Source organism: Paenibacillus sp. FSL K6-1122 (assembly GCF_037977015.1).
In the GTDB taxonomy this organism is placed as follows: Bacteria; Bacillota; Bacilli; order Paenibacillales; family Paenibacillaceae; genus Paenibacillus; species Paenibacillus amylolyticus.
Genome location: NZ_CP150272.1, coordinates 1 through 57,671 on the forward strand (window position 1 = coordinate 1; position 57,671 = coordinate 57,671).

Annotated in this window: 53 protein-coding genes, 3 rRNA genes and 1 riboswitch (1 of these 57 running past the window's edge); of the genes, 52 read left to right on the top strand and 4 right to left on the bottom strand. The window is 46.9% G+C overall.

The window, feature by feature from the left end; all coding sequences use genetic code 11:
- The 6 genes from dnaA to gyrB all read left to right on the top strand — a co-directional run bounded on the left by dnaA (position 1) and on the right by gyrB (position 6,353).
- On the top strand, positions 1–1,347 hold the full coding sequence (gene dnaA, locus NSQ20_RS00005; RefSeq protein WP_036611990.1) for a chromosomal replication initiator protein DnaA: 1,347 nt from the start codon (positions 1–3) through the stop codon (positions 1,345–1,347).
- A 220-nt stretch (positions 1,348–1,567) separates the two neighbouring features.
- A complete protein-coding gene (dnaN, locus tag NSQ20_RS00010; RefSeq protein WP_017691408.1) occupies positions 1,568–2,710 on the top strand; it encodes a DNA polymerase III subunit beta in 1,143 nt (380 codons plus the stop codon).
- Positions 2,711–2,726: 16 nt separating this feature from the next.
- Positions 2,727–2,942 (top strand): S4 domain-containing protein YaaA, encoded by a 216-nt coding sequence (gene yaaA / locus NSQ20_RS00015; RefSeq protein WP_036611994.1) that lies wholly within the window; start codon positions 2,727–2,729, stop codon positions 2,940–2,942.
- A 57-nt stretch (positions 2,943–2,999) separates the two neighbouring features.
- Positions 3,000–4,112, top strand: a complete 1,113-nt coding sequence (gene recF, locus NSQ20_RS00020) for a DNA replication/repair protein RecF (RefSeq protein WP_017691406.1) — start codon at positions 3,000–3,002, stop codon at positions 4,110–4,112.
- A gap of 14 nt (positions 4,113–4,126) precedes the next feature.
- On the top strand, positions 4,127–4,375 hold the full coding sequence (locus NSQ20_RS00025) for an extracellular matrix/biofilm biosynthesis regulator RemA family protein (RefSeq protein WP_017691405.1): 249 nt from the start codon (positions 4,127–4,129) through the stop codon (positions 4,373–4,375).
- Between the two features lie 67 nt (positions 4,376–4,442).
- The gene (gyrB, locus tag NSQ20_RS00030; protein ID WP_036611997.1) at positions 4,443–6,353 is read left to right on the top strand and encodes a DNA topoisomerase (ATP-hydrolyzing) subunit B; all 1,911 of its coding nucleotides are present in this window, start codon (positions 4,443–4,445) and stop codon (positions 6,351–6,353) included.
- 93 nt (positions 6,354–6,446) lie between these two features.
- Here gyrB and NSQ20_RS00035 read toward each other — a convergent pair whose 3' ends face one another.
- Positions 6,447–7,394 carry a YheC/YheD family protein gene (locus NSQ20_RS00035; RefSeq protein ID WP_253504628.1) on the bottom strand — a complete coding sequence of 316 codons (948 nt, stop codon included), beginning with the start codon at positions 7,392–7,394 and terminating at the stop codon, positions 6,447–6,449.
- A 427-nt stretch (positions 7,395–7,821) separates the two neighbouring features.
- On the opposite strand from NSQ20_RS00035, the gene gyrA reads away from it, so the two are divergent.
- The 6 genes from gyrA to NSQ20_RS00065 all read left to right on the top strand — a co-directional run bounded on the left by gyrA (position 7,822) and on the right by NSQ20_RS00065 (position 17,826).
- Positions 7,822–10,386: a DNA gyrase subunit A gene (gyrA, locus tag NSQ20_RS00040; protein ID WP_340031563.1), complete on the top strand. Its 2,565-nt coding sequence runs from the start codon at positions 7,822–7,824 to the stop codon at positions 10,384–10,386.
- A 222-nt stretch (positions 10,387–10,608) separates the two neighbouring features.
- A complete protein-coding gene (locus tag NSQ20_RS00045; RefSeq protein ID WP_340031564.1) occupies positions 10,609–11,727 on the top strand; it encodes an HD-GYP domain-containing protein in 1,119 nt (372 codons plus the stop codon).
- A gap of 467 nt (positions 11,728–12,194) precedes the next feature.
- Positions 12,195–13,747, top strand: a 16S ribosomal RNA gene (locus tag NSQ20_RS00050).
- Positions 13,748–14,054: 307 nt separating this feature from the next.
- Positions 14,055–16,980: ribosomal RNA gene (locus tag NSQ20_RS00055) — 23S ribosomal RNA — on the top strand.
- 76 nt (positions 16,981–17,056) lie between these two features.
- Positions 17,057–17,173 (top strand): 5S ribosomal RNA (rrf, locus tag NSQ20_RS00060).
- The 16S, 23S and 5S rRNA genes sit together here, the layout of an rRNA operon.
- Positions 17,174–17,385: 212 nt before the next feature.
- A complete protein-coding gene (locus NSQ20_RS00065) occupies positions 17,386–17,826 on the top strand; it encodes a hypothetical protein (protein WP_017691399.1) in 441 nt (146 codons plus the stop codon).
- A 654-nt stretch (positions 17,827–18,480) separates the two neighbouring features.
- On the opposite strand, the gene NSQ20_RS00070 is transcribed toward NSQ20_RS00065, so the two are convergent.
- Positions 18,481–19,005, bottom strand: coding sequence for a hypothetical protein (locus tag NSQ20_RS00070; RefSeq protein WP_036606136.1), 525 nt, complete (start codon positions 19,003–19,005; stop codon positions 18,481–18,483).
- Between the two features lie 495 nt (positions 19,006–19,500).
- On the opposite strand from NSQ20_RS00070, the gene NSQ20_RS00075 reads away from it, so the two are divergent.
- The 12 genes from NSQ20_RS00075 (at position 19,501) to rsmI (ending at position 29,471) form a co-directional block, all read left to right on the top strand.
- On the top strand, positions 19,501–19,686 hold the full coding sequence (locus NSQ20_RS00075) for a sigma factor G inhibitor Gin (RefSeq protein WP_315939719.1): 186 nt from the start codon (positions 19,501–19,503) through the stop codon (positions 19,684–19,686).
- A 260-nt stretch (positions 19,687–19,946) separates the two neighbouring features.
- Entirely contained in the window at positions 19,947–21,773 is a 1,827-nt protein-coding gene (locus NSQ20_RS00080) for an aminotransferase class I/II-fold pyridoxal phosphate-dependent enzyme (protein WP_340031565.1), read from the top strand.
- 509 nt (positions 21,774–22,282) lie between these two features.
- Positions 22,283–22,711: a CidA/LrgA family protein gene (locus NSQ20_RS00085; RefSeq protein ID WP_340018840.1), complete on the top strand. Its 429-nt coding sequence runs from the start codon at positions 22,283–22,285 to the stop codon at positions 22,709–22,711.
- Positions 22,681–23,373, top strand: a complete 693-nt coding sequence (locus NSQ20_RS00090; protein WP_083685168.1) for an LrgB family protein — start codon at positions 22,681–22,683, stop codon at positions 23,371–23,373. Before NSQ20_RS00085 ends, NSQ20_RS00090 begins: the two co-directional genes overlap by 31 nt.
- Before the next feature lie 217 nt (positions 23,374–23,590).
- Positions 23,591–24,238 (top strand): dTMP kinase, encoded by a 648-nt coding sequence (gene tmk, locus NSQ20_RS00095; RefSeq protein WP_017691392.1) that lies wholly within the window; start codon positions 23,591–23,593, stop codon positions 24,236–24,238.
- 61 nt (positions 24,239–24,299) lie between these two features.
- Positions 24,300–24,629, top strand: a complete 330-nt coding sequence (locus NSQ20_RS00100) for a cyclic-di-AMP receptor (RefSeq protein WP_017691391.1) — start codon at positions 24,300–24,302, stop codon at positions 24,627–24,629.
- 342 nt (positions 24,630–24,971) lie between these two features.
- The gene (locus NSQ20_RS00105; RefSeq protein WP_017691389.1) at positions 24,972–25,415 is read left to right on the top strand and encodes a YaaR family protein; all 444 of its coding nucleotides are present in this window, start codon (positions 24,972–24,974) and stop codon (positions 25,413–25,415) included.
- 9 nt (positions 25,416–25,424) lie between these two features.
- Positions 25,425–26,396, top strand: a complete 972-nt coding sequence (gene holB, locus NSQ20_RS00110; RefSeq protein ID WP_036606132.1) for a DNA polymerase III subunit delta' — start codon at positions 25,425–25,427, stop codon at positions 26,394–26,396.
- Positions 26,397–26,513: 117 nt separating this feature from the next.
- The gene (locus tag NSQ20_RS00115; RefSeq protein ID WP_017691387.1) at positions 26,514–27,314 is read left to right on the top strand and encodes a stage 0 sporulation family protein; all 801 of its coding nucleotides are present in this window, start codon (positions 26,514–26,516) and stop codon (positions 27,312–27,314) included.
- Positions 27,315–27,342: 28 nt separating this feature from the next.
- Complete coding sequence (gene yabA / locus NSQ20_RS00120) at positions 27,343–27,711, top strand: DNA replication initiation control protein YabA (protein WP_017691386.1); 369 nt, start codon at positions 27,343–27,345, stop codon at positions 27,709–27,711.
- A 95-nt stretch (positions 27,712–27,806) separates the two neighbouring features.
- Positions 27,807–28,586, top strand: coding sequence for a tRNA1(Val) (adenine(37)-N6)-methyltransferase (locus NSQ20_RS00125; protein ID WP_036606131.1), 780 nt, complete (start codon positions 27,807–27,809; stop codon positions 28,584–28,586).
- Complete coding sequence (gene rsmI / locus NSQ20_RS00130) at positions 28,587–29,471, top strand: 16S rRNA (cytidine(1402)-2'-O)-methyltransferase (RefSeq protein ID WP_036606130.1); 885 nt, start codon at positions 28,587–28,589, stop codon at positions 29,469–29,471.
- Between the two features lie 282 nt (positions 29,472–29,753).
- Here rsmI and NSQ20_RS00135 read toward each other — a convergent pair whose 3' ends face one another.
- Positions 29,754–30,008: an AbrB/MazE/SpoVT family DNA-binding domain-containing protein gene (locus NSQ20_RS00135; protein WP_024633700.1), complete on the bottom strand. Its 255-nt coding sequence runs from the start codon at positions 30,006–30,008 to the stop codon at positions 29,754–29,756.
- A gap of 317 nt (positions 30,009–30,325) precedes the next feature.
- Here NSQ20_RS00135 and NSQ20_RS00140 point away from each other — a divergent pair, with 317 nt between their 5' ends.
- From NSQ20_RS00140 to NSQ20_RS00205, 14 genes are all read left to right on the top strand, one after another.
- Positions 30,326–31,603 carry an HD domain-containing protein gene (locus tag NSQ20_RS00140; protein WP_036606129.1) on the top strand — a complete coding sequence of 426 codons (1,278 nt, stop codon included), beginning with the start codon at positions 30,326–30,328 and terminating at the stop codon, positions 31,601–31,603.
- A 332-nt stretch (positions 31,604–31,935) separates the two neighbouring features.
- Positions 31,936–32,706, top strand: a complete 771-nt coding sequence (locus NSQ20_RS00145; RefSeq protein WP_179087975.1) for a TatD family hydrolase — start codon at positions 31,936–31,938, stop codon at positions 32,704–32,706.
- A 241-nt stretch (positions 32,707–32,947) separates the two neighbouring features.
- A riboswitch (cyclic di-AMP (ydaO/yuaA leader) is annotated at positions 32,948–33,201 on the top strand.
- A 273-nt stretch (positions 33,202–33,474) separates the two neighbouring features.
- Positions 33,475–34,659: a ubiquitin-like domain-containing protein gene (locus NSQ20_RS00150; RefSeq protein ID WP_340031566.1), complete on the top strand. Its 1,185-nt coding sequence runs from the start codon at positions 33,475–33,477 to the stop codon at positions 34,657–34,659.
- 155 nt (positions 34,660–34,814) lie between these two features.
- The gene (gene rnmV, locus NSQ20_RS00155) at positions 34,815–35,360 is read left to right on the top strand and encodes a ribonuclease M5 (protein ID WP_017691379.1); all 546 of its coding nucleotides are present in this window, start codon (positions 34,815–34,817) and stop codon (positions 35,358–35,360) included.
- Between the two features lie 4 nt (positions 35,361–35,364).
- Positions 35,365–36,267 carry a 16S rRNA (adenine(1518)-N(6)/adenine(1519)-N(6))-dimethyltransferase RsmA gene (rsmA, locus tag NSQ20_RS00160; RefSeq protein ID WP_100528122.1) on the top strand — a complete coding sequence of 301 codons (903 nt, stop codon included), beginning with the start codon at positions 35,365–35,367 and terminating at the stop codon, positions 36,265–36,267.
- A gap of 59 nt (positions 36,268–36,326) precedes the next feature.
- Entirely contained in the window at positions 36,327–37,223 is an 897-nt protein-coding gene (gene yabG, locus NSQ20_RS00165; RefSeq protein WP_340031567.1) for a sporulation peptidase YabG, read from the top strand.
- A 153-nt stretch (positions 37,224–37,376) separates the two neighbouring features.
- Positions 37,377–37,652 carry a Veg family protein gene (locus NSQ20_RS00170; RefSeq protein WP_017691376.1) on the top strand — a complete coding sequence of 92 codons (276 nt, stop codon included), beginning with the start codon at positions 37,377–37,379 and terminating at the stop codon, positions 37,650–37,652.
- Positions 37,653–37,907: 255 nt separating this feature from the next.
- On the top strand, positions 37,908–38,084 hold the full coding sequence (locus NSQ20_RS00175; RefSeq protein ID WP_017691375.1) for a small, acid-soluble spore protein, alpha/beta type: 177 nt from the start codon (positions 37,908–37,910) through the stop codon (positions 38,082–38,084).
- Between the two features lie 149 nt (positions 38,085–38,233).
- The gene (ispE, locus tag NSQ20_RS00180; RefSeq protein ID WP_026081373.1) at positions 38,234–39,088 is read left to right on the top strand and encodes a 4-(cytidine 5'-diphospho)-2-C-methyl-D-erythritol kinase; all 855 of its coding nucleotides are present in this window, start codon (positions 38,234–38,236) and stop codon (positions 39,086–39,088) included.
- 97 nt (positions 39,089–39,185) lie between these two features.
- The gene (gene purR / locus NSQ20_RS00185) at positions 39,186–40,013 is read left to right on the top strand and encodes a pur operon repressor (protein ID WP_017691373.1); all 828 of its coding nucleotides are present in this window, start codon (positions 39,186–39,188) and stop codon (positions 40,011–40,013) included.
- Positions 40,014–40,201: 188 nt separating this feature from the next.
- Positions 40,202–40,486, top strand: coding sequence for a septation regulator SpoVG (gene spoVG / locus NSQ20_RS00190; RefSeq protein WP_017691372.1), 285 nt, complete (start codon positions 40,202–40,204; stop codon positions 40,484–40,486).
- 83 nt (positions 40,487–40,569) lie between these two features.
- Entirely contained in the window at positions 40,570–40,764 is a 195-nt protein-coding gene (locus NSQ20_RS00195; RefSeq protein ID WP_124118801.1) for a hypothetical protein, read from the top strand.
- Between the two features lie 68 nt (positions 40,765–40,832).
- Complete coding sequence (gene glmU, locus NSQ20_RS00200) at positions 40,833–42,233, top strand: bifunctional UDP-N-acetylglucosamine diphosphorylase/glucosamine-1-phosphate N-acetyltransferase GlmU (RefSeq protein WP_036606127.1); 1,401 nt, start codon at positions 40,833–40,835, stop codon at positions 42,231–42,233.
- 101 nt (positions 42,234–42,334) lie between these two features.
- Positions 42,335–43,288, top strand: a complete 954-nt coding sequence (locus NSQ20_RS00205; RefSeq protein WP_017691370.1) for a ribose-phosphate diphosphokinase — start codon at positions 42,335–42,337, stop codon at positions 43,286–43,288.
- A gap of 300 nt (positions 43,289–43,588) precedes the next feature.
- On the opposite strand, the gene NSQ20_RS00210 is transcribed toward NSQ20_RS00205, so the two are convergent.
- Positions 43,589–43,789, bottom strand: coding sequence for a hypothetical protein (locus NSQ20_RS00210; RefSeq protein ID WP_024633712.1), 201 nt, complete (start codon positions 43,787–43,789; stop codon positions 43,589–43,591).
- A gap of 139 nt (positions 43,790–43,928) precedes the next feature.
- On the opposite strand from NSQ20_RS00210, the gene pth reads away from it, so the two are divergent.
- From pth to spoIIE, 14 genes are all read left to right on the top strand, one after another.
- Positions 43,929–44,489 (top strand): aminoacyl-tRNA hydrolase, encoded by a 561-nt coding sequence (pth, locus tag NSQ20_RS00215; RefSeq protein WP_036606126.1) that lies wholly within the window; start codon positions 43,929–43,931, stop codon positions 44,487–44,489.
- 97 nt (positions 44,490–44,586) lie between these two features.
- Entirely contained in the window at positions 44,587–44,817 is a 231-nt protein-coding gene (locus NSQ20_RS00220; RefSeq protein ID WP_017691368.1) for an anti-sigma-F factor Fin family protein, read from the top strand.
- Between the two features lie 272 nt (positions 44,818–45,089).
- On the top strand, positions 45,090–48,617 hold the full coding sequence (mfd, locus tag NSQ20_RS00225) for a transcription-repair coupling factor (protein WP_036606125.1): 3,528 nt from the start codon (positions 45,090–45,092) through the stop codon (positions 48,615–48,617).
- On the top strand, positions 48,601–49,749 hold the full coding sequence (locus NSQ20_RS00230; RefSeq protein ID WP_127551186.1) for a peptidylprolyl isomerase: 1,149 nt from the start codon (positions 48,601–48,603) through the stop codon (positions 49,747–49,749). Before mfd ends, NSQ20_RS00230 begins: the two co-directional genes overlap by 17 nt.
- A gap of 331 nt (positions 49,750–50,080) precedes the next feature.
- Entirely contained in the window at positions 50,081–50,623 is a 543-nt protein-coding gene (gene spoVT / locus NSQ20_RS00235) for a stage V sporulation protein T (protein WP_036606123.1), read from the top strand.
- 166 nt (positions 50,624–50,789) lie between these two features.
- A complete protein-coding gene (locus tag NSQ20_RS00240; protein ID WP_340031568.1) occupies positions 50,790–52,538 on the top strand; it encodes a polysaccharide biosynthesis protein in 1,749 nt (582 codons plus the stop codon).
- Positions 52,539–52,687: 149 nt separating this feature from the next.
- Entirely contained in the window at positions 52,688–54,181 is a 1,494-nt protein-coding gene (gene mazG / locus NSQ20_RS00245) for a nucleoside triphosphate pyrophosphohydrolase (protein ID WP_340031569.1), read from the top strand.
- 310 nt (positions 54,182–54,491) lie between these two features.
- Positions 54,492–54,764 carry an HU family DNA-binding protein gene (locus NSQ20_RS00250; RefSeq protein WP_017691362.1) on the top strand — a complete coding sequence of 91 codons (273 nt, stop codon included), beginning with the start codon at positions 54,492–54,494 and terminating at the stop codon, positions 54,762–54,764.
- Entirely contained in the window at positions 54,764–55,042 is a 279-nt protein-coding gene (locus NSQ20_RS00255; protein WP_017691361.1) for an RNA-binding S4 domain-containing protein, read from the top strand. The genes NSQ20_RS00250 and NSQ20_RS00255 overlap by 1 nt, the downstream gene beginning before the upstream one ends.
- 172 nt (positions 55,043–55,214) lie before the next feature.
- Positions 55,215–55,499, top strand: coding sequence for a sporulation protein YabP (yabP, locus tag NSQ20_RS00260; RefSeq protein ID WP_036606119.1), 285 nt, complete (start codon positions 55,215–55,217; stop codon positions 55,497–55,499).
- The gene (gene yabQ / locus NSQ20_RS00265) at positions 55,496–56,065 is read left to right on the top strand and encodes a spore cortex biosynthesis protein YabQ (RefSeq protein WP_017691359.1); all 570 of its coding nucleotides are present in this window, start codon (positions 55,496–55,498) and stop codon (positions 56,063–56,065) included. Before yabP ends, yabQ begins: the two co-directional genes overlap by 4 nt.
- An 11-nt stretch (positions 56,066–56,076) precedes the next feature.
- Positions 56,077–56,412, top strand: coding sequence for a septum formation initiator family protein (locus tag NSQ20_RS00270; RefSeq protein ID WP_076254642.1), 336 nt, complete (start codon positions 56,077–56,079; stop codon positions 56,410–56,412).
- 198 nt (positions 56,413–56,610) lie between these two features.
- Positions 56,611–57,141: a S1 domain-containing RNA-binding protein gene (locus NSQ20_RS00275; RefSeq protein ID WP_017691357.1), complete on the top strand. Its 531-nt coding sequence runs from the start codon at positions 56,611–56,613 to the stop codon at positions 57,139–57,141.
- A 473-nt stretch (positions 57,142–57,614) separates the two neighbouring features.
- A protein-coding gene (gene spoIIE, locus NSQ20_RS00280) for a stage II sporulation protein E (RefSeq protein ID WP_179088724.1) crosses the window boundary here: on the top strand, positions 57,615–57,671 show its beginning. 2,451 nt of this gene lie beyond the right edge of the window; 57 of the gene's 2,508 nt are visible here — the first part of the coding sequence; its start codon is at positions 57,615–57,617; its stop codon lies off the right edge, out of view.

Genomic DNA, 57,671 nt, shown 5'->3' on the forward strand with positions numbered 1-57,671 from the left:
GTGGACAGCCATACTTCTGATTTATGGCAGCAAATTTTATCAATCATACAAAACAAACTCAGCAAACCCAGCTTTGACACCTGGTTCAAAGCAACCAAAGCCACCAAGCTGAATGACCGTTCAATCGTCATTTCCGCACCAACCACGTTTGCCGTCGAATGGCTGGAGAGCCGTTACACCAAATTGGTTGGCTCGACGGTATACGAGTTGCTTGGCAAGCAAGTCGATGTGAAATTTGTCATCGAAGAGAACAAGCCTGCTGAACCGGACCCGCAACTGCCGGCGCCAACGCCTACAGTTGTACAGGAAGAAGCCGTACTCAGCATGCTGAATCCGAAATATACGTTCGATACATTTGTCATCGGGCCGGGCAACCGTTTTGCCCATGCCGCATCGCTGGCGGTAGCTGAAGCGCCCGCCAAAGCTTACAATCCTCTCTTTCTGTATGGAGGAGTAGGTCTCGGTAAAACTCACTTGATGCATGCGATCGGACATTATGTTCTGGAGCATGATCCGGGCAGCAAAGTCGTTTATTTGTCGTCTGAGAAATTCACGAACGAATTCATTAACTCGATCCGTGACAACCGCGGGGAGAGCTTCCGTAACAAATACCGGAGCGTCGACATTTTGCTCATTGATGATATTCAGTTCTTGGCGGGAAAAGAATCAACACAAGAGGAATTTTTCCATACGTTTAATGCGCTGCATGAGGAACGGAAGCAGATTATCATCTCCAGCGACAGACCACCGAAGGAAATTCCGACATTGGAAGAACGGCTTCGTTCTCGCTTTGAATGGGGGTTAATCACGGATATCCAGCCTCCAGATTTGGAGACAAGGATCGCAATTTTGCGGAAAAAGGCACGTGCGGAAAACTTGGATATTCCGAATGAAGCGATGATGTACATTGCCAACCAGATTGACACCAACATCCGTGAACTGGAGGGCGCCCTGATTCGGGTCGTTGCTTATTCTTCACTGACTAATCAAGATGTAACCACTCATCTGGCAGCTGAAGCACTGAAGGATATTATTCCTTCCAGTCGTCCCAAAATGATCACTATTCATGACATCCAACAAAAGGTCGGCGAGTATTATAGCCTTAAGCTTGAAGATTTCAAAGCACGGAAACGGACCAAGGCAGTTGCTTTTCCAAGACAGATTGCCATGTATCTCTCTCGTGAACTGACAGACTTTTCTCTGCCCAAAATTGGGGAAGCATTCGGAGGACGAGATCACACCACTGTCATACATGCTCACGAAAAAATCTCCCAAGCGATTAAAAACGATCAGGATCTCTATAAAGTTATCAACAACTTAACCGAAAAAATAAAGAATCCAACCTGAACAAGTCCCAAGCCTATGCACAACGTATACACATGTGGATAGGCTTGGGTGTACGGGTTTATACCCACTTATCCACATATTCAGTGCCCCTATTACTATTATTACTAAAAAGATCTTAAAGATATCATCTCCAAAATAGCCATTTCGGAGCTTAGCCTTCGGCCTTTGAAAAACACCTTTTAACACCCCAACACCCAAAAAAACAGCTAGGAGTGAAACCATGAAAATCAGCATAATGAAAAACTACTTAAACGATTCCATACAGCAAGTATCCAAAGCGATCTCGAGCCGTACGACGATTCCGATTCTGAGCGGTATTAAATTCGACGTGAATCATCAAGGTGTAACGTTGACAGCAAGTGACACCGATATATCCATTCAATCCTTCATCCCGCTTGAAGATGGAGATAAAAGCGTAGTTCAGGTAGATCAACCCGGCAGTGTAGTTTTGCCAGCCAAGTTTTTTGTGGAGATCATCAAAAAGCTGCCATCACAGGAAGTGCACATGGAAGTCAAAGAGAACTTCAACACCTTTATCTCCGCAGGTGCTACCGAAATTCAACTGGTAGGTCTGGATCCGGAAGAATTCCCGGTACTGCCAAGCATCGAAGAAAACCAAACCGTCTCCATTCCAGGAGATTTGCTGAAAAATATGATCAAACAAACGGTCTTCTCCATTTCCACACATGAGACTACTCCAATCCTGACAGGTGTACTCTGGAGTTTGGGTGACAACGAATTGAAATTTGTGGCAACAGACCGTCACCGTCTTGCTACTCGATCAGCAATGCTGGATAATGCAGAAGGTATCCGCTTTAACAACGTGGTCATTTCCGGTAAAACGCTGAACGAGCTCAGCAAAATTGTTCCGGATCAAAATACCCTTGTGGATATCGTTGTTGCAGATAACCAGGTTCTGTTCAAAATCGACCGTGTATTGTTCTACTCCCGTATTTTGGACGGAACATATCCGGATACTTCTAGAATTATTCCAACGTCATACAAAACAGAACTTGTTTTAGATACAAAAAAATTAAGTGAATCCATTGACCGGGCTTATTTGCTGTCGCGTGAAGAGAAAACAAACATCGTGCGTATGCAAACGATGGATTCAGGATCCGTTGAAATTTCTTCAAGCTCTTCCGAGCTAGGTAAAGTAAGAGAAGAAATCGAACCTGCCGAGTTTACAGGAGATCCGTTAAAAATCTCGTTCAACTCCAAATACATGCTGGATGTGCTGAAAGTTGTTGAAAGTGAGCAACTGATGATCGCTTTTACAGGAGTCATGAGTCCAATCATCTTGAAACCGCTGGATGACAGTCACAGCCTTTACGTGATATTGCCATATCGGACGACCAACTAACGAAAGGAAGATCATAGTGAACCAAGTTACGATTCGTACGGAATATATTAAGCTTGATCAATTTTTGAAACTGGCTGATTGCATCCCAACTGGAGGTATGGCCAAAGCTTTGCTTCAGGAAGGTCTTGTACGTGTGAATAAAGAGCCTGAGGAACGCCGGGGACGTAAGTTATACCCTGGGGATATCGTTGAAGTGGACGGAGAAGGCACATTCGAAGTTGCTGCAGAATAAGAAGACCAGTTCGATCCTGCTGCCTCCTGACGGACGGGATAAAAGGGAGGTTACCGCGTGTTTGTGAACAGCATTGATCTGCAGAATTTCCGCAATTATGAACATCTGAGACTGGATTCTTTTGGTCCCGTAAACTTGTTGATCGGGCAAAATGCCCAAGGCAAGACCAATCTTGCAGAGGCGATTTTTGTACTTGCACTCACCAAGAGCCACCGTACATCCCGTGACAAGGAGTTAATCCGTTTCGGTGAGGAACGTGCCAGACTTGCAGCAGAGGTCGACAAAAAGTACGGATCGGTCAAGCTTGAACTATCTTTGTCGCAACAAGGCAAAAAAGCAAAGATTAACGGCCTGGAGCAGCGCAAGTTAAGTGATTTTGTCGGAGCGCTCAATGTGGTGATGTTTGCACCGGAGGATCTGGAAATTGTAAAAGGCACACCGGGGGTCCGCCGCCGGTTTCTTGACATGGAGATTGGACAGGTTGCACCTGGCTACCTGTACCACCTGCAGCAATACCAAAAAGTGCTCGTCCAACGAAATAATTTGCTTAAGCAGTTATGGGGAAAAGGGGCATCGGCCCAGACCATGCTTGAGGTGTGGAACGAACAACTGGTCGAGCATGGTGTTAAAATCGTCAAAAAAAGGAAACAATTCATAAAGAAACTGCAAAAGTGGGCAGAAACGATTCATCAGGGGATCACCGGAGGCGGAGAAGTCTTGCGGCTGGCCTACCTTCCTTCCTTCAGCGAAGCCGCTGAGGAAGATGAAGCTGTCTTAATGGACCAATTTATGATAAAATTATCACAAATGAAAGAGCAGGAGATTCGCCGAGGCACAACCCTTAGTGGGCCGCATCGGGATGACCTGTCCTTTTTCATTAACGATCGGGAAGTACAAACATATGGCTCGCAGGGGCAGCAGCGCACAACGGCGTTGTCCCTTAAACTTGCGGAAATTGAACTGATTCATGAAGAAATCGGAGAATATCCAGTTCTGTTGTTGGATGATGTTCTGTCCGAGCTGGACCCTTTCCGCCAGACGCAGCTGATCGAAACGTTCCAGAGCAAGGTGCAAACCTTTATTACGGCTACGGGAATCGAGAGCCTGAACGTTGACAAGCTCAAAGATGCCAGTATTTATCACGTTCATGCCGGACAGGTTGAACGCTAAGGAGTGAGGGGCTTATGTACATTCATCTGGGCGGTGAGAAGATCATCCGTTCTTCCGAATTGGTCGCTATTTTTGATATATCGATTGAAAAATCCTCAAAGATCTCCAAGCAGTATGTCACGCATGCCGAGCAGGAAAAAACAGTGGAACACATCGGCGAAGAGGAAGCCAAGTCCATTGTGGTGACCAAAAACATTGTGTACTACTCGCCTATTTCCTCAGCCACGCTGAAAAAGCGGGCTCACATTTTTCCGGATCTCTAGCGTTGTGTGGCATAAAATTAGTTAACGCATATTTACGATATTGAATCTATAGAAGTAGGTGAAAGGCATGTCTATGAATCAACCGTCATATGATGCGAATGAAATTCAGGTCCTTGAAGGATTGGAAGCCGTACGGAAGCGTCCGGGCATGTATATCGGTTCCACCAGTTCCAAGGGCCTGCATCATCTGGTCTGGGAAGTAGTGGACAACAGTATTGACGAAGCGCTCGCAGGTTATTGCGACCACATTGAGGTCAGTATCCATGAAGACAATAGCGTGACTGTAGTCGATAACGGACGGGGTATTCCTGTCGGCGAACATACCAAAATGAAACGTCCTGCACTTGAGGTAGTTATGACTGTCCTCCATGCAGGGGGAAAATTTGGCGGCGGCGGATATAAAGTATCCGGTGGTTTGCATGGTGTTGGTGTGTCCGTTGTGAATGCACTCTCTGAAAAAGTGGTTGTAACGGTTAAACGTGAGGGACATATCTATCAACAGGAATATCGCCGTGGAGCTCCACAGTATGACCTGAAAGTGATCGGTACAACCGACGAAACAGGAACAACGGTTAGATTCCATCCAGATCCTGAAATTTTCACGGAAACAAGAGTGTTCGAATATGACATCTTGCTTGCCCGGATTCGTGAGCTGGCATTCCTGAACAAGGGCATCGGTCTTACATTGACGGATGAGCGTACAGGTGCAACCAACTCGTTCATGTACGAAGGCGGCATTATCGAATACGTCTCCTACCTGAACCAGAAGCGCGAAGTCCTGCATGAGAATCCAATTTACGTCGAAGGTTCCAGAGATAACATCCAGGTGGAAGTTGCCCTGCAATACAATGACAACTACACCGAGAATATCTATTCCTTCGCGAACAATATCAACACGCATGAGGGCGGAACGCATGAATCAGGTTTCAAGAGTGCCCTTACGCGGATTATCAATGACTACGCCCGTAAGGCGGGGGTAATCAAGGACAGCACGGGGAACCTTTCCGGGGATGACGTGCGTGAAGGTTTGACGGCCATTATTTCGGTCAAGATTCCGGAACCACAATTTGAAGGACAGACGAAGACCAAGCTGGGCAACAGCGAAGTGCGTGGGATTGTCGAATCCTTGTTTGCCGAGAAGCTGCAGGAGTTTCTGGAAGAGAATCCTTCCGTATCCCGTCGCATTTTGGAAAAAGGGCTGCAAGCAGCACGTGCGCGTGAAGCTGCCCGTAAAGCCCGTGAACTGACACGTCGTAAAGGTGCACTCGAAGTAAGCTCACTTCCAGGTAAACTGGCAGACTGTTCATCCAAGGATGCTTCAATCAGCGAATTGTACATCGTCGAAGGTGACTCTGCAGGCGGATCAGCAAAGCAAGGTCGGGATCGTCATTTCCAAGCGATTTTGCCACTGCGTGGTAAGATTTTGAACGTGGAAAAAGCTCGTCTCGACCGGATATTGGGTAATGCGGAGATTAGAGCAATTATTACGGCAATGGGTACCGGTATTGGTGATGACTTCGATATTGCCAAAGCACGCTATCACAAAATCATTTTGATGACCGATGCCGACGTTGATGGTGCTCATATCCGAACACTATTGCTGACATTCCTGTATCGGTACATGCGTAAAATCATTGAGGCAGGTTATGTATATATTGCACAACCGCCATTGTTCAAGATTGAGCGTAACAAAGTGATTCGTTATGCCGGTTCCGAGAGAGAGCGCGATGAAATTATTGCAACGCTCGGCGAAAATGCGAAATTCAACGTTCAGCGTTACAAAGGTCTTGGCGAGATGAATGCCGGACAATTGTGGGAAACGACGATGGATCCGGAGAGCCGGACCATGATGCAAGTATCGATTAATGATGCCATACTTGCTGATACCATGTTTGACACCCTGATGGGGGATAACGTTGAACCGCGTCGTGACTTTATCCAAGAAAATGCAAAATACGTGAAAAACCTCGACATTTAACATATTCGAAGAGGCGCCTGAGAGGGCGCCTTTTTTATATTAGGGAAGCTATGGAACAGGGAAGGCGTATACTTAGATCTCCATATCCCTTTGTTATCTGCGTACACGTTTTTTGGCAGATGAAGCCTGTGCTTTAGGGGATGGCCGGGAGCTCTTACCCTTTTTGGAGGGCAAACGACCGTACGCAATCGCATAACGTTTGATCTTCCGGTACGCCTCCTTGTCCGGTAATAAGCCAAAGGCATAAATGCCTGGCAGTGTGTTGACTTCAAGAATCCAGGGACGCCCTGCTTCGTCTAGCGCAATATCAATACCAATCTCTTTGAGTCTTGGAAATGATGTTTGCAATTGCACAGCGGTATGAATACCTAAGCGGTACAGCTCAGTGCGAAGTTTTTTGAAGCCATCCTGGTGAAGATGGGGGAGTACGAGTTCTTCAAACGTAGCCAATCGCCCACCACCATGAATGTTGGTGATGATTTTGCCCGGGGCAGCAATACGTCCCAGAACACCTGTTGTTTCCCAGTTGTGTTGCAGATTTTTCTGAGTTAACACACGCAAGTCAAAAGGCAAATTTTCATGCTTCATCAGCGAGATTCCCTGTTGAATGATATATTCACGTTCCTGAATACGATCATTCAGTGCTCGTTCGAGTTCGTCCAGGGAATGATATGATCTCTCCTCTGTACCGTATTGGAGATGATATGTTGTTGTGAGATAGGTAGCTCTGGAGATAACAGCACTTGCTTCGGGTTCATCAGCCAGGTTTCGATCATTGGTTTCTTCCGAAACCTCTGCATCTGTGGTGGAATCTTCGGAATTAACAACAGGTTCGTATAAACGGGTTGTTCTCACCCGCATAACGCCGTTACCGTAAGTGCCACGGTCCGGTTTGATATAGTTGGACTCAAATAATTCAGTCATTCGTTCCAGAGTTTGACGGCTATATTTTCGGGTCACTGGGATATATTCATTCACAATGCGACTGCGTTGTAACACGGCTGTTTTGGCCCATTTGCTGGAGACGCGTTGGATACCCAAGATTCATCAGTCCTTTCATGTTTTGTTCAGTTCTAAAGAGGGACCAGACACGGAGAAATCAAAGGACAAGAGACGATTTCAGTGGTATAATAGAGAAATATGGCGTTTTGTGCGATGAGCTGCACAATTTGCAGTTTGATCGTAGGACGGGAATGGCTTTAGCCTCGGTAGGCACAGTACATATGCCGTTTTTCTAGCATTGTATGTGCAATTGGGGAGGAAGGCAGGGCGTATCCCCAGACACGCAGAAGTTCCCGGAAGAAAGGCTATTGCCCAGCGGACGTTTAATTGTGTAACTTTTGTGAAAGTAATATAATAAAGAGTAGCGTTCTTGCGCGGTTTTAGCCTTGTTAGGCTTTTCACATATAATCAACTTTTTTGCATGACGGAATGGAACGTTTGTTGAAGGACAAGAAGGAGGTCCAGCATGGCGGAAGAAATGAACTCTCAGATTACAGATCGGGATATAGGCGTCGAGATGCGTGAATCGTTTATGGATTATGCGATGAGCATCATCGTTAGCCGTGCCTTACCTGACGTGCGTGATGGATTGAAGCCGGTTCACCGGCGTATTCTGTACGCGATGTCAGAGCTCGGCATGACACCCGATAAACCACATAAAAAATCAGCCAGAATCGTCGGCGAAGTTATCGGTAAGTATCACCCACACGGTGACTCTGCTGTTTACGAGACGATGGTACGGATGGCACAGGATTTCTCCCTGCGTTATATGCATGTAGATGGACATGGTAACTTTGGATCGGTCGATGGTGATATGGCAGCAGCCATGCGTTATACCGAAGCACGTTTGTCCAAGATTGCTATGGAAATGCTCAGAGATATCAACAAGGATACGATTGATTTCCAACCGAACTATGACGGTGAAGAACATGAGCCAATCGTTCTGCCTGCTCGTTTTCCTAACTTGCTTGTCAATGGGGTTGGCGGGATCGCGGTAGGTATGGCTACCAATATTCCTCCTCATAACCTGGGTGAGGTCATTGATGGTGTACAGGCCATGATTCAAAATCCGGACATTACATCCATGGAACTCATGGATTACATTCAAGGACCAGACTTCCCTACGTCCGGCTACATTTTGGGCCGCTCAGGCATTCGCCAGGCGTATCAGACCGGACGTGGTTCAGTAACGATGCGGGCCAAAACCAACATCGAAGAGAACAACAACAAGGCACGAATTATCGTTACAGAGCTGCCTTATCAGGTAAACAAGGCGAGACTTGTTGAGAAAATCGCTGAGTTGGTACGTGATAAAAAGATTGATGGTATTACTGACCTTCGTGATGAGTCTGACCGTAATGGTATGCGGGTTGTAATTGAGCTTCGCAGAGACGTGAATCCGGGGGTTGTCCTGAACAACCTGTACAAACATACATCGATGCAATCCACTTTCGGGATTAACATGCTTGCGATTGTTAATAAAGAACCTAAAATCCTGAACTTGCGCGAAGTGTTGTATCACTACCTGCAGCATCAGATTGAGGTTATTCGCAGACGTACGCAGTTTGAACTGAAAAAGGCTGAAGCTCGTGCACACATTCTAGAAGGTTTACGTATTGCGCTGGATCATATCGACGAGATTATTACGTTGATTCGTTCATCCAGTAATGCGGATGCAGCAAGAGAAGGTTTGATTGAGCGCTTCTCACTCAGTCATGATCAGGCTCAAGCTATTCTCGATATGCGTTTGCAACGACTCACAGGTCTGGAACGCGAACGTATTGAAAATGAATATAACGAACTGATGGTCAAAATCAGAGAGTATCGCGAAATTCTGGCCAATGAGCATCTGGTGCTTGAGATTATCAGTACGGAACTGCAAGAGATCCGCGACCGCTTCAGCGATGATCGTCGTACGGAGATCACTGTAGGTGAAGAGAGTATTCTGGATGAGGACCTGATTCCACGTGAAGAGGTTATCATTACGATTACTCATACAGGCTACGTGAAACGTCTGCCGGTATCCACATACCGCAGCCAGAAACGTGGTGGACGTGGAGTCGTGGGTATGGATACGAAAGATACCGACTTTGTCGAGCATCTGTTTGTGACCAACTCCCACAATTACCTCATGTTCTTCACTGACAAAGGTAAAGTGTACCGTCTCAAAGCTTACGAGATTCCAGAGCTTGGACGTACCGCACGGGGAACGCCGATTATCAACCTGATCCAGATCGAGCAGGGCGAATCGGTCAATGCCGTAATTCCGGTCCAGGAATTCGAAAGTGACAGATACTTGTTCTTTGCTACCCGCCAAGGGGTTGTGAAGAAGACGCCACTTGAGGATTACACCAATATTCGCAAAGGCGGCTTGATCGGTATTTCCTTACGTGATGATGACGTTCTGATCGATGTTAAGCTGACCGATGGATTGCAAGAGATCATCATGGGTACAGCTAACGGAATGTCTATTCGATTCTCGGAAGGTAATGTACGTTCCATGGGACGTAGCGCAACCGGGGTTAAAGGAATTACATTGGATGAACAGGATGCTGTTATCGGCATGGATGTAGTTGATAAAGAGCTTGATGTTCTGATCGTTACAGCCAAAGGTTACGGTAAACGTACACCTGTCAGTGATTATCGGATGCAGACTCGTGGCGGTAAAGGGATCAAGACTATTAATGTCACAGAGAAGAACGGCTCAGTAGTCAGCCTCAAAATGGTTAAAACCGAAGAGGATCTGATGATTATCACGTCCAGCGGTACGTTGATCCGGATGAGCATGGAAGGCATATCCACTATGGGTCGATACACGCAGGGTGTGAAGCTGATTCATATTCGTGACGAGGATTCAGTAGCTACAGTCAGCCGAATTGACAAAAATGAAGAGGAACCAGACGATGAGTCGCTTGAAGGCTTGGAAGGCGAGGAGTCCCAAGCTCCGGAAGTAAGCTTGGAAGAAGGCACCGTTTCTGACGCTGAGGTTAATGAAGTTGAGGGCGACTACGATTCCGGTTCGGAAGCATAAAATAGAATTTTATAAAGACTGATCTCTTTGAGATTGGAAGAAGATTGCGAGGGCTCCCACCGGGAGCCCTTTTGTTTGTATAAAGGAATCTCTTCTTTTATTCTTCCGAATCTGGGATGTACAGCCTGATTCCTGAGTAATATAATGGAAAATATCATGAAAAACCGGGACTATGGTCTTGTTTGTATTAACATAGAAGAACGATGAGTGAGGGGAATACACATGGGATTAATCACCCTGTCAGAAGTCAAACCAGGACTCAAACTTGGGAGTGATGTGCAAACACTTCGCGGCAACGTTCTGCTTCAGAAGGGAAAAGTCATTTTACCCAAGGATATGGAAGTGCTCAGAGCCTTTATGATTCAACAGGTAGATATTGAACAAGAAAGAACGGTGTCGAGTAGTACAGGAACCAAAGGTGCATCTGTGTCCGCAGGAAGTTCTGCCAATGACAACAATGGTGAACGGGCAGGGAAGACAGGGAACGTCACCACAGCTCCTGTAGTAACGTCTTTGCAGGATGAGTATGAGAAGATGGTCGGACTAACCAAAAATGCTTTCCTGTCCTCTCTGGCGGCTGAATTACCGGTCTATGAGTTACGTACACAGTTGGAGGCAGTGTTTGCACATCTCAAACAATATAATGTGCTTACCTTTAGTCCACGAGTAATGCAAGAACATGATTATGTATATCACCATGCCGTACTGAGTGCGATCACATCCTATCAACTGGCTCAATGGATCGATCTCCCCTCCAAGGATTGGATGCAAGTGGCTTTTGCAGGCTTGTTCCATGATATTGGTAACAACAAGGTAGATCCGCAGATACTCCATAAACCATCCACGTTGACGGCTACAGAGCAGGAAGAGATTCGTCAGCATACGAAATATGGTTATCAGATCCTTAAACAGGCAAAGGCTATTAATGAGGGAGCCAGACTTGCAGCTTTGCAGCATCATGAAAAAGTGGATGGTTCAGGCTACCCGTTGCAGCTTAGTGGGACGCAGATTCATATTTATGCCAAGATTGTAGCTATCGCTGATATTTTCCACGCCATGACCCTGGAGAAGATCTACCGCAAGGCACAATCACCATACCTAGTCCTAGAACAGATCCAAAGTGAGGCATTTGGGAAATTGGACCCTGCAATTGTAAGAGTATTTGTTCAACGATCGACCCAGATCCATAATGGCATCCGAGTAAAACTCAGCAATAACCAGATTGGAGAGATCGTATTCTCTGATCGAGATCATCCTACACGGCCTATGGTGTCAGTAGACGGAACCATCATTAACCTGATGCAGCAACGGCAGCTTCACATCCAAGAGGTTATCGGATAACAATAGATATTAAAGTAACTTGATGAGAGGGCCTTTCTTTTATAGAGAGGCTTTTTATGTGAGATAAATGTGGAAATGTAGAAAAAAACAAAAAGATTATAGAAAGATATATAATTAATCAAAAAAAGAATTGCATTCAATATCTGTACATGGTATATTCTAATTCCGGCCAAGAAAACACGGTTTACACGGTGCGGCAAGCAAATGAAATAAGATTCGAAAGAAACTTAAAAAAAGAGCTTGCAAAGTTGGTTCGGATGTGATAAGATATAAAAGTTGCTGAAGAGAACGACATTCGGTAACAAAATAAGTTTGATCTTTGAAAACTGAACAACGAGTGAGTAAACATTCTGCTTGCAGAATGAACGCGAAAGTTTGAGACAAGCCTTGGCTTGGATCGACTGGAGCACAAATGAGATTTTTAATCTCGTCAGATTCAAAATGAGCTTATCGCTCTTTTCAATACTTTATTGGAGAGTTTGATCCTGGCTCAGGACGAACGCTGGCGGCATGCCTAATACATGCAAGTCGAGCGGACTTGAAGAGAAGCTTGCTTCTCTGATAGTTAGCGGCGGACGGGTGAGTAACACGTAGGCAACCTGCCCTCAAGTTTGGGACAACTACCGGAAACGGTAGCTAATACCGAATAATTGTTTCCTTCGCCTGAAGAAAACTGGAAAGACGGAGCAATCTGTCACTTGGGGATGGGCCTGCGGCGCATTAGCTAGTTGGTGAGGTAACGGCTCACCAAGGCGACGATGCGTAGCCGACCTGAGAGGGTGATCGGCCACACTGGGACTGAGACACGGCCCAGACTCCTACGGGAGGCAGCAGTAGGGAATCTTCCGCAATGGGCGAAAGCCTGACGGAGCAATGCCGCGTGAGTGATGAAGGTTTTCGGATCGTAAAGCTCTGTTGCCAGGGAAGAACGCTTGGGAGAGTAACTGCTCTCAAGGTGACGGTACCTGAGAAGAAAGCCCCGGCTAACTACGTGCCAGCAGCCGCGGTAATACGTAGGGGGCAAGCGTTGTCCGGAATTATTGGGCGTAAAGCGCGCGCAGGCGGTCATTTAAGTCTGGTGTTTAATCCCGGGGCTCAACCCCGGATCGCACTGGAAACTGGGTGACTTGAGTGCAGAAGAGGAGAGTGGAATTCCACGTGTAGCGGTGAAATGCGTAGATATGTGGAGGAACACCAGTGGCGAAGGCGACTCTCTGGGCTGTAACTGACGCTGAGGCGCGAAAGCGTGGGGAGCAAACAGGATTAGATACCCTGGTAGTCCACGCCGTAAACGATGAGTGCTAGGTGTTAGGGGTTTCGATACCCTTGGTGCCGAAGTTAACACATTAAGCACTCCGCCTGGGGAGTACGGTCGCAAGACTGAAACTCAAAGGAATTGACGGGGACCCGCACAAGCAGTGGAGTATGTGGTTTAATTCGAAGCAACGCGAAGAACCTTACCAGGTCTTGACATCTGAATGACCGGTGCAGAGATGTACCTTTTCTTCGGAACATTCAAGACAGGTGGTGCATGGTTGTCGTCAGCTCGTGTCGTGAGATGTTGGGTTAAGTCCCGCAACGAGCGCAACCCTTATATTTAGTTGCCAGCACTTCGGGTGGGCACTCTAGATAGACTGCCGGTGACAAACCGGAGGAAGGTGGGGATGACGTCAAATCATCATGCCCCTTATGACCTGGGCTACACACGTACTACAATGGCCGGTACAACGGGCTGCGAAATCGCGAGATGGAGCCAATCCCAACAAAGCCGGTCTCAGTTCGGATTGCAGGCTGCAACTCGCCTGCATGAAGTCGGAATTGCTAGTAATCGCGGATCAGCATGCCGCGGTGAATACGTTCCCGGGTCTTGTACACACCGCCCGTCACACCACGAGAGTTTATAACACCCGAAGTCGGTGGGGTAACCGCAAGGAGCCAGCCGCCGAAGGTGGGATAGATGATTGGGGTGAAGTCGTAACAAGGTAGCCGTATCGGAAGGTGCGGCTGGATCACCTCCTTTCTATGGAGAATCGTTTCCTGCAACGGAAACATTCAAATATGCAGCTTAGCTGCAAAACACTCACTCGTTGTTCGGTTTTGAGAGCTCAAACTCTCAAACAGCTTGCTTTTGCATGGAGCTTGTTCTTTGAAAACTAGATATCGAAACGAAACAAACGCGAATTAGAACATTCCTTTAAGCTGATCTTGTGTAAACAAGTGAAGTGTTTTTATAAGGTAGATTGCACGTACGATGGTATCGAATGGGAGCGACTTTTGGCTTTGCGCAAGCAAAACAAGGGAAGCGAGCAGTCGAAACCGGAGCACGAGGTTAAGCTACTAAGAGCACACGGAGGATGCCTAGGCGCTAGGAGCCGATGAAGGACGTGGCGAACAACGAAACTGCCTCGGGGAGCTGTAAGCAAGCTTTGATCCGGGGGTGTCCGAATGGGGAAACCCAGCTGGGGTAATTTCCAGTTACTCACAACTGAATACATAGGTTGTGTAGAGGCATACCAGGGGAACTGAAACATCTAAGTACCCTGAGGAAGAGAAAACAATAGTGATTCCGTCAGTAGCGGCGAGCGAACGCGGAGAAGCCCAAACCAAAGAGCTTGCTCTTTGGGGTTGTGGGACGTCTCACATGGAGTTACAAAGGAACCGGTTAAGCGAAGAGGTCTGGAAAGGCCCGCCAAAGAAGGTAAAAGCCCTGTAGTTGAAAGTTGGTTCCCTCCGAGACGGATCCCGAGTAGTGCGGGGCACGTGAAACCCCGTATGAATCCGGCAGGACCATCTGCCAAGGCTAAATACTTCCTAGCGACCGATAGTGAAGCAGTACCGTGAGGGAAAGGTGAAAAGCACCCCGGAAGGGGAGTGAAATAGAACCTGAAACCGTGTGCTTACAAAAAGTCAGAGCCCGTTTTAGGGGTGATGGCGTGCCTTTTGTAGAATGAACCGGCGAGTTACGTTCCCGTGCAAGGTTAAGGTGAAGAGCCGGAGCCGCAGCGAAAGCGAGTCTGAATAGGGCGAATTAGTACGTGGACGTAGACCCGAAACCGGGTGATCTACCCCTGTCCAGGGTGAAGGTGCGGTAACACGCACTGGAGGCCCGAACCCACGCATGTTGAAAAATGCGGGGATGAGGTGGGGGTAGCGGAGAAATTCCAATCGAACTCGGAGATAGCTGGTTCTCCCCGAAATAGCTTTAGGGCTAGCCTCGGAAAACAGAGTCGTGGAGGTAGAGCACTGATTGGGTGCGGGGCCCGCAAGGGTTACCAAGCTCAGTCAAACTCCGAATGCCATAGACTTACTTCCGGGAGTCAGACAGTGAGTGCTAAGATCCATTGTCAAAAGGGAAACAGCCCAGACCATCAGCTAAGGTCCCCAAGTGTGTGTTAAGTGGGAAAGGATGTGGAGTTGCACAGACAACCAGGATGTTGGCTTAGAAGCAGCCATCATTGAAAGAGTGCGTAATAGCTCACTGGTCGAGTGACTCTGCGCCGAAAATGTAACGGGGCTAAACACACCACCGAAGCTATGGCTTGATGCTTTGCATCAGGGGTAGGGGAGCGTTGTATAAGGGTTGAAGGTGTACCGTAAGGAGCGCTGGACATTATACAAGTGAGAATGCCGGTATGAGTAACGAAAAGATCAGTGAGAATCTGATCCGCCGAAAGCCTAAGGGTTCCTGAGGAAGGCTCGTCCGCTCAGGGTAAGTCGGGACCTAAGGCGAGGCCGAAAGGCGTAGTCGAAGGACAACAGGTCGAAATTCCTGTACCACCGTAAGCCGTTATGAGCAATGGGGGGACGCAGTAGGGTAGTGACGCGGACTGATGGATGTCCGTCTAAGCAGTAAGGCTGATGTGTAGGCAAATCCGCACATTGTAAGGCTGAGCTGTGATGGGGAGCGAAAATTATAGTAGCGAAGGTCATGATCTCACACTGCCAAGAAAAGCCTCTAGCCAGGTGATGGTGCCCGTACCGCAAACCGACACAGGTAGGCGAGAAGAGTATTCTAAGGCGCGCGGAAGAACTCTCGTTAAGGAACTCGGCAAAATGACCCCGTAACTTCGGGAGAAGGGGTGCCCCGGTAGTGTGAATAGCACGAGGGGGCCGCAGTGAAAAGGCCCAAGCGACTGTTTAGCAAAAACACAGGTCTGTGCGAAGCCGTAAGGCGAAGTATACGGGCTGACGCCTGCCCGGTGCTGGAAGGTTAAGGGGAGTGGTTAGGAGCAATCCGAAGCTGTGAACCGAAGCCCCAGTAAACGGCGGCCGTAACTATAACGGTCCTAAGGTAGCGAAATTCCTTGTCAGGTAAATTCTGACCCGCACGAATGGCGTAACGACTTGGGCGCTGTCTCAACGAGAGATCCGGTGAAATTTTAATACCTGTGAAGATGCAGGTTACCCGCGACAAGACGGAAAGACCCCATGGAGCTTTACTGCAGCTTGATATTGAATTTGGGTACGATCTGTACAGGATAGGTGGGAGCCTTTGAAACGTGAGCGCCAGCTTGCGTGGAGGCAACGTTGGGATACCACCCTGATCGTATCTAGGTTCTAACCTGGTACCGTAATCCGGTGCGGGGACAGTGTCAGGTGGGCAGTTTGACTGGGGCGGTCGCCTCCTAAAGAGTAACGGAGGCGCCCAAAGGTTCCCTCAGAATGGTTGGAAATCATTCGAAGAGTGCAAAGGCATAAGGGAGCTTGACTGCGAGACCTACAAGTCGAGCAGGGACGAAAGTCGGGCTTAGTGATCCGGTGGTACCGCATGGAAGGGCCATCGCTCAACGGATAAAAGCTACCCTGGGGATAACAGGCTTATCTCCCCCAAGAGTCCACATCGACGGGGAGGTTTGGCACCTCGATGTCGGCTCATCGCATCCTGGGGCTGAAGTAGGTCCCAAGGGTTGGGCTGTTCGCCCATTAAAGCGGTACGCGAGCTGGGTTCAGAACGTCGTGAGACAGTTCGGTCCCTATCTGTCGTGGGCGTAGGAAATTTGAGAGGAGCTGTCCTTAGTACGAGAGGACCGGGATGGACGTACCGCTGGTGTACCAGTTGTTCCGCCAGGAGCACCGCTGGGTAGCTATGTACGGACGGGATAAACGCTGAAAGCATCTAAGCGTGAAGCCCCCCTCAAGATGAGATTTCCCAGTATGTAAGACCCCTTGAAGACGACGAGGTAGATAGGCTGGGGGTGGAAGTGCAGCAATGCATGGAGCTGACCAGTACTAATCGGTCGAGGGCTTATCCAATAGCAAGTGATAATTCGCATGTTTCGTTTCGAATCTAGTTTTCAGAGAACAACAACTCTGAAATGTAAGCTACGCGTTTGGTGGCGATGGCGGAGGGGTTCCACACGTACCCATCCCGAACACGACCGTTAAGCCCTCTAGCGCCGATGGTACTTGGACCGCAGGGTCCTGGGAGAGTAGGACGCCGCCAAGCAAAGAACCACTGCCGATGTTATTCGGTGGTGGTTTTTATTTGTTTATAAGGATTAAATATGATAAGTGGAAGCTCTGACATGATCGATACTGGAAGGTAACATTTTTGTTACGGATAACAGCGGCAAAACCAGTATAATAGGACTATGTTAAATATGCTAAAAGTACCTGACCACAGAGCTGGAATGTGCAGCTGTGAAAAGGAGGGTGTGTGTGTTAAGTTGGCGGAGACTTGGACTACAATCATTTCTGTTGCTTTGTTTGACCGTTGTTCTAGCAGGATGCGGTGAAGCTTCAGGATCTGTATGGACTTCATATGAAGGTGCGGTGAACGAGAAGAGTTTTCCGGTGCCGAAAGTAGCGAATAAATCTGACCAGTCTGAAAATAATTCGGATATGGATTATGTTCGATATACGCTGTCTGGTATTAGTGAGAGTACTAGCTTGCCTGAGGTATATCTAGACGAGATTAAAAGCTGGGGTTGGACAGAGAGGCAAGCCAAGGGTACATCCAATGAATCCAGTACCTTGCGTGTATTTGCAAAGGAAGGACATACTGTGCATTTAGCAGTACATGATGGTTCCTTTACACTAATGGTTCCTAGAAATGATGCTACTCAAACGACAGTTAAATCATTGGCTGAAGATGATTAAGCTGGTTAAAGTATGGTTTAGTATGATTAATTAACGCTGTGATGTTCCTTATAATATAGTAAAGCTCCCGTGTACATGATCGGGGGCTTTTTGTTATTTGGCGAATTAGGTTTTAGTAATGATTGGAGAAGCTATCACGTATGGTGGATCAGTGGTCATACATGTTCAGAAGGAATGGAGCAGCTTCTTTTGTACACGTATAGGTGGTATGTGTGCTTGAAGCATAGGGGAGTGTGGAGCGCTAAAAGTAGAGGGGGAGAGATATAAGTTGCATAAAGGTATTGAGGTAATGAAAGGCTGATGGAAGCGACCATAAGGGGGATAGAGCTGAGACTGAGTGAGAGATCGCTTAAAGGTGTAAGATCTACGAGATATCTGGGGTTATGAGGATATGGAGCAGCGGGAGGAAAAGAGGAGAAGAACGGAGCCACGAGTGGGGATAACTCATTTAACTATGCCCATGCTGTGGATAATGGATGAGAAGGGAACAATAAATAAAGGTTATCCACTGTGGATAACCTTTATTTGAGCATGTGAGGCTGAGTCAACTGAACGATACACGATTATGTTTTTGCATCAGATTATTCGAAGGGCTCAGCGGTTATGTATTACAAGTAAGTAAGGTACATTGAGTATTGCATAAATGAGGGAGTGTTATTGCAGATAATATGAAACATCTTGTTCATTCAATTTGATGAGTCCATCTTTGCGCTCACGGGAGAGAACCATTACAACATACAAGCGAGGACCCAGCAACCACAAATGCCAAAAGATCAGCGAGAGGGTGAAGGACAATGGCGACCATATCAAACATACTGTAATGATACATAATCCAATCCAGCTCATGTTAAGGTGTACCCGGACAAACATACGGAAGCTAAAATGCTGATCAGGGATATAACCTAACCAGGGCATACGCATATTCCAGCGCCAGCGTTTGGCGTAAGAGGTACGGACCAGAAGCAATATGGTTCTGGCGATGACATAATGAATCCAGATGGTGATTGGACCTGCCAGTACAAAAAAGAAGAGGCCAGTCCAGGAGAATGCGAGTAGATTGAATAAGAGCATGATGACCGGCAGACACAGATAGCTGTAAATGACACTGCGGGCGATAGCCTTTTTTTTCAGAAGCCGGTATTGATAAAATGTTGCTTTATTCTCCGGTTCGGCGATCATACGATTATATATCCTCCTTCGGATTCACGTTTGTGTGGGGTAGGTATTCATTGTTCTTACACGAGTAAAAGGGAATGAATCATACATGTATATATGAACCTTGTATCTCACGCCATGATGATTGTACAAGATATTGAGATTCGACGGAGCTTATCTCAGTATACTCCCGAATACACGGACTGTCAGGCTTTGATATCGTTATCATGTATTATATATCGGCTGGGATTCCAAGTTTTTTTAAGGAAATTAAATATAAGTTTGAGTCAGGCCAAGGGATACGTGATGTAGAGGTAAATGCGATGGAATGTAGGATAACTGTATATACATAAGCAGGTGAATGTTCTTGTAGGGATATGAATGTATTTTTCGGTACAGACACCCAAGAGGGGGTAGGCGAATATATATATTTTGTAGAAAGAAAGCACTATGAAAATGTTTAAAATAATAGAAACTGTGCAATACTGATAGTAAACGTAAAACAAGGTGGGATGGTTCATGGAAGAACATGCCGAACACACATGTATTATCTGCGAGCAAAGAAAAAAAGAAGGCATTTTTATTGTATCTGAATTCATATGTGACACTTGTGAAGCAGAAATGGTTCATACCGATGCGCAGGATGCCAAGTACAATTATTTTATTCATCAAATGAAGCAAATTTGGGTACAAAAAAACGCATAATGAATGTTGCTAATAGAAGTAGAAGCGAAACATCACATTGTAACGATGCTGATGTGTATAGAGGCCCAATGGGGCCTTTTTCTGTTTTTAAGAGGAGAGAATGTCTTGTTTGCCATCTTGGGAAGGCGTATGCTGATATAATGGTATAGATCATTTGCAGTAGAGCGTGTGGAGATGGGGAAGAAGGGCGTTGCTTAGATTAGGATGCATTTTTTGGAACGCATCGGGCGCACATAATATATGTACAGGATGGTTATTTCATGGATCATAAAAATAAAGCAAGTAGAGCCCCTTTATATGAAGCGTTGCTTGCGTATCGTGATTCGAAGCAGCGTTCTTTTCATGTGCCTGGGCATAAGAATGGACAAGCTTATCGACATTTGGTAGAACAAGCAGAAGCAGGGCAACCTCCAGTTAAGGATATCGTCAATGAGGAATACCCGCATAACAGAGAGATCCAGAATGATGGAGAAAAGAATTTTAACCAGAAGGTAGAGCGTTTCAGTTCGGTGGGTGAACATGGGGCTGATCTGGAGAGTGTGGAACGACTCAGCGTTGAAGGGGCTCACTCGGAATTAGAACTGGTACCGATGCGTTCATTTCTGGAGATGATGGAGATGGATGTTACGGAGATTACGGGCACCGATGATTTGCACCATCCGGAAGGTGTAATCCAGGAAGCACAGGAGCTTGCGGCAGATTGTTTTGGAGCGGAGGAGAGTTTCTTCCTTGTGGGAGGAAGTACAGCAGGTAATTTGTCTCTATTGCTAACTGTGTGTGATGAGCCAAACAGTATTGTGCTGGTGCAACGGAATGTGCACAAATCCGTTATTCACGGGTTAATGCTGGCAGGAGCAAGAGCTGTATTTCTGGAGCCGTGGGTCGATCCTGCGTCTGGACTTGCGGTCATGCCGTCTGTGGAGACGGTGCAGGCTGCTGTCCAGTCCTATCCTGAGGCAAAGGGCGTATTGGTCACTTTGCCCAATTATTACGGCATGGGCGCTGATCTGACGCCCATAGCCGAGGTATGCCACGCCGCTGGCATGCCATTGCTCGTGGATGAAGCGCATGGCGCGCATTATGGGCAGCATCCGGAGCTGCCTGTCTCTGCACTGTCATGCGGAGCAGACGGTGTCGTGCAGTCGACACATAAGATGCTGACGGCCTTCACCATGGGTGCCATGCTGCACATTCAGGGACCACGGTTAAACCGGTCCCTGTTAAGGCAGCGTCTGGCCATGGTGCAAAGCTCAAGCCCATCATACCCGGTGATGGCTTCGCTTGATCTGGCGCGCCGGCTGCTGCATGTGCAGGGCGCGAACACCTTCACGGCGGGGCTCGCCGCCGTGGATGCTTTTAAGCGCGGCCTCGCGGAGCTGCCGCGCTTTCAGTTGCTGCAGCCTGCACAGCCGCTGCAGCCAGAACCGCCAGCCGGAACAGCGAAGCCGGCTGGCATGTCCGTGTCCGCTGCGCAGCAGACACGGGAGGGTCTGACCGCGGCGGCGATGCCATCTGCCGCGGGGTATACCGCTCAGGACCCATTCAAGGCCGTCATCTATGACGGCGCAGGGGTGCTGAGCGGTTATAGGCTACAGCAGCAGCTGGAAGCATGCGGCTGTGTGCCTGAGATGAGCGACGAACGGTACGTCGTCTTGCTCTTCAGCCTGGGCTCAACGGTGGAAGATGCTCAGCACCTGTTGCAGGCTTTACACCATATCAGCTCTGCCAATGGGCATGAGCTGAACCAATCCAATACAGAGCCATCGCAACAGATTGCGAAAGGTTCGGCACATTATATTTCCACGTGGAACAATTTACAAGAAACCACTCGCTACTCGGAACCGATCTCCTTTACATTGCAACCAATTGTGGAGACGAATACGATCAATGTCCCGATAGAAGAAAGCGCGGGTTGTCGATCAGCTGAGATGGTAGTTCCGTATCCTCCAGGGATTCCGCTTGTATATCCGGGTGAACGTATTAGTCTATCGATGGTGGCACGTATACAACTCCTGCGGGATGAGGGTGCAAAATTTCATGGGGTATCCGATGCATCTCTACAGTCATTGAAGGTTATGAAGGAATGAAGGGAACACATGAGGATCTGAATTGCATTCACCAATAGGTAGGCAATATGACCAATACGGATAGCGATACCGGACCCTACACATGTGAGGGTCTCTTGGTCATTAATCTAGTTGCTAGGGCGTGTCTTCAAAATCAGGCATGCAATACGTTGAAGGATGTCAGGGTCCAACAGCTTGAAGTCAAGGATTGCTGATCCTGGCGAATTGTCCAGACGATTTTCTAAGAAACCGAGGACGTCTTATTTAGCCTTCGAGTCCTCCTTTTATTTTGTAAGGAATCTGAGACACGTTATTAACCATATTGACCTAACAAACACGCTGTAAACGGCTGGTTATTCCAATATACCGTGTTTCAGATTCCTTAGATTGCTGCGGGCGCTTCAAATCGCTGAATAAGACGTCACAGGGTCGTTAGCCCTCCCGCTCCGTGCCCTGCTCCAGACACATTCAGTTTGAAGACACGCTTTAGTTCAACTTATATAGATAGACATAAGAAAGAAGGGAACACTTTGGGTATTCCGCTAAAAAAATATACAGGAATAGTCCTGCAAGTTTTGTTGATGTACGGTTTTTATTGGATTGGCAACTTGATTCAAGCTGTATTACATCTGCCGTTAACAGGCAGTATTGTGGGCATGATGGTATTGTTTGTCACCATTCAACTGGGATGGATCAAAATGAGCTGGGGAGAAGAAGGGTCGACGTGGCTTCAATCTCATCTGCAATTGTTGTTCATCCCGCCAACTGTGGGCATTATTAATCATTTTGATTTTTTTAGAGCGAGCACCTTGTTATTGGTTCTGGGTTTGATCGTTAGCACATTAATCACATGTCTGATATCTGCCAAATTAAGTGAGTGGCTTATGACATGGAGATCGTCTCATTCAGGCAAAAAGGAGGCGATCACTTGTCAGCATTCATCCTCGGAATTGGAATGATCGCGCTAACAATCGCTGTATATATTCCAGCCACTCGTCTATATAAAAGGCTGAAATGGCCGATACTTATGCCTGTACTCACAACGACTGCCATCCTGATTCTGATATTGGTGATTTCCGGTATAAAGCTGGATACCTACATGCTGGGTGGAAAATGGATACAGGAGCTTTTGGGACCAGCAGTCGTATCGCTCGCTTTTCCCTTGTCCAGACATCTGCATGTGCTGAAGCAAAATATCATTCCAATTGTGGGTGGAACAATCGGAGGCAGTATTACAGGTATCGCTACAGGCGCTTTAATCGCCATTCTGCTCGGTTATCCGCAAGAGATGGTCATCGCTTTATTGCCAAAATCAGTGACAACTCCTGTGGCTATTCAACTCGCTAATCAGGTTGGGGGGAATGCCTCATTCACATCGCTGTTTGTGATGATTGCAGGATTCTCAGGGATATTATTGGGGCCGATGCTCTTGAAATGGGCCAAGGTCCGCAGTAAACATGCCTATGGAATTGGACTGGGTTCAGCATCTCATGCCCTCGGCATGGCAAGGTCTTTTGAATATGGAGAGAATGCGGTAGCCCTCAGTTCAGTTTCCATGATTGTCAGTGCTATTGCCGGATCAATTATGCTTCCATTATGGGTATGGATTATCTACGGTTGAACGCTTTACTTTGTTGTTCATGTTGGAGTAACCGCTGACCTATAGTATGATAGAGAGAAACAAGCTTGTATGATCTTGGTGTTATTAATACGTACCGATATAGCTGTAGTTATACACCTCTGGGCGGGGGATATCATATCTTGTAGTAAGAGGGTCTAAGCATATTCCATTACAGCAGCAATAGATGCAATTATCGACATAGAAAGCAGGGAAGCATATGCAGGGCAGAGGTAAATTCATTACGCTGGAAGGGGGAGAGGGTTCCGGTAAAACAACGATGATCGGTAGAATAGGTTCTTATTTTGAAGAACGGGGTATACCTTACGTAGTTACGCGAGAGCCTGGTGGAATTGAGATTGCGGAGAAAATACGTTCAATTATTCTGGACCCTCTTCATACGGCAATGGATGCTCGAACCGAAGCGCTATTGTATGCAGCTGCACGCAGCCAGCATCTGGCGGAGAAAGTAGAGCCTGCGCTGAGAGCTGGAAAAGCAGTCATCTGTGACCGATTTGTCGATAGCAGTCTGGTCTATCAAGGATACGCCCGTGGACTCGGGATAGAGAATGTATGGGCCATTAATCGTTTTGCGATTGGTGATCTCATGCCGGATGTAACCTTATATCTGGACATTGAGCCTGAAGTGGGGCTTGCCCGGATCGATGCTCATGATGGCCGCGAAGTGAACCGTCTGGATCTGGAAAATCTGGAGTTTCACCGTAAAGTGCGAGAGGGTTACTTCCTATTAAAAGAGCAGTTCCCGGAACGAATCAGAGTTATCGATGCTTCCATGAAGCAGGAGGATGTCTTGGCAGCAATGATTTTGTCGCTGGAGACAGGGATTTTGAAGGATTTTGACGAGTAATTGTCTAATATATAGACAGGGCATTTGATAAAGGTGCTTATTCTAAAGGAGGTTATGCAGGATGAAACTGATTGTTGCGATTATACAGGATAAAGACAGCAACCGATTATCCAGCGCATTGGTCAAAGCAAACTTTCGGGCGACGAAGCTTGCCAGTACGGGCGGATTTTTGAAGGCAGGCAACACGACGTTTATGATCGGTGTCGATGATGGTCAAGTCGAATCCGTAATGAACGTCATTCGCAGCAGCTGTAAGGTTCGTGAACAGCTCGTGACTCCGGTCACACCGATGAGTGGAACAACCGACTCTTACCTGCCGCTACCTGTTGAAGTTCAAGTAGGCGGAGCTACTGTATTTGTTCTCCCGGTAGATCGCTTCGAACATTTCTAATTAAACCTATTGCATGGATCCCATGAGGGTCCTTCATGATCGATAGCATGTTGGAAACGATGGATGCAAGAAGAGTTAACAGAGTTCGTGCGTGCCACTTACGGAACGCCTTTCTTGACGAGAAGAATCAGCATACTCTTTCCGGATGAGCATTTCCCAGCTGGGAATGGTTCCTTTCGGAAAGAGGTTGACTACAAAGAACAAGTCCTTGATGGTGATGTGTATCTACCATTATATATAGAGTGTGATCAGCATATATAAAAGCCTCATTCTCACGCACAGGCGCAACGCGCACTGTGCTGATGGGCGATTGGCTAACTATGATAGAAAGCGGGCGTATCCATGAAAATCAATCCTGGATTCAGACCGATTCAGAGCGGGATCAGTTCTACTGATTCAGGTTCCAAACCGGTTCAATCCAAAAATTTCTCTGATATGATGAATCACCAGGGGGAACGGGCCTCACAAGCTGAACTGAATCGCCGGTTTAGTGAAATCCAGCTTCAGGGAGATCGCTTGGCACGTTCCATGACGATTCGTGAACTGAAGGCGTATAAGCAACTTGTTAAAAGGTTCCTGGAAGAGACCGTTCGTCGCGGTGTATCCATGAAAGAGACAAGGGGTTGGGATCGTCGTGGCAGAGGTAAGCGGTATAAGCTGATTGATGAAATTGACTCCGCTCTGTTATCCATGGCTGATGAATTGCTGGATACAGAAGAAGGAAAAATCTCTCTATTACAACAAGTAGGCGAAATTCGGGGGATGCTTATTAATTTAAGCTTCTGAGGAGGAAGTATGTCCTTTCAACAGATTATGGGTCAACAAGCGGCCAAGAAAATGTTACAAAGCAGTTTGAGACGTAAGGCAATAAGCCATGCGTATTTGTTTAGCGGTCCAGCTGGTAGTGGGCAACGGAAGACGGCAATTACCTTTGCCAAGGCAATATTCTGTACAGAGCTTGAAGATGACGCTTGTGGGCAGTGTCTTGAATGTCGTAAGGTAGATCATGGTAACCATCCGGATCTAACCATGCTTGCACCAGATGGAAACAACATTAAAATAGATCAAATCCGGGATCTGCAACGTATCTTTTCATACCGATCAGAGGCAGGCCATCCCAAAGTATATATTATAGAACAAGCCGAAAAAATGACGGTGCAGGCAGCAAACAGTTTGCTCAAATTTCTGGAGGAACCGCAGGTACCAGCAGTCGGCATCCTGATTACAGATAATGGACAGGCCATGTTGCCAACGATCCGCTCACGCTCCCAATTGGTACCGTTCAGCGCACTGAATCCGGAAGAGATGCTGCAATCACTAATTGAGGAAGGGCACCCTGCCAATCTGGCTCGCTCTGCCGTCCATTTAGCGTCAGGATTGGAAGCATGTAGAGAAATTCTCCAGCAGAATTGGTTTGCAGAAATTAGAAACGTAATGTTACAATTAGGGAAGGAGTCCCTGGGTAGAGGAAGTACATCATTGATCTCTGCACAGCAGAAGCTTTTTAAAACCGGACTCTCTGAACACCTGGACATGCTGCTTAGTTTGTTCCATCTATGGTTTAGGGACATGCTGTATGTTCAGTACGATAGGCATGAACATATCGTTTTTATAGATCAGTTAGACATGTTATCTCAGTTGGCACATACCCGCAGCACAGAGCAGTGGGTCTCCTATATGGATATGGCCGCAGCATGCAGAAAAAAATTGCGTTTCAACGTCAATGGCCAGCTTTGTCTGGAGCAATTTTTGATCGGTTTGGCATAAGACTGGGAGAGGGCAAAGTTAGCTCCAATCATATGCAAACGGTTATAACTTCGGCCGGTTCCCTAAGAAGACGGGGCTTCAGACGAAGTGGGGTTGGCTTACAAGGGGGTTAATTTTTTGTACAGTGTAGTGGGTGTCCGTTTCAAAAAAGCGGGCAAAATTTATTACTTCGATCCCCTGGACCTTCCCATTGAGAAAGAAAACTGCGTTATCGTGGAGACAGCGCGGGGGGTTGAGTACGGTAAGGTTGTCGTAGGTAAGAAGGAAGTGGGCGAGTCCGATGTGGTGTTGCCGCTGAAGAAAGTCATCCGCGTTGCGGGCGATACAGATGCCCGTGTGGTTGATGAGAACAAACGTGCAGCCAAAGAAGCATTCGGTACTTGTTTAAATAAAATCAAAGACCATGGCCTCAAAATGAAGCTGGTCGATGTGGAATTTACGTTTGATCGCAATAAAATTATATTTTATTTTACAGCTGAAGGAAGAGTTGATTTCCGGGAGCTGGTCAAGGATCTGGCAAGCATATTCCGGACACGAATCGAGCTGAGACAGATTGGTGTACGTGATGAAGCGAAGATGCTTGGCGGAATCGGACCTTGCGGCCGTGTGTTGTGTTGTTCTTCCTGGCTGGGAGACTTTGAGCCGGTATCAATCAAGATGGCTAAAGATCAGAGCCTGTCACTGAATCCGACGAAAATTTCAGGGTTGTGCGGAAGACTCATGTGCTGTCTGAAATTTGAGCATGATAACTATGAAAGTGTGAGAGAAGAACTGCCAGCTGTAGGCAAATTGGTCGTCACCTCATTGGGTGAAGGAAAAGTTGTCGGAATTAATGCCGGTAGCCGCACAGTCCATGTTCAACTGTTCGACATCAGTAAAGTCAAAGAACTTCCGCTGGATGACGTCGTTATCAAGTAAACCATAAAGGTTGCTTCGGGGTGGAAACTTGGAAAAGAAAAATCTGTTTACGCACATTCATGAAATGGAAACCCAACTGGGTCAGTTGCACGGTGATTTAGGAGAGTTAAAAATGATTGTGAAGGAGCTGCTTGAGGATAATCAGCGGCTTACCATCGAGAATGAGCAGTTACGCAAACTGCTCAAACGTGAGGCTCCGGCAGATCTGCCGATCTCTTCAGCACTCGCTCCTGTAGCAAGACCAGCAGGTCCGGCTACAGGCGAGGATGTTGTGGGTGAAGGGTATGATAATCTGGCCCGGTTGTATCACGAAGGCTTCCATATCTGCAACGTCTATTATGGACATTTGCGGACGGAAGGCGATTGTCTGTTCTGCCTGTCTTTTTTGAATAAATGAAGTGACCGTAGGGATCCCCTACGGTTTTTTTTCAAGGTTATAAACCTAAACTAAACAAACATGAGATATAGAGTACCGGAGGATGAGCGTAACATATGGAAGAAAATGAAGTTGTGTTACATGAGTCAGAGCGGATTGATGATCTGCTCTCTCATGATCTGAGAATCATTCAAAGTGATGAAGTGTTTAGTTTTTCGATGGATGCCGTATTATTAGCCCGGTTTGCTTCCGTACCTAAACGGGGTCGTATACTTGATTTGTGTACGGGTAACGGGGTGGTTCCCATTTTGCTTACAACGCGTACGCAGGCTAGTCTGGAAGGGATCGAGATTCAGCCACGTTTGGCTGATATGGCGCGTCGCAGTGTGCAATTAAATGCATTGGATGAGTCGATTATGATTCGTGAAGGTGATTTGCGAGAACTCGTGAAAGAAACAGGACATGCTGTATACGATGCAATAACGGTTAATCCTCCATACATGCCTCTGAATGGCAGTGACCTCAAGATGAACACACATCAGGCAATGGCACGTCATGAAATCGGATGTACCCTGGAAGAAGTGATTCAGGCTTGCAGTCGACTTGTACGTAATGGCGGCAAAGTATCGATGGTTCATCGTCCACAGCGCCTTGCAGAGATTATCTCACTCATGCGCGAATATAAGCTGGAACCAAAAAGGATTCGGATGGTACATCCCCGTGCTCATTTGGAAGCCAACATGGTGTTAATTGAAGGAATGAAAGATGGTAAACCGGAAGTTAGGATGCTTCCTCCACTCATTGTCTACAATGAAGAGGGGAAATACTGCGAAGAGATTATGGATATTTACTATGGTCAGCAACATGCTGAGCGTACTACGAAAGGAGGGCTTTAGATGACTTTGCATATTCAAAAAAGCTATGCGGAGCAGCCTGAAGGATCAGGCAAGCTCTATCTGGTTGGAACACCCATTGGTAATCTGGAGGATATGACCTTCCGTGCCATCAAGACATTGCAGAGTTGTGACATCATTGCAGCAGAAGATACACGCCAGACCCGAAAGCTGCTTACCCATTTTGAAATTACACCTTCGATGCTGTTTAGTTATCATGAGCATAATAAGGGGGCGAGTGGACCTGAACTGATACGCTATATAATAGAAGGAAAAAATTTGGCACTCGTCAGCGATGCCGGTTTGCCAGCTATTTCGGACCCTGGTTCTGACCTTGTACAGCTTGCACTGGAAGCCGGAATAACGGTCATTCCCATCCCGGGGCCCAACGCTGCGTTGTCTGCTCTGATCGTGTCCGGATTACCGACGGAGCGTTTTACATTCGGCGGTTTTTTGCCGCGGGAGAAAAAGGACATGCGAAAAGTGCTGGAGGCTTTTGACGAATCCAACGGGACTTTGTTATTTTATGAATCGCCTCACCGTATTCGGAAAACATTAGTCCACCTTGAAGAAATTCTGGGTGATCGCTCGATTGTCCTGGCTCGTGAACTAACCAAGCGTCATGAAGAATTCGCAAGGGGTACTGTGAGGGAATGCATAGACTGGCTTGAAGAGCATCCACCTCTTGGCGAGTACTGCTTGCTGGTAGAAGGCATTAAGGAAGAGGAGCGTAAGGCTGAGCGCGAAGCATGGTGGCAGCTCATGTCACTCGCGGATCATGTCAGCCATTATGAGGGTGAAGGACATAACCGCAAAGATGCAATGAAAAAAACGGCTACCGATCGCGGTCTGGCGAAGCGTGATGTATATAATGCATTAATCGAGTAGTAATCTAACCAAATATCTTCTGTTGTGGGGAACATAACCTGAAAAGAAGCTTATATCCAACCTTAGTGGAATATTAAAAAGAGCAGAGTGGCTAAAAAAAATTCCGAACAAAATTCATCGTTCTCTCCCAGTTCGCGTGTGACAGAATCATTTTGGGTAATGGAACCCATAACAAGGCAAAAAAATACCTTCCGCGGTGGGGTTCACACCGGGAAGGTCATTAAGGAATATTAAAAAGGTTAGAAATAACAATTTAGATAAGTCCAGTATACCTGGTTTTTCTTATTTTGTCACAGGTGCAGGGATTTCGGAAATACATTCGTTACAAACAATTTTACCTTTGAAGTAAGTAACGTTCTCTGCATTACCACAGAAGATACAAGCAGGCTCGTATTTTTTCAACATGATGCGCTCGCCGTCAACGTAGATTTCCAGAGCATCTTTTTCACCAATACCGAGCGTACGGCGCAATTCAATTGGAATAACTACCCGTCCCAGTTCGTCCACTTTTCTTACAATACCTGTTGATTTCATCATTATAATCAGTGCTCCTCTCAGCTAACTATCTTTGTCATTATTCGACATTATTTTATGTTTTATGATACTCATCATACCAACGATTCCCAAATCAGTCAACCTTAAAATTAGCTTAAAATTAAGGCTGTTTTTCACAAGGTTACTGGTGGTAAGGGATTGGAAGCCATTTTTCGCATTTAAACCTCAATGTCAGCTTTGTCGATTTGGAAAACGACAAAACTACTTCATTCGACAAAGTTCGTCATATGGTGTCGAATCTTAGGTGAATCGCAGAGCTCAAAGCGTTAATATAAAAGAAATTAAAGGAGTGAGTCGACATGGAACAACGTTTAACGGAAGAGAAAGTATTCAAAGATCCGGTACATAATTATATCCACGTGCAAGATCCGGTTATATGGCAGTTAATTAACACCCCGGAATTTCAGCGTTTACGCCGGATTCGTCAACTGGGTACTTCTTACCTTACCTTTCACGGAGCAGAGCATAGTCGGTTCTCACATTCACTAGGTGTTTATGAGATCACACGCAAGATCATCTCTCAATTTGAAAGAAGTCATTATTCGGATTGGCCGAAGGAAGAAAAGATTGTAGCTCTGTGTGCAGCTCTACTTCATGATCTCGGGCATGGGCCATTCTCTCACTCCATCGAGGAAGCTTTTGACATGAATCACGAAGATTGGACTTGTCGCATTATTACAGGTGATACCGAAGTAGGGGCGATCTTAAGACGGTATGCTCCTGATTTTCCTGAGAAAGTAGCGTCTGTCATTCAAAAAACGTATGAAAAGCCGATTGTGGTGAACTTGGTGACCAGTCCGCTTGATGCAGACCGAATGGATTATTTGCTCAGGGATGCCTATTTTACAGGTGTAAATTACGGCACGATTGACCTTGATCGTATCCTTCGGATGCTGCGTCCTTATCATGGGCGGATTGTAGTCAAGGAGTCAGGCATGCATGCTGTGGAGGATTACCTAATGTCTCGGTATCAGATGTATTGGCAGATTTACTTCCATCCGGTAACTCGTAGTTCTGAAATTATATTGCGGCAAATATTCAAGCGAGCGAAAACACTCCTACAACATGGTTTTCAATTCCGCTTCATGATTGATCCACTCCCTCAATTATTTGAAGGAGAATTATCCGTGGATGAATATTTGCAGTTGGATGAAGCATTAATTCAGACGGCATTTACGCAGTGGCGCAAGGAGGACGATACTGTTCTGAGTGAGTTATGCGAACGTTTTATGGATCGCAAGTTATATAAGTATGTAGAGCTTGAACAGGTCGACTTGACAATGATGGAAGAGATTCGGGAAGCTTTTGTACAGGCTGGCCTCGATCCCGAATATGATCTTGAAATTGATTTTCCTTCGGATAATCCGTATGATGTGTTTCGTCCGGATGAATCCACAGATAAGCAGATTCTTCTTCTGGATCGACAGGACAATTTACGTGAGTTGTCAGAAGTATCTGACATTGTCCGTTCCATCAGTGGGCTTCACCGAGGGAAACATCATTTGTATTACCCGCAAAACAAGGTGGATGCGATTATTCACGAATTACCGTCACATATACGCCCCTATTTCTTGTAATCGTGTGGGTATAATCCGATGAAGAATTTCGATATCAAAACACTTTCTAAAAGAGCTATTTTCCATGATACAGTAATCTGCTTTAATGGGGAGTATATGTAGATCGACATAATTTTGTAAATGCAAGTAGACAGAATGAGCACAATCAACAATATATAGATCAGAATATCCGTATATCTTCTATATATTGTATTTGTGAAGAAACAAACGTAATGATGTAATACACAGATACCCAAAATGTTTTATGTATGAGTCATTGAATTATTGAATTTTACAAATTGGATTTTGAAAAAGAAGATAGTCGTTATTTCGACATGAAGGGAGATACAGACATGATGCTGTTCGACACACATACACATCTGGATGCACCACAATTCGACGAGGACCGCGAGGACATGATTCAGCGTGCTGTGGATGCAGGAGTTGGTCGCATGATCAACATTGGCTTTAACCGGGAGACGATTCCAACCACAATGAAACTTGCCGAAACGTATGACTTTATATATGCAGCTGTAGGGTGGCATCCCGTAGATGCGATCACAATGCAGGAGGGCGATTTGGAGTGGATTGCATCTTTATGCAAGCATGAAAAAGTGGTTGCAATCGGTGAGATTGGATTGGATTATCACTGGGATACTTCACCAAAAGAAATACAGCATCGCGTATTACGACAACAAATTGCTTTGGCGCGTGAAGTGAACATGCCAATTGTCATCCATAATCGGGATGCACATGAGGATATCATAAGAATTTTGCGTGAAGAGAAGGCGGGCGAAGTTGGTGGTGTGATGCACTCGTTCTCGGGCAGCTGGGAAACAGCAAAAAGTTGTCTCGATATGGGCTTCCATCTCTCCTTCGGAGGACCGATCACATTCAAAAATGCAAAGCAACCCAAAGAGGTGCTGGAGAAGGTTCCTATGGATCGGTTTTTCATTGAAACAGATGCTCCATATTTGACACCGCACCCTTATCGTGGGAAGCGAAATGAGACAGCGCATGTACGTCTGGTTGCAGAGGCAGCTGCGGAAATTAAAGGCATTTCGGTGGAGGAAATTGCTGCAATAACAACCAAAAATGCCATGGAACGATTTGGGATTCGTTAAAAAAACGAGCAAATGAGGTGAAAAAGGCAGGTAAGCGGAGGTAATTTGCCCTTTGATCCAAATAAATCAAGAATATTACAATATTTTAACCAAATATTCAGAAAAACGTACTTGATCAACGCTTTACAACATGCATCAAAACAGGATATCATCTTTTCAGTGAATTGTTGTGCGGAAAATTGGACAGATGTTCGGGGGATGAACAAAGGGACACTTTCCGATGAAACAACATTACTTTCATGAATCAGTCTCGCTGAGTCTCCGTTATCGGAGAGCGGGGGAACCAATAGGGCTTAAACATCGGTGTATTTGGCCGATGCGCAACGTTCGCTGACCCAAAAGCAGCGAAGGGAACTGCGAAGCCATATTTGATTTCTTCTTTGGGTCTCGGGGTGAATTCAAGGGCGTCCGCCATGAGCGGGTGACCCAAGATAGGGCGGCTCTCTTTCGCCCGAACCCGACAGCTAACCTCGCAAGCGGAAAAAGAGAGGCAACCTCGTGCATGAATTTCCGATATTCAAAATCATTCGGAAGCCACGGAAGAGTTCCTCTTACACTCTTTCTTTGGCTTTTTTGTTTTTGAATAAAAGAAATATTGTCATCATACGGTAGGTATTCAGGAGGATGACATCATGTTGCGAAGATTGATTCATGGTGCAGAATCGGATTATGTTGGTCCAATCTGTGTTCTGTAGAAAATTTGGTATAGTCACGTCAAAGACATCATGCATTACTTTAGACGGCGAGGCTATGAAGGAGGACGGAGAAGTGGGCACATTCCAACCAGAAGAGACCCATGAGTCACGATCATCCAGTAAGTCTTTCGCGTTGCGGTGGAAGCATGAGAACATGCGTCAAATGGCATTGATCGCGATTTTCTCAATTGCGCTTACAATCATGATCTTGTTAGTCGTTTACGGTCAGGCCGGGAAACAAATTTCGCTGGTTATTGATGGCAAAGCTCAGGTGGTAGAGACTCGTACAGGAATGCTTCAGGAAATGCTGGAGGAGCAGTCGATCACAGTCAGCCCTCACGATAAGGTATCCATGTCCATGAATGGGGCGATTACAGATGGAGACCGAATCGTTATTGAGCGGGCCGTTCCAGTTAACATTACGGCAGACGGAGACACCAAGACTCTGTATACAACCGATTCATCGGTAGAAGATGCAATTCAAAAATCAGGTATTCAAGTTGAAAGTAATGATAAAGTGTATCCGGCGCTTGGAACTGCGATCAAAGCGGAGATGAAGATCCGTGTAGTGCGCGTAACAAAGCGTACAGTGGAAGTAGAGCAACCGATCGCTTACAAAGTCATTAAAACGGCTGACCCTAGCTTATACAAAGGGGATAACCGTGTCGTTGTGAACGGCAAAGAAGGCACAATTGTGCAGCATATCGAAAAGGTATTTCAGGATGGAGAATTGGTCTCCAAAAAAATGGTCCGCAAATCTGTCGCGAATAATCGTGTAGATAAAGTGATCGCTGTCGGCACCAAAGCAAAACCGGTCGTGAAAGAACCTGAGATTCAGACCGTATCGGCTCAAACTTCAACAACCAAAAAGGCTACAACAACGAACTCGAAGAAAACATCTGCCTCGGGCAGCAAAGTGATTACCGTATCCGGGACTTCTTTTAAATACTCCAAAGTACTTAAAAATGTATCCATGACTGCCTACTCTTCTGAAGAGCCTGGCATTGGAACTAAAACAGCTTCCGGTACTCGTGTAACGGAAGGGCGCACCATTGCGGTTGATCCCAAAGTCATTCCAATTGGCTGGTGGGTATATATCGAAGGTCTGGGATTCCGTCGTGCGGAAGATACAGGCGGTGCCATTAAAGGCAACAAAATTGATGTGTATTATGACAGTGTGAAGCATGCCCTGAATTTTGGACGTAAGAAAGGCAAGACGGTCTACGTGATCGGTCCGGTGAAGCCGGAAGCGAACTAAAATCGTTTTACTTTGAAATGGGAATGCTATAAAATAGTTGCATGAATGATTCATGCGGAATATGCGGCGGAGGAGTCTGAATTCAGTCTCCCCCGCCGTTTGGCAGAGAAGAGGATATTCCTCTTCTTTTTGCGTTAGAAAGGAAGAAATGGAACATGATAAAAGAAGTCATTGTGGTGGAAGGCCGTGACGATACGGTAGCTATCCGTCGGGCCGTGGAAGCCGATACCATAGAAACAGGTGGATCAGCAATCAACCAACGCATTCTGAAGCGGATTGCGCTTGCTCAGGAGAGACGGGGAGTCATTGTACTGACAGATCCGGATCATGCTGGCGAACGCATTCGAAAAATTATTGCGAACAAGGTGCCAGGCTGCAAACATGCCTTCATTCCGGAAGCCGATGCAACGCGCAAAGGGGACATTGGGGTGGAGAATGCCTCACCAGAGGCGATCCGTCATGCTCTGGCGCGCGTACATACTTCATACGAAGGTGCTCCGAGCCTGATCGATTGGGAGGACCTGATCGCGGCAGGACTTATTGTGCATCCGCAGGCTGCTGCACGTCGCATGGAGATGGGCAATCTGCTGGGCATCGGATATTGTAACGGAAAGCAGTTCCACAAACGTCTCAGTGTATTTCAGATTACACGGGAAGAATTCTCTACAGCATTAGCGCAAATTGAACGTGAAGGATTGTGAGCATATGAAGAACATGGAAGAGACGATTGAAATTGCAACGCCCAAGCGTACGAAAGAGATTATTCAAAGACACGGATTCTCATTTAAGAAAAGTCTGGGTCAGAACTTTCTGATCGATCAAAATATACTGAACAAAATCGTTAATGCAGCCGATCTGGACGAGTCCAAGGGCGCACTGGAGATCGGGCCTGGTATTGGAGCCCTCACGGAGCGACTGGCTCGGGTAGCCGGTCCCGTCACAGCCGTAGAGATTGACCAGCGCTTAATCCCAATCCTGGGAGAAGTGATGCAGCCTTATTCAAATGTACGTGTTCATCATGGGGATGTGTTGAAGCTTGATCTGGCTGAGTTGTTTAATACGGATTTTGCATCCGTGGACAAAGTCAGTGTTGTGGCTAACCTGCCTTATTATGTAACGACTCCAATCATGATGAAACTGCTGGAAGAGAAGCTGCCGGTAGACAGCATTGTTGTCATGATCCAAAAAGAAGTGGCTGAACGCATGGCTGCTGCACCGGGATCAAAAGACTACGGTAGTCTGAGCATCGCAGTTCAGTACTACAGTATGCCGGAACTTGTGTGTATTGTGCCTCCTACGGTCTTCATTCCGCAACCTAATGTGGAATCAGCTGTCATTAAGCTGAAGGTGCGTGAGCAGCCACCAGTGGAGATTCCGGATGAAGCACACTACTTCGAAGTGGTACAGGCTTCTTTTGCTCAGCGGAGAAAAACAATCTCAAACAACTTGAAGGCACGTTTCTTCACAAAGGAGAACCGGGAACAGGCAGACATTCTGCTGGAGCAGGCAGGTATCCAACCGTCCCGACGTGGAGAGACGTTGAGTCTGCAAGAGTATGCCACACTCAGCACCGTAATGTGGGAAGCAGGGGTACGTGCAGCGCTGTAAAATTTGAATGAACCAAACCGGGTCTCTGCCCATACGATGGGGTAGAGGTGATTACGTTGATGAATATCGGAGACTTGGTCGTTCGGAAGTCATACGGCGGCGATGTGACTTTTCGGGTGGAAGGCCTCCAGTTGGATGCTGCGGTCATTAAAGGGACTGAGTTCCGGCTGATTGCCGATTCCCCGGTGGACGATTTGATACAGGTTCCCTACGAACCACAAAGCGCCAAGACCAGACAGGCGCATATTAAAGCACATCAGACCCTGTCCCGTCTGCAGCAGAATCGTATGGAACAGGCTGAGCGGAATCGTGAAGGTCTGATACAGGATTGGTCTGCCCAGCAGGAACCGGCTTATTTTGAAATGCCTGGAAAGGTGCTTCATCTGGATGGAGATCCGAACTATTTGAAAAAAAGTATGGATCTCTATGAGCAACTTCGTGTGCCCGCAGAGGGACAGTATGTCCATGAATCGGCAATGGCAGATACCTTATACCGCTTATTACCCAAAGTACGTCCGGATATCGTAGTTATTACGGGTCATGATGGGGTGTTAAAGACACGTCAGCCCTATGACTTATATAGTCTTGGTAGCTACAAGAACTCGCAAAATTTTGTGTCGGCTATTCAGGTGGCCAGACAATATGAACGCCATCTGGACGCCCTCACTATTGTTGCAGGGGCCTGTCAGTCCCATTTTGAGGCACTGCTGCGCGCTGGAGCGAACTTTGCCAGTTCCCCAGGCAGAATTCTCATTCATGCACTTGATCCGGTCTATGTGGCAGCCAAGGCCTCCTTTACTTCTGTGCGCGATACGGTCAACATGAGTGATGTTCTGCACAATACCATCAGTGGTAGCCAGGGTGTGGGTGGTGTCGAGACACGGGGGAGTTACCGGGTAGGTCTGCCTGGGCTGAATGATTTATCTACGCTAAAAGTGAACCCGTCGGCAGTCTGATGTAGGCCATTTAAAGTCCCAATTTGGGGCTTTTTTTGTTTGCAAAAAAATTCATTGACAACAACTTTTTGATGCTGATATAATAATTAGTTTTGATTTGACAATGACTGTAAAATCCGGTATAATGGACAAGAAAAGAGGTGGTCGTCGACAATGGCTAAAAACACGCTGTTGGATATCAAACGCAATCTCGATGCACATATTGGTCAGAAAATTATGTTGCGGGCTAATGGTGGCCGCCGTAAGACCATTGAGCGTACGGGTGTATTGGAAGAAACGTACCCTTCTGTTTTTATTGTTAAGCTTGATGAGGAGCAAGAAACCTTCAAGCGAGTATCTTATAGTTATGCGGATATACTTACGGAATCGGTGGAAGTCATGGTTTATGACCCGGGCAGCCAGACGCATAGCTCCTATATGGAGACGTAAGTATCGATTTACAGGCGATTCGCCCCACAAGGCGGATCGCTTTTTTGTTTTCTTTAAACACCAATTCTCCCTATAACGTAACCCATACATTCAGGAATGAGCGAGGAACGGTCGCGGCATACTATATGGACAGGTGAAGGGACAGTTTCTTAAGCAATGCAGGAAACTGAATATGGCCTGGCGACAAAATGTCCAAAACGTGAACGAACAACGAACTCATCACATTATGAAGGATACTTTGGAGGAGGATGGTTCATGAGTCGCAGAAGAAGAAGTGTCATGTCAGAGGACCTGAAGAATGAGCTCGCGAAAGATCTGGGCTTCTATGATACTGTGCAACAGGAAGGCTGGGGCGGAATTAAAGCCAAGGATGCAGGAAACATGGTAAAACGTGCAATTCAACTTGCTGAACAGGCTGCGCGCAAATCTTAATCCGTTTCAAGCAGATTGAAAAGCGGGGAAATCCGTCAGGAACAACCCCGCTTTTTCCCCTTAGATGCGGAATACAAATGACTTGACAGCCCCATTTTGATATAATATGTTAAGTTGTCTTAGGGAAAAGGTGAGGACGGGTGAACGCCTTGAAAATTTACGAAAAAGCGCCTGCTAAAATTAATTTGATGCTGGACGTTTTACATAAAAGAAGCGATGGATTCCATGAAGTTGAAATGATCATGACCATGGTCGATCTGGCTGATCGGCTGGAAATGTCAGAGCTGCCGCGAGATACTATTTTCATCTCCAGTCAGGCGGGTTATATCCCGCTCGACGAGAAGAATCTGGCTTTCCAGGCAGCCAGACTCATTAAGGAACGCTATAACGTGCGTACGGGCGTCCACATTCATCTGGATAAAAAGATTCCAGTTGCAGCCGGACTCGCCGGCGGTAGCAGTGATGCAGCAGCAGCGCTGCGTGGATTGAACCGTCTGTGGCGGTTGAATATACCGGATCACGAACTTCAGGAACTTGGGGCTGAACTTGGGTCGGATGTTCCATTCTGTATCACAGGAGGGACTGCACTCGCTACAGGCCGTGGTGAGAAGTTAACTCCCATTCCTAATCCGCCGCAGTGCTGGGTAATTCTGGCCAAGCCTCCGATTAATGTGTCTACAGCCGATGTGTACGGAAGGTTCCGCAGTGACAAGATTGTTCGTCATCCGAGTGCAGCTAAAATGGAGCAGGCTATACGCAATCAATCATTTACGGAAGTCTGTGACCAGATGGGCAATGTGCTTGAAGATGTGACGTTGAAGCTGTATCCGGAAGTTCAGCATCTGAAGGATGCCATGATTCGATTGGGTGCAGACGGCGTGTTAATGTCTGGTAGCGGTCCAACGGTATTTGGTCTGGTTTCCAAAGAATCCAAGGTTGCCCGGATATACAATGGTCTGCGTGGGTTCTGTAAAGAAGTGTATGCTGTACGTATGTTAACGTAAAATTCGCTTTTATAATGTACAAACACGTATAAAGGTGTTATATTCTTAAATAATTATTCGGATTTGGATGTTTCCGTGATCGTGAGGATGGATCTCTGTGAAGAAGTTAAAACGAAGCGCAAGGCTGGTTGAAATGACGCAATACTTATTGTCCAGACCGCATACGGTTATTCCGTTGACCACATTTGCCGAACGTTATGGTGCCGCAAAGTCTTCAATTAGTGAAGATTTAGCGATTATCAAAGAAGTGTTCGAAGAAGGTGGGTCAGGAGAACTGCATACACTGGCTGGAGCAGCCGGGGGAGTAAGATGGATTCCGAAGGTATCCCGAGAACTGGCACTGGCATTTGCGGAGCGGCTCTCGACCCAGCTCGCGCAACCTGATCGGATCTTGCCTGGAGAATACCTGTACATGTCCGACTTGCTTGGTCAGCCCGCATTGATGAATGAAGCCGGCAAGATTTTTGCAACGGCCTTTGGCAATATGAATATTGATGTGGTTATGACGGTAGAAACCAAAGGAATTCCATTGGCTTATGCAACCGGTGCCCAGCTCAACCTGCCTGTCGTGCTCGTACGCAGGGACCATCAGGCTACAGAAGGATCGGCCGTAAGTATCAATTATGTATCCGGGTCCCACAAGAGTCTGCATACCATGTCCCTCTCTCGTAGGGCGATGCGTGAGCATTCCAGAGTACTTATTGTGGATGACTTCATGAAGGCCGGGGGTACGGTGCAAGGAATGATCGATCTTTTGGCCGAGTTTAATGCTACAGTAGCCGGGGTAGGGGTACTGGTGGAATCTGGTTCTGTAGATTCAGAAGAACGCCTGTTAACAGATTACGTATCTCTGGCGAAACTGACAGCGGTTGATGCCAAGAGCAGACAGATTTCCGTCAAGCCTGGCAACTATTTTGACCTGTAGAAAGATGACGAATGTTATGTCGTTAAAAGGTCTTTTCCATCGACCTGGCACTAACGTTGTCGAATTGTGTATTAAATAAAAAAATTCCTGAAATTAGGAAATTTTTGTGGTTATAAAAAGAAGGAGTTCGTATATGCTGTGTGGAATTATACACCAAGTTCTGATGGAAAAAGGTGGTGAACACACACATGCAAATTACGGATGTCAGACTCCGCCGTGTTAACTCGGAGGGGAGAATGAAGGCTATCGCATCCATTACCATCGATAACGAATTCGTCGTTCATGACATTCGTGTCATTGATGGTAACAACGGAATGTTTGTTGCTATGCCGAGCAAACGTACTCCTGATGGAGAGTTCCGTGATATCGCCCACCCGATCTCTTCCGGTACGCGTGAGAAGATTCAGGCAGCAGTTTTGACTGAATACGATCGTGCGGCAACTGAGGAAGAAGTCATTGAAGAAGGTGCCTGAGAACATTATTGGGGTTCGAAGGAAAAGAGAGCCATGTCTTATGGCTCTCTTTTCTTTTTGACCGGAATAAGATATATTCAGTATTGAGTTTATTAGCAGAGAACAAAAAGCGCATCGTGCGCTTGGTGGCAGGGCGGCATCTTAGGAATCATTGGGATTCGGTTAAGCTCGCAGGTACACGGCGTATACATATAGGTCACGATTCGTTGGTGTCCGCGTTGTTACGTGTGATTACAGAGACAGCAGGCGATGAACAGGACCGGCTTGAAGCCGGCTGAACGATACTCATTGGATATAGATCAGCAATGCATTTCAATGGGATTTTCAGAACAGGAGGTCGTTAATTTTGAAACGAATGGCAATCGTTCTTGCCGCAGGGCAAGGAAAACGAATGAAATCAAAATTGTACAAAGTACTGCATCCCGTATGCGGTAAACCTATGGTTGGACATGTGCTGGATGCAGCACTCAGCGCAGGCGTTGAACGCAGTGTAGTTGTAGTCGGTCATGGTGCCGAAGCGGTGCAGTCATTTTTGGGTTCCAGAGCGGAGTATGCACTTCAGGCGGAACAACTGGGTACAGGTCATGCAGTGAAGCAGGTTAAATCCTTGCTTGGCGGTGAAACTGGCTCTACGATTGTGGTCTGCGGAGATACACCACTTGTGACCAGTGAGACGTTGGAAGGTCTGATGAAGTTGCATGAGAGCAGCGGAGCAGCAGCCACAGTTCTTACGGCTCAGTTGGACAATCCCAAAGGTTATGGCCGCGTCATTCGCGGAGAAGATGGATCTGTACAACGGATTGTGGAACAAAAGGATTGCACAGAGCAGGAAGATGCTGTGAATGAGATTAACACAGGCACATACTGTTTCGATAATGCAAAATTGTTCGCTGCCTTGGAAAAAGTGACGAACCAGAACGCTCAGGGAGAGTATTATCTCACAGACGTAGTTGGCATTTTCCGCAATGATGGAGAAGTGGTTGAAGCTTACATGTCGGATGACATCGCAGAATCCATCGGGGTTAACGACCGTCTTGCACTTTCGCAAGCCGAAGCCTTCATGCGTGAACGTCTTGCCGTACGCCATATGTTGAACGGTGTGACAATCATTGATCCGTCATCGACATATATCGGAGCGGATGTTACGATTGGATCAGATACAGTTTTGTATCCGGGGACAATCCTCAAAGGCACAACTTCCATTGGTGAAGCATGTCATATTGGTCCTCAGGCAGATGTGGAAGACAGTGTTATTCAGGACGGAGTTACAATTAAACATTCGGTAGTATCCAATGCCGAGGTTGGTTCTGATGCAACGGTAGGTCCATTTGCTAATTTGCGTCCAGGGACTAAGCTGGGTCGCAACGTAAAAATTGGTGACTTTGTTGAAGTGAAAAATGCTACAATTGATGAAGGTTCCAAAGTATCTCATCTCAGCTATATTGGAGATGCCAAAGTAGGGAAAAACGTAAATGTTGGATGCGGGGCAATAACTGTCAATTATGATGGTTATAATAAAGCTGTGACAACGATTGAAGATGATGCTTTTGTAGGCAGCAACGTCAATCTGATTGCACCGATTACGGTAGGAAAAGGCGCTTATGTGGTTGCTGGCTCCACCGTTACCCATTCCGTTCCCGAGAATGATCTGGCCATTGCTCGTCCACGTCAGGAGAATAAACCTGGTTATGCGGAGAAGATTCGCGGACGTGCCAAAGCCAAGAAACAAAATGCCAAACCCCAATAAGGGGTTTTGATAACAAGATTGCCTCCCGAAGATCGGGGAGGTGCCGACATGTCGCAGACGCTTATTGATTCCAATGAACCAGCACGGAGGGTTTTTATTTTATGACTTATTTTGATTCGAAATTAAAAATATTTACTTGCAATTCTAACCCCAAGCTCGCCCATCAAATTGCTGATTATATCGGGATCCCTATGGGTGAATCTCACACAACCAGCTTTAGTGATGGCGAGATTCAAGTGAAACTCTCCGAGAGTGTTCGGGGTTGTCACGTTTATATCGTGCAGTCCACTTGCTTGCCGGTTAATGATAACCTGATGGAAATGCTCGTTATGATTGATGCACTCAAACGGGCATCTGCCAAGACGATTAACGTCGTTATTCCTTACTATGGCTATGCAAGACAGGATCGCAAGGCACGTTCACGTGACCCGATTACAGCGAAACTGGTTGCTAACCTGATTGAAAAAGCGGGTGCAACCCGTGTCATCGCGATGGACTTGCATGCAATGCAGATCCAGGGATTCTTCGACATTCCAGTCGACCATTTGCTTGGCGTGCCAATTCTGGCTCAATATTTCCGGTCGAAACAGATCGAAAATCCGGTTGTTGTGTCGCCTGACCACGGTGGCGTAGTGCGCGCACGTAAACTGGCTGATTTCCTGAATGCACCCCTGGCGATTATCGATAAACGTCGTCCTGAGCCAAATGTGAGCGAAGTGATGAACATTATCGGTAACATCGAGGGTAAAACAGCTATCCTGATCGATGACATTATTGACACGGCGGGAACGATTGTACTGGGAGCGAATGCTCTGATGGAAGGCGGCGTAAAAGAAGTATACGCGTGCTGTACTCACCCGGTATTGTCCGGACCTGCGATGGAACGTTTGGAGAATGCACCATTGAAGGAAGTCATCGTAACGGACACCATTCCAATTACGCATGCTAATCCGACAAGCAAACTCAAAGTGTTGTCTGTAGCGCCTTTGCTCGGAGAAGCGATTATCCGGGTTCATGAGGAATTGTCAATCAGCAAGCTGTTTGAAATTGAATAAGGATGTCTGCATAAAGTAGTAGAGGGGTTACGTTTTCCGGTTCAATGGAAAATGTAACCCCTGTCGGCGTGCCGTTTTATTAAAGGTGAAACAGACGCTGGTCAGTCCATATAAGTTTGAACTACTCATTTACACAATAACGGAGAGGGCAGAAAAGATCTGAAGAAGCGAAGCGTTCGCCTTTATCACCGGATTTTCCCTTTGAAAAGGGAATCAAAAAATCTGGGGATAACAGCGATCGGAAGATGTTTCTGCACGCGCAGTGATCCAGTGTAAAATGGTTCGTTCATCTTAATATGGTTAATACCCGGGGCGGGAGATAAATCGGAAACGACGCCGATGAAAAAGCGTGTCGGCAATTTCGACGAATTGATTATCGAAACGTGTGATTAGACCAATCTCAATATGGGTGTCGCGGTCGTATACCTGTACAGGTACGTGATATTCGAGATGATAGATAAAATCGCTATGTTGAGTCAGTTGTCCATTGTCTTCGCGCAAAACCCGCTCACCTTCCTGGGTCGATAAAATATTAACTGTGAACACTACAGTAAATCGATCTTTACTTTCTTGATATTATATGAAATATAAGATTCGAAGTCTATGCCTCACCTCAGGCTAATCCGAAGGAGGGAACAAGATGAAGTGGATTGTCGGACTTGGAAATCCAGGCTCGAACTATGCCAAAACCCGTCATAATATCGGTTTTATGGCACTGGATCGGTTGGCTGATCGTCATAATATCTCCATTACACAGAATAAATGTAAAGCGCTGATTGGAGAAGGCAATATTGGCGGTGTGAAAACCGTACTGATCAAACCAATGACCTATATGAACTTGTCTGGTGAATCGGTTCGAGCATATATGGATTTTTATAAAGTTAGTCTTGAAGATCTGATTGTTGTGTACGACGACATGGATACAGAGATTGGCAAAGTCAGATTGCGTTACCAAGGTAGTGCAGGCGGACATAATGGAATCAAGTCCATTATTCAGCATACCGGTACACAGCAGTTTAACCGGGTGCGCATGGGAATATCCCGGCCTGAACCAGGACATGCCATTGTTGATTATGTACTGTCGACATTTATGAAGAAAGAAAAGGAAGCCCTTGATCAGACCATTGAGCAAACATGTGATGCCCTGGAGCATAGCTTGACTCATACGTTTGAACAAACAATGGCGAAGTTTAACGGTTAATTTTGTAAGACATACTGGTAAAATGATCATAAAGACGGGTTCGATTCAGCCATACTGGACATACTGGATGTATAAACCATGTTCAGGAGGCATAAACATGTCAGTGAATTACGTATGTAGGCATTGCCGTACCTTTATTGGACGAATCGATTCTGCCCGGATAACGGAAGTAGAGCTCGGCTTTCATTTCTTGACCCCCGACGAGCGGAGGGATATAATAGCGTATAATTCCGGTGGTGACATTACCGTTCGGATTACATGTGATTACTGTAAGGAAGCCCTGGAGCACAATCCGGAGCTTAGCCTGCTCGCGAGTCCGCTTCAGTAGACATCGCCTGTACAGGATCGAATGACAGTTGAGGGCGGTTGCGTAATAACGCTCCACCTTTTATAGCCTTGGCAGCCTGCTGAGGCTTCTTTTCAGTTGGCATGAAAGTCATGGCTATCTCGAAATCAGGCTCAGCCGCATCAACAGATGTGGCAATGTTGCGAGTAATCCGATATGATGAAACAGGACAAAAAGGAATTTGTATCCATTTTAATAGTGATGCTACGCGTATGCGTGAGATAATCAAGTAAGTTATAAGAGAGGTGCCCCTTTTGTTACAAGCACTTATACAGGCTTTTTCCAAAGATCCGGACTTCGGATCCATTACAGCCGGAATCAAGTCCGGCATGAAGGAACAATTGGTTTCGGGTCTATCCGGCTCGGCGCGTCAGATTATGCTGGCTGCTCTGCATCAGGAAATGAACCGACCATTGCTCGTAGTAACACATAATATGTTTTCAGCACAAAAAATTGCAGAAGATTTACAGGAAGCGCTTTCACCTGATCAGGTGTTAATCTATCCTGCCAACGAACTTGTCGCTGCGGAAGCTGCTGTTTCCAGCCCGGAAACATTGGGTCAGCGTATTGATGTGTTGGTCCGCTGCGCCCAGGGATTCAGGGGCGTTGTTGTTATTCCTTTTTCCGGGGTAAGACGTTATGTTCCGCTTCCGGAAGTGATGGCCAATGCTCGAATTTTGATTAAACAGGGTAACACACTTCAACTGGACTCCTTCCTGCTGGAGATGGTAAAGCTCGGGTACGAGCGTGTGGAACGCGTGGAATCTCGTGGTGAGATGAGTGTACGCGGAGGTATCATCGACTTCTATCCGGTTACTTCATCGATCGCATATCGGGTGGAGTTATTTGATGATGAGATAGACTCCATTCGGACATTTGATCCAGCGGATCAGCGTTCGATTGAACGGATTGAAGAAATTACGGTTTTACCATGCAAGGAGTTAATTGCAGATCGTGAACGTATGGAAAAGGCTGCCGATGCGGCTGCTCTTTTGCTGGAGCAACAGCTGGAGAAAATGACGGACCGGCAGGCGAAGCTGCGTCTTCGTGAGGAAATTCACCGGGAGATCGAGCTTTTGCGGGAACACGTGTATTTCTCCGAAATGTATAAATATATTTCTCCGCTCTATCCGGAGAACAAAACGATCTACGACTATATGCCAGAAGATACCCTGCTGGTTCTTGATGAGCCTGCCAGACTATCGGAGACATCGAAACAGCTGGACCGTGATGAATCGGAGTGGAACCTGCATTTGATGCAAAACGGGAAAACACTTCCGGATCTTCCATTATCCGCAGACGGTGATGAACTCTTGTATGAGCGTCCATTCCAGACGCTGTTTATGTCGATCTTTTTGCGCCAAGTTCCACACACCCAACCACAGAACATTCTGAACTTCATCAGTCGTGGCATGCAGGATTTCCATGGACAGATGAACGTACTGAAGGCAGAGATGGAGCGTTGGCAGAAGGCCGGAGTCAAAGTACTTATGCTGGCGAACGGTGAGGAGCGACTCGAGCGGATGCGCCGGGTACTGATGGACTATGATATTCCAGAACCAGAGATGATGATCGGTAATTTGCAAACGGGATTTGAAATGCCATCCATTCATTTGGCTGTTGTGACCGAGGGCGAGATGTTCTCGCAAAAACAGCGTAAAGTACGCAAACCGATTCGGAATGTAGATAATGCTGAACGGATCAAATCCTATAGCGAGCTAAAAGTGGGCGATTATGTCGTTCACCAGAACCACGGGATTGGTAAGTACCTGGGGATCGGCACCCTCGAAGTTGGCGGTATTCATAAGGACTACATGCATATTCTCTATGCGGGTGGAGACAAACTGTCTGTACCTATTGAGCAGATCGATCTGATTCAGAAATATGTTGGTTCCGAAGAGAAAGAACCGAAAATATACAAGCTGGGCGGCAATGAGTGGACACGGGTTAAAAATAAAGTCCGCACATCTGTACAGGATATTGCTGATGATCTAATTAAGCTGTATGCAGAGCGTCAGACCTCCAAAGGGTTTGGATTCGACAAGGATTCTGCGGAGCAGCAGGAGTTTGAGGACATGTTCCCTTACGATGAGACACGTGATCAGGTGCGTGCGATTGAAGAAATCAAGAAGGACATGGAACAAAACCGTCCAATGGATCGTTTATTGTGTGGGGATGTTGGTTACGGCAAAACCGAGGTGGCTATTCGGGCTGCATTTAAAGCAGCTATTGAAGGCAAACAGGTGGCTGTCCTCGTGCCAACAACCATTTTGGCACAGCAGCATTTTGAGACGTTCCGTGAGCGCTTCTCCGGTTATCCGTTCAACATTCATGTGCTTAGCCGGTTCCGCTCCCGTAAAGAGCAGAATGAAACAGCCAAAGGCATCAAGGCAGGCACAGTGGATATTGTCATCGGGACGCATCGATTGCTGTCGCAGGATCTGGTGTTCAAGGACCTTGGACTGCTCATTGTTGATGAAGAACAGCGCTTCGGTGTTACCCATAAGGAAAAACTGAAGAAGCTGAAAACCAATGTGGACGTGCTGACACTGACGGCAACGCCGATTCCGCGGACGCTTCATATGTCCATGCTGGGTGTGCGTGATCTGTCCGTTATCGAGACTCCACCAGAGAATCGTTTCCCGGTGCAGACCTATGTGGTTGAACACAGCCAGGCGCTTGTTCGTGAAGCCATTGAGCGTGAGCTTGCCCGTGGTGGGCAAGTGTACTACCTCTACAACCGTGTTCAGGGAATTCAGGAGATGGCTGCCGAAATTTCTGAACTTGTGCCTGAAGCCAAAGTTGGTGTGGGACATGGTCAGATGTCGGAAACAGAGCTGGAGAAAACGATTCTGGACTTCCTGGATGGTGAATATGACGTGCTTGTGAGCACAAGTATCATCGAGACCGGGGTAGATATTCCAAACGTAAATACACTGATTGTACATGATGCGGATAAAATGGGACTCTCCCAGCTGTATCAGCTGCGCGGACGTGTGGGTCGTTCCAACCGTATTGCGTATGCCTATTTTACGTACCAACGGGATAAAGTGCTTACCGAAGTTGCTGAGAAACGTCTGCAATCAATCAAAGAATTTACCGAACTGGGTTCAGGATTCAAAATTGCCATGCGTGACTTGTCGATTCGTGGTGCGGGAAATCTGCTAGGAGCGGAGCAGCATGGTTTCATCGCTTCCGTCGGGTTTGATCTGTATTCCCAGATGCTCGCAGAGGAGATCAACAAACGCAAAGTTACGATGCTTGGCGAGGAGCCGGTACCTTCAGATCAGTGGAACACAACCCTGGATCTCAGTATCGATGCCTACTTGCCGTCCGATTATATCTATGACAGTATTCAGAAGATTGAGATCTACAAAAAAGTGGCGGTCATTGCATCCTTCGACGATGCGATGGAGTTGGAAGACGAATTGGTTGACCGATTCGGTGATCTTCCGGAAGCCGTCATTAACTTGCTGGCTGTAGCGCGGATGAAAGTATACGGCAAAATCTACGGTATTGAGTCCATTTCCCAACGTGGTGAGGACATTACCGTGAAGTTCTATGAAGGGCGTGAACATGCCTTTGAACTCTCGAAAATCGCGCACATTGGAAATCAGTTCGAAAGACGTGTACAATTTGAACAAGGACCCCATATGCTGATTCACGCTAAAGGCAAGGGGCTTGGGGATAAGCAACTGATGGAGCTGGTAGAGAAAATTCTGGAGTCCATGAAAACTGCTTTTAAATCAAAGGGGGAACTAAAGGATGTTACCAAAGTATAAAAAAGTAGGAAAAGTACTGTCTGTGAGCATGGTTGCAGTACTATCCTTATCACTGCTTGCTGCATGTGGCAAGAAGGAAGAAGCAAAAACACCTGAATCCACGGATACAAGTGCTGTAGTCGCTACGTATGATGGTGGTACTATTACAGCCAATGAATTCGATATGGAGCAACGTGTCATGAAATTCCTCTATCCGGAGTATGCACAAATGATGGATATGGACGATTTCAAAGAGTATCTGGTAAAACAGGAAGTTGCTTATGAATATCTGAGTGGCAAAGCAAGTGAAGAAGCCAAAACAGCAGGTACAAAAGCGGCAACTGAGCAATTCGATAAAATGAAAGCTTCTGTTCAGGCAGATCAATGGACAGAAATGCTCAAAGCTCAGAAACTGACTGACGACAACATTAAAGACTACATGACTCGGATCATGACAGTAATCAAAGATAAAGAAACAGGCGTTACGGACGATGCAATCAAGGCTGAGTTTGAGAAAAACAAAGATCAGTTCACAACGGCTTCCGTTCGTCACGTGCTGATTAACTTCACAGATCCAAAAACGCAAAAAGAGCGTAAAAAAGAAGATGCACTTAAAATTGCAAAAGAAGTAAAAACCAAGTTGGATGGCGGAGCTGATTTTGCTGAAATTGCAAAAAAATATTCCGAAGATCCAGGTTCTGCTGAAAAGGGTGGACTGTATGAAAATACACCTGTAGGTAGCTGGGTAGAGGCATTTAAGGAAGCTGCAAAAACATTGCCACTGAACAAAATCAGTGATCCAGTAGAGACAGAGTACGGTTACCACGTCATGAAAGTGGAAGCTCGTACAGAAGCTGACTTTGCCAAATTGACGGCTGAACAAAAAGAAAGTCTGAAGAGCCAATTGGCTGCAGCCGAAATCGATACGTTCATGCAAAATGAATTGGACAAAATCGTAAAAGAAGTTAAACTGCCAAAAACAGAAAAAGCTGAAGAAGGTAAGACTGAAGGCACTACGGGTACAGGAACTGAAGGAGAAAAAACAACCGAACCAAAAACGGATGACTCCACAGGTACGGATACCAAGACTGACCAAGGTACGACTGGAACAGACAAAGATGCAACTACAGATGAAGGTACAAGCAGCAAGTAAGCTGGTAAAATTGCTGTGTTAGCATACGTTCAGGGGTTAAATTCGCCCGAATGAATGCCTTGTACTTCGTAAATATGGACAACCATACAGAGAAGCAAGGGGAGGACTTAGGACCTCCTTCTTGCTTCTTCTTGTATACATTCAAACCGTATGGGTACATGGTCGCCTTCTTCGAAAGTTACACAACTATATTCTCCGAAGCATGTATAAGGAAATGGGAACAGATGAATACTATGGTCAAGATATCACACTAAACGTTCTGGGACTTTCCTCTACCCATTAAGGAACAGTAGTTGAAAAATCTTCTCGAGAAAGTGGGGCAACATGTGAAATGAAAGCTACTGGTATTGTCCGCCGTATAGATGACCTTGGTCGTGTGGTCATTCCAAAAGAAATCCGCCGTACGTTACGTATTCGTGAAGGTGATCCACTGGAAATTTTCGTGGATCGTGATGGAGAAGTTATCCTTAAAAAATATTCGCCAATTGGCGAACTTGGTGATTTTGCCAAAGAATATGCAGAATCCCTGTATGAGAGTACAGGACATGTAACGATGATTTCTGACCGGGATACCATTATCACGGTGGCAGGTGGTTCGAAAAAAGAGTATTTGGACAAGCAGGTAGGTCAACTGTTAGAGGGATGTATGGAAAACAGAAAGACCATTTTGGAAACAAACAACGGTTCTTATGAACTTAGCAAAGATCATGACGAGACGTTATCCTCTTTTGTTATTGCGCCGATTATTTCAGGTGGTGACCCCATCGGAACGGTTATCCTGTTTAATAAGGATGAATCGGTGAAGATGTCTCAGATGGAAGTGAAGATGTCTGAGACGGCTGCTGGTTTCCTTGGCAAGCAAATGGAACAATAGACCGCAGATCAACTCCTGGTGCCCTGTCTTGGGCATACGGGAGTTTTTGCATTTTAAGGGACAACAAAGTTAATCCGGATGATTGTGATGGGGGAGGGTTAGTCTGTGTGCCTTCAGGCAGGTATAATAGCAAGGTATGCTTAAAAGGATTACGCGGGAGGGACTTATGAAACAGCCGTCTACAGGCTCAAGGCTGCTACAGGGTGCATTTATACTTGGGCTTGCTGCCATTATCTCTAAAATCATTGGTGCTTTTCAGAAGATTCCGCTGCAGAATCTGGGGGGAGACGGTGTATTTGGCATCTACAATACGGTGTATCCGTTATATATGCTCATTATCACGCTTGCTGCTGCAGGACTGCCGCTGGCCGTATCCAAATTCGTAGCAGAACAGAACGCACTCGGAAGACCAGACGAGAGCAGAAGAATTATTCGACTATCTTCCCTACTGCTCGGGGGAATTGGAATTATAATGGCGCTTTTGATGTATGCAGGTGCGCCGCTGATCGCTGACATGATTGGCAACCGCCATGTGGTTCCATCGATTCGTGCTGCTTCATGGGCGTTATTGTTCGTACCGGTAATGACAGGGCTGCGTGGATATTTTCAGGGATTACAGCAGATGGTTCCAACAGCAGTATCACAAGTGGTGGAGCAGACGATACGTGTCACCGTCATGATTGTTCTTCTTCTGTGGTTGATGAGACGGGACGCTTCGCTTGAGACTATTGCTGCTGGTGCCATGATGGGCTCCGTTGCTGGTGGAATGGTTGGACTGTTAACCATGTTAGGTTACATGGTCCGTCATCGGCGGAAAGGCAGGGAAGTCGTCACCGAACAATTGGATTCGGAATGGAGCAGTAACAGCGGAGAGGTTGGATCAAATCATCATGAGCGCCAGGAGAATACACCGGTTACGCCGCTGAAGAAAACGGTGAGTGCTATTAACCCGGCTCTGGCAGAAAGATCACGATCCAATGGTGAGTGGATCAAGACGCTGCTCATGTACGCCATTCCCGTCTGTCTCGGGTCGCTGGCTGTACCGCTGATGAATCTGGTGGATACCTTCACCGTGCCCCGATTGCTACGGGGAGAAGGACTGGATGAGCTTCAGTCGATGGTTTCCTTCGGCATCTACAACCGTGGATTGCCGCTGGTTCAACTGGTGACGATGCTTGCCACGTCACTATCTGTGCTGTTTATTCCGGCGATGGCGGAAGCCCGGTTAAAGGGCGGGCCAGAAGCCGTCCGGCAGCAAGCAGGCCTCGCGCTGCGCTGGTTCTGGTTGATCGGCCTGGCGGCATCCGCGGGTCTCGCGGTGCTGGCGGAGCCGATTAACCGCATGCTGTACGGAGATGCCGCAGGCACCGAAGCGCTGCGGTACATGGCGCTGACGGCTGCGGGCAGCACCGTCAGCATTATTGCGGCGGCGCTGCTGCAAGGCCTCGGGGCCGTGCGCGCACCCGCGTTCAGCATGCTGGCCGCCGCAGGCGTCAAGGCGCTGCTGAACGTCATGCTTGTGCCGGCGCTGGGCATCAGCGGCGCGGCCCTGGCAGGCGCAGTCGCCTACATGCTGGCGGCTGGCCTGAATGTGGCGCTGCTGGCGCGACTTGTCGCCCTGCGCCCTGCCCCTGGCGCCGTCCTGGCGAAGCCGGCGCTGGTGATCGCCGCCATGAGTCTGGCGGCGTTAGGCACGGCCTGGGCCGCCGAAGCCGTGCTCGGCGGCATGGGTGTCGCGGCCGACCGCAGGCTGGCCGCGATGGGCGTGAGCCTGCTGGGCATTGCCGCAGGCTCGGCCGTGTTCTTGCTGGCGGCGGCCTGGACAGGGCTACTGACCGCCGCGGAGCTGGCGGCTGTGCCCAAGTTGGGGCCTCGCCTTGCCAAGCTGCTGCGCAGACTGCGTGTGCTGCGCTAGCTCCATGCTCACGGTGCTTCTACACCCATCACAGCTAATATGCAATTATAGGATATCGAATGATTCTGGTATAATACGTGTAATTATTCCTCTTCAGGCATGATGAATCAGTGAGCCTGGACAGGATAGTCCGGATGGAGGTTTACGTAATGAGTGCAGCTTTAACCGTAGTGGGTCTTGGATCTGGAGATGCAGACCAACTGACCGTAGGTATTATCAAAAAAATGAAACATGCAGCTACGCTGTATGTACGTACCCTGGATCATCCCGTATTGAATGATCTGAAGCAAGAGGGGCTGGAGATGACATCATTTGATGCCATCTATGAGGCGAAGTCCTCCTTCCCCGAAGTATATGATGAGATCGCGAACCAACTGATAGAAGCTGCTCGCAAGGGTGAGGCTGGAACGGAGATTGTGTATGCCGTACCTGGTCATCCGATGGTGGCAGAAGCAAGTGTACGCCTGCTCAAAGAACGTTGTCCGCAGATGGGCATTTCACTGCGTGTCATGGGCGGAGAGAGTTTCCTGGACGAAGCCTTTATACGGCTTGGATTCGACCCGATTGAAGGGTTTCAACTTCTGGATGCCAGCAGCCTGAACACGGAATTGGTACAACCACAGCTACATACATTGATTGGACAAGTCTACGATGTGTTTACTGCTTCGGATGTGAAGCTATGCCTGATGGAGGTTTACCCGGATGATTATCCGGTATTTGTGGGTCACGCGTTGGGTGTACAGGGCCAGGAGGTCATTCACAAGATTCCATTGCACGAACTGGACCGGATCGAAGGGTACGGCAATCTGTCACTGATCTATGTACCGAAGAACACTGATGATGCGATGCGTCGCCGTTCCTTTGCGCGTTTGCATGAGATCGTCAATATTCTTCGCAGTCCGGGTGGCTGTCCATGGGATCAGGAGCAGACACATCAGTCCATTCGCAAAAACCTGATTGAAGAGACCTATGAGGTCATTGAGACGATCGATGAGGATGACCCCGACCATATGAAAGAAGAACTGGGTGATCTGCTGCTGCAGATTTTATTGCATTCCCAGATGGAAGAAGAAGTGGGCACATTTAATGTGTATGATGTCATCGAAGGTTTGAATGATAAGCTGATCTTCCGCCATCCACATGTTTTTGGCGATAATCAGGCAGAAGATGCGAATGAAGCTCTTCAGAACTGGGAACAGATGAAGGCAGAGGAGAAGAAGCGCAAAGGCCAGGATCAGCAGAAGGTTTCCGTGCTGGATGGTATACCGCGTGACTTGCCTGCATTGATGAAGGGATACAAGTTACAGAAGAAAGCAGCCAAAGTAGGCTTTGACTGGGATGATGTTGAAGGTGTATTTGCCAAGATCGAGGAAGAACTGGCGGAGTTAAAAGAAGCGGTGCAACAAGGCCAGTCTGCGGAAGAACGGAAGCTCGAACTGGGTGATTTATTATTCGCAGCCGCAAACGTTGCAAGATTCATCGATACGGACCCGGAAGAGGCGCTTGCTGCGACCAACCGCAAGTTCATCGGGCGGTTCCAGTACATCGAAGAGCGTCTTCGCGAACAGGGAAGAACACCAGCAGAAAGCAATGTAGAAGAGATGGAGCAATTCTGGCAGGATGCGAAGAAGGCAGGATTATAACAGGTTCAATTTTCTGGGAAAAGCCAGATAACCTTATTCCATTCATGCTATGCAGTGTGTTATGATAATACGAACATGTGTTCATCTGTGTAAACTGGGGTTGGTGTTTAGCGACGGATGGTTTCGGGTACTGGTCTTAGACTGTTGCCTGCGGACCATCGACAAAAAGCTAAAAAAAGTCGCGGACCAAGGCAGGATTTCAGATGCCAAGCCAGAATACATGTGTAGTAACCTTACGCGAAACCAGTGGCAATCGATGTATTGTCAGGAATCGCAGATACTTTTTTTTCAATTTGGGAGGCTTTTAAAAATGAACAAAACAGATCTGATTAACAACATTTCAACCAAAAGTGGTTTGACTAAAAAAGACGTTGAGTCCGTATTGAACGGCTTTTTGGGAGAAATTACAGATGCACTTGCCAGCGGAGACAAAGTACAATTGATCGGCTTTGGCACTTTTGAGACCCGCAAACGTTCCGGTCGTACCGGACGTAACCCACAAACAGGGAATGAAATCGTGATTCCTGAGTCCACTGTTCCTGCATTCAAAGCAGGCAACAAACTTAAAGAAGCCGTAAAATAATGCGTCTTGATAAATTCCTGAAGGTCTCCCGGCTAATCAAACGCCGCACTGTGGCCAAGGACGTCTCTGAACAGGGACGTGTTCTGGTGAACGGACGTGAAGCTAAGCCCAGCGCCGCTGTCAAAGTGGGCGATGAGCTGACGGTTCAGTTCGGTCAGAAACTGGTCACTGTGAGGGTGGAACGAATTGCCGAGAGTACCAAGAAGGATGAGGCGAGTAGCCTCTACACCTTGGTGAAGGAAGAGCCGATCGCCAAGGATAACGGAATGAACTGGTAACAGTACATCTGGTATTAAATATTCATTCAATGCAAGTTGAATCGAAACGTCCTCCTGTAACAGGGAAGGGCGTTTTTGTTTTTACTGGATGCCGGGTTATTTGTTCAACAACGCTGGTTCTATTCCAACCTCCACATCCATAAGCTAGGTGTAAGAAGGAGGGGTACATGCCATGGTTGAGCACGGTAAGGCCAAACAGCATCATCTGAGCATGCAGAATCGGAAACTGCTGGATCTGACGGGTGTCTCCAACGTGGAGAGCTTCGACAGTGAGGAATTTTTGCTGCAGACTGAACTTGGGCATCTGACCATCCGGGGGCACAATTTACATATCAAAAACCTGAGCCTGGAGGAAGGTCTGTTATCCATTGAAGGCACAGTCAGTTCGCTCCAATATCTGGACCCCGGTTCCCAGTCCAAAAATGGTAAAGGCCTGTTTGGCAAGATGTTCCGATGAGTCCGGATACTCAATGGATCACACTGATGTGGATGCTCACCTCGGGGGTCGTGATGGGAATGGCCTACGACAGTTACCGGGTACTGTCCGGACAGCTGCGGTTTCCGAGATGGAGTATACACACGCTCGATCTGTTGTACTGGGTTGCTTCCGCGCTGTTCGTTTTTCGGATGCTATACGCCGGAAACCACGGACAGTTGCGGTTTTATGTCTTTTTGGGGCTGATTATAGGGGTTTGCTTCTATTTTTGGCTTTTAAGTGTTACAACCCAGCGTTTTGTGGTAATGTTAATTAAACTCGCAAGAACGCTGATTCATTGGTGTGGACATATCCTTAACATCCTGATCGTTATGCCGGCTAAAGGAATTTATAAGTTAATTCGCGTATTATTCGGTTTTGTAATTGCGATACTATTATTCCTGGGCAGGCTGGTGCTGCAGTGTTTGGTACCTTTCGGCAAGTTGTTCCGCTGGATGTTTAGGCCGCTCCTGAAACATTGGGTAACGCCACGCTTCATGATCCGTGTGGGTACAAGAATTGCAGCGATGTGGAAACGCTGGTTTTAAGGAGGTCCGTAATGGGTAAAACACCTGTGGGCAGATCAAAGGCTCCAACTAACCAAGGAAAATCTGCCGGTGCAAAAAGGCGCCTCATGCTTTGGATGACGTTTATGATTGTATTTGTAATATGGGCAGGATATACATTCCTTGTGCAGAATGCACAAATTTCGGACAAGAGTTCTCATCTGGCCACTCAGCAAGCTTCAAAGGAAGATACGTTGAAGAAGCTGGAACAGTTGAAGTACGAAGTCAGCCGGTTGAATGACCCTGAATACATAGGACAGCTGGCACGGAAAAAAGGATATTATCTTCCTGAGGAAACGCCGATCCAGGTTGAAGAGTCAGGGAACTGATGGAATTCGGTCTATTACCGAGCTAGGTTTGTTATCCGTGTGTCTGAAGCCGTTAAACCGGAAAAAATAGGCTCTCTGATGGGGTAGTGTTCAGTTGACCTTGGTTTATGGCATAAGGTATAATTACATTAGCGCAGCATTGATTTTGGCATTCAAAAAATCGGGTTGTATATTTTTAAGGGAGGATCATTTTATTCTATGGCAATTGAAGTGGGCACCAAGTTAGAGGGCAAGGTGACAGGAATCACGCATTTTGGAGCATTTGTGGATCTGTCAGGAGGTGTCACGGGTCTCGTTCACATCTCGGAAATCGCCGACAATTATGTCAAAGATGTCAACGACCACCTGAAGCTGAATGACCTCGTTACAGTGAAGGTTATCAACGTTGACAAGGATGGCAAGATCGGACTTTCCATTAAGCAAGCTGTTGACAAACCGGTTGAGCAACAAACCCAATCTAGACCCCCGAGAGCTCCTAGACCGGAACGCAGTGGAGGAGATCGCGAACGATTCAGCGGCGGAGGCCCAAGTGGTGGCCAAGGTCGTGGTGGTGGCGGCGGTGGATTTAACCGTGGTGACCGCGGAGGCCGTTCTTTCAAGCCCGCAGCAGGCAAACCTTCATTTGAGGATAAAATGTCACGCTTCCTGAAAGATAGTGAAGAGCGGATCTCTTCGCTTAAGAAGAACACAGAAGGCAAACGCGGAGGCCGTGGAGCCAAGCGTGTGTAATCTGTCACAACCTGATCTAAACATATAAGTAAAACCGTTAGCCCATGGGCTAACGGTTTTTTTGCGTTTCTTTCACAGATAAGTAGTTGAATAGCTTTTTTTGTAAGGTGAAGCTCCATATCCCCAGTTTTTCTGCACGGCAAAATGAAACCATAAGAACATTTGTCGTCTACCATTTTTTACCGACAGGTTTCCGTGGCATTCCACAGTTATCCTGCTCAAATGGTGGCGAGACCAAACCATCTTCGGTTCAAAATCAGACATTCCGATTGTCGGAATCAAGTAGGAGAATGAATGAAACCACAATAAGGCCGGGGGTTTCGCTCCACCGCGCCAGGCTTGTTTCTTTTGTCGTAAACTTTTTGGACCCTGCCCACCTATTCTGACAAACTACGTCTTCTAATCTATCTATAATCAGAACCATCGAGAACGAAACACGAAAATTCAAATTAATCGAATGGGGTGCCTTGAGGATGATGGAAAAGTGGAATGTCATTCAATTTCCGGGAATGAAAGCAGGTAAAGGAGGT

Coding starts and splice junctions, on each gene's coding strand:
- NSQ20_RS00275 (WP_017691357.1), top strand. CDS start 56,611: ATGGCAATTGAAGTGGGCACCAAGTTAGAGGGCAAGGTGACAGGAATC.
- NSQ20_RS00080 (WP_340031565.1), top strand. CDS start 19,947: ATGGATCATAAAAATAAAGCAAGTAGAGCCCCTTTATATGAAGCGTTG.
- gyrA (WP_340031563.1), top strand. CDS start 7,822: ATGGCGGAAGAAATGAACTCTCAGATTACAGATCGGGATATAGGCGTC.
- NSQ20_RS00220 (WP_017691368.1), top strand. CDS start 44,587: ATGTCAGTGAATTACGTATGTAGGCATTGCCGTACCTTTATTGGACGA.
- NSQ20_RS00230 (WP_127551186.1), top strand. CDS start 48,601: ATGTTACCAAAGTATAAAAAAGTAGGAAAAGTACTGTCTGTGAGCATG.
- NSQ20_RS00170 (WP_017691376.1), top strand. CDS start 37,377: ATGGCTAAAAACACGCTGTTGGATATCAAACGCAATCTCGATGCACAT.
- tmk (WP_017691392.1), top strand. CDS start 23,591: ATGCAGGGCAGAGGTAAATTCATTACGCTGGAAGGGGGAGAGGGTTCC.
- holB (WP_036606132.1), top strand. CDS start 25,425: ATGTCCTTTCAACAGATTATGGGTCAACAAGCGGCCAAGAAAATGTTA.
- NSQ20_RS00270 (WP_076254642.1), top strand. CDS start 56,077: ATGGGTAAAACACCTGTGGGCAGATCAAAGGCTCCAACTAACCAAGGA.
- NSQ20_RS00045 (WP_340031564.1), top strand. CDS start 10,609: ATGGGATTAATCACCCTGTCAGAAGTCAAACCAGGACTCAAACTTGGG.
- NSQ20_RS00105 (WP_017691389.1), top strand. CDS start 24,972: ATGAAAATCAATCCTGGATTCAGACCGATTCAGAGCGGGATCAGTTCT.
- mazG (WP_340031569.1), top strand. CDS start 52,688: ATGAGTGCAGCTTTAACCGTAGTGGGTCTTGGATCTGGAGATGCAGAC.
- pth (WP_036606126.1), top strand. CDS start 43,929: ATGAAGTGGATTGTCGGACTTGGAAATCCAGGCTCGAACTATGCCAAA.
- rnmV (WP_017691379.1), top strand. CDS start 34,815: ATGATAAAAGAAGTCATTGTGGTGGAAGGCCGTGACGATACGGTAGCT.
- yabQ (WP_017691359.1), top strand. CDS start 55,496: ATGAGTCCGGATACTCAATGGATCACACTGATGTGGATGCTCACCTCG.
- yabP (WP_036606119.1), top strand. CDS start 55,215: ATGGTTGAGCACGGTAAGGCCAAACAGCATCATCTGAGCATGCAGAAT.
- NSQ20_RS00135 (WP_024633700.1), bottom strand. CDS start 30,008: ATGATGAAATCAACAGGTATTGTAAGAAAAGTGGACGAACTGGGACGG.
- NSQ20_RS00250 (WP_017691362.1), top strand. CDS start 54,492: ATGAACAAAACAGATCTGATTAACAACATTTCAACCAAAAGTGGTTTG.
- spoVT (WP_036606123.1), top strand. CDS start 50,081: ATGAAAGCTACTGGTATTGTCCGCCGTATAGATGACCTTGGTCGTGTG.
- rsmI (WP_036606130.1), top strand. CDS start 28,587: ATGACTTTGCATATTCAAAAAAGCTATGCGGAGCAGCCTGAAGGATCA.
- NSQ20_RS00125 (WP_036606131.1), top strand. CDS start 27,807: ATGGAAGAAAATGAAGTTGTGTTACATGAGTCAGAGCGGATTGATGAT.
- NSQ20_RS00140 (WP_036606129.1), top strand. CDS start 30,326: ATGGAACAACGTTTAACGGAAGAGAAAGTATTCAAAGATCCGGTACAT.
- gyrB (WP_036611997.1), top strand. CDS start 4,443: ATGTCTATGAATCAACCGTCATATGATGCGAATGAAATTCAGGTCCTT.
- NSQ20_RS00070 (WP_036606136.1), bottom strand. CDS start 19,005: ATGATCGCCGAACCGGAGAATAAAGCAACATTTTATCAATACCGGCTT.
- NSQ20_RS00145 (WP_179087975.1), top strand. CDS start 31,936: ATGATGCTGTTCGACACACATACACATCTGGATGCACCACAATTCGAC.
- NSQ20_RS00255 (WP_017691361.1), top strand. CDS start 54,764: ATGCGTCTTGATAAATTCCTGAAGGTCTCCCGGCTAATCAAACGCCGC.
- yabG (WP_340031567.1), top strand. CDS start 36,327: ATGAATATCGGAGACTTGGTCGTTCGGAAGTCATACGGCGGCGATGTG.
- NSQ20_RS00075 (WP_315939719.1), top strand. CDS start 19,501: ATGGAAGAACATGCCGAACACACATGTATTATCTGCGAGCAAAGAAAA.
- NSQ20_RS00240 (WP_340031568.1), top strand. CDS start 50,790: ATGAAACAGCCGTCTACAGGCTCAAGGCTGCTACAGGGTGCATTTATA.
- dnaN (WP_017691408.1), top strand. CDS start 1,568: ATGAAAATCAGCATAATGAAAAACTACTTAAACGATTCCATACAGCAA.
- NSQ20_RS00025 (WP_017691405.1), top strand. CDS start 4,127: ATGTACATTCATCTGGGCGGTGAGAAGATCATCCGTTCTTCCGAATTG.
- rsmA (WP_100528122.1), top strand. CDS start 35,365: ATGAAGAACATGGAAGAGACGATTGAAATTGCAACGCCCAAGCGTACG.
- NSQ20_RS00205 (WP_017691370.1), top strand. CDS start 42,335: ATGACTTATTTTGATTCGAAATTAAAAATATTTACTTGCAATTCTAAC.
- spoVG (WP_017691372.1), top strand. CDS start 40,202: ATGCAAATTACGGATGTCAGACTCCGCCGTGTTAACTCGGAGGGGAGA.
- NSQ20_RS00100 (WP_017691391.1), top strand. CDS start 24,300: ATGAAACTGATTGTTGCGATTATACAGGATAAAGACAGCAACCGATTA.
- NSQ20_RS00175 (WP_017691375.1), top strand. CDS start 37,908: ATGAGTCGCAGAAGAAGAAGTGTCATGTCAGAGGACCTGAAGAATGAG.